The sequence below is a fragment of the Pseudacidovorax sp. genome, from assembly GCF_017991995.1.
GTDB lineage: Bacteria > Pseudomonadota > Gammaproteobacteria > Burkholderiales > Burkholderiaceae_C > Xenophilus.
In genome coordinates, this window is the sequence record NZ_JAGOPN010000004.1 from 1 (window position 1) to 54,589 (window position 54,589).

Here is a 54,589-nt window from a genome sequence, read left to right on the forward strand (position 1 = left end):
GCGAAGCGCGTAGCGAGTTCTGCCGCGGCCCGTCTGTCCGAGCACCGGAGGGAAGTCGGCGCGCAGCGCCGACCGCCCCACTTGAAGCGCCGCCACGCCCTCACCGGCACCAGGGCCGGACCATCGCCCAACCAGCCCAACCAGCCCAACCAGCCCAACCAGCCCAACCAGCCCAACCAGCCCAACCAGCCCAAGGGCCGAAAACGAAAAGGGGCCCATCAAGGGCCCCGGAAGGAAGCTGGCATGGCGACCCATGCCCGCTCCAAAGAAGCAGCGCGTCACTCCTCCACGAAGGCCTCTTCGCGCTTGGACTTCACCGCTGGCAGCAGCACGATGGTCAGCAGTGCCAGGGCGGCGACCAGCAGGCCGGCCGAGATCGGACGCGTCACCAGCACGCTCCAGCTGCCGCGCGACAGCAGCAGCGCACGGCGCAGGTTCTCTTCCATCATCGGCCCCAGGATGAAGCCCAGCAGCAGCGGCGCCGGTTCCACCCGCAGCTTGATGAACACATAGCCGATGAAGCCGAAGATCGCCACCATCCACACGTCGAAGGTGTTGTTGTTGGTCGAGTACACGCCGATGGCGCAGAACAGCACGATGGCCGGGAACAGCAGGCGGTACGGCACCTTCAGCAGCTTGATCCACATGCCGATCAGCGGCAGGTTCAGGATGATCAGCATCAGGTTGCCCAGCCACATCGAGGCGATCAGGCCCCAGAACAGCTCGGGGTTGCTGGTCATCACCTGCGGGCCGGGCTGGATGTTGTGGATGGTCATCGCGCCCACCATCAGCGCCATCACCGGGTTGGGCGGAATGCCCAGCGTCAGCAGCGGGATGAAGGAGGTCTGTGCACCGGCGTTGTTGGCCGACTCGGGGCCGGCCACGCCGCGGATGTTGCCGCGGCCGAAGGCCACTTCGCCGGGAGCCATCTTCAGCTTCTTCTCCAGCGCATAGGAGGCGAAGGAGGCCAGCAGCGCGCCGCCGCCCGGCAGGATGCCCAGGGCCGAGCCCAGCGTCGTGCCGCGCAGCACGGCCGGGGCCATGCGTTTGAAGTCGTCGCCGGTGGGCCACAGGCCGGTCACCTTGCTGGTGAAGACCTCGCGCTCCTCTTCGCCCTGCGACAGGTTGCCGATGATCTCGCCGTAGCCGAACACGCCCATCGACACCACGATGAAGCCGATGCCGTCCGTCAGCTCGGGAATGTCGAAGCTGAAGCGCGCCACGCCGGAGTTCACGTCCGTGCCCACCAGGCCCAGCAGCAGGCCCAGCACCACCATGGCGATGGCCTTGAGCAGCGAGCCCGAGGCCAGCACCACGGCACCGATCAGGCCCAGCACCATCAGGCTGAAGTACTCGGCCGGGCCGAACTTGAAGGCCAGCTCGGTCAGCGGCGGCGCGAAGGCGGCCAGGATGATGGTGCCCACGCAGCCGGCGAAGAAGGAGCCCAGGCCGGCCGCCGCGAGTGCAGGGCCCGCCCGGCCCTGCCGCGCCATCTGGTAGCCGTCGATACAGGTCACCACCGAGGACGATTCGCCCGGCAGGTTCACCAGGATGGCCGTCGTCGAGCCGCCGTACTGCGCCCCGTAGTAGATGCCCGCCAGCATGATCAGCGCCGACACCGGTGGCAGCGCATAGGTGGCCGGCAGCAGCATGGCGATGGTCGCGACCGGGCCGATGCCCGGCAGCACGCCGATCAGCGTGCCCAGGATGCAGCCGATCAGGCAGTACAGAAGGTTGGTCCAGGTGACGGCGACGCCGAAGCCCGTGGCCAGGTTGGAGATCAGGTTGAAGTCCATGGTTGTCGTTCTTTCCCGATCAGCCCGAAATGAAGGTGGGCCACACCTGGATCTGCAGTTTGAGGGCCACGATGAAGGCCAGGTAGCTGCCCACGGCCAGCACCACCGCCAGGATCAGCGAGTCGCGCAGATTGAACTGGTTGCCCGCCATGCTGGCGATGATGGTGAGCGCGAAGATGGCGATGATCAGCCCCATGGCCGGCAGCCCGATGCTGGGCAGGCCGCCCAGCAGCACGCCGAAGGCGAGGTTGGCGCCGAGCACGAAAGCCAGTGGCTTCCAGGCCCAGCGGCCGATCTTGCCGCCATCGGTGGTCTCGACCACCATGGCCTGCAGCGAGATCACCGCACCGATGAGCGCGAGCAGCACCCCCAGCATGAGCGGAAAATAACCCGGGCCCATGCGGGCCCCGTCACCGATGGTGTAGTTGGTGGAGCCGACCGCGAACGTTGCGCCCACGGCCATGAACATCACACCGGAAAAAAAGTCTGCCTGGCTTTTGATGGCCATTTCGTTGCTTCTCCTCGAGACCTTGTGTTGAAACGGGGGCGAGGGTCGTCGCCCGAGGCTGACCATGGGCTGACTTGATGTGTAGGGATAAGCGCGTAAGCAGTCTCCACATCGAGGGGAATCGAACGGAAGACGAGGCATTGTTGAGAATGATTCTTTCGCTATGAAAGTCGTAGCGTTTTTTCGTGCGCCGAGCCGTCAGGTCGGCGCTTTTTTCCTGACTGGAGACAGACTGAGATGACTGCCACCCGCCGCGACTTCGTCGCTTCCTCCCTTGCCGCAGCCGGCTTTGCGCTGGCCGGCGCCCCGGCCTTCGCCCAGTCCGACTGGCCGGCCAAGCCGATCCGGCTGATCGTGCCCTTCCCGCCCGGCGGCGGCACCGACATCCTGTCGCGCCTCGTCGCCAACAAGCTCACCGAGGTCAGCAAGTGGACGGTGGTGCCCGACAACCGCGGCGGCGCGGGCGGCACCATCGGCATCGCCGAGGCGGCGCGGGCCCAGCCCACGGGCTACGACCTGGTGATGGGGCAGAAGGACAACATGGTCGTCGCGCCCTGGCTCTACAAGAACCTGAGCTACGACCCGGTGAAGGACCTCACGGCCGTGGCCCATGTGGCCTACACGCCGGTGGTGATCGTGGTGCGCAGCGAATCGCGCTTCAAGACGCTCAAGGATGTGGTCGAGGCCGCCCGCGCCCAGCCCGATGCCGTCACCTTCGGCTCGCCCGGCAATGGCACCACCATCCACCTGGCCGGCGAGATCTTCAAGACCGCCGCCAAGATCCAGATCCGCCACGTGCCCTACAAGGGCAGCAACGCCGCCATGATGGACGTGCTGGCCGGCAACGTGGACCTGCTGGTCTCGTCGCTGCCTTCGGCCATCGCGCAGATCAAGGCCGGCAAGCTGCGCCCGCTGGCCGTGACCTCGGCCAAGCGCAGCACCTCGCTGCCCGACATCCCGACCGTGGCCGAACTCGGCTATGGCAAGGACTTCGACGTCAGCACCTGGTATGGCATCTTTGCGCCGGCCGGCACGCCCAGGCCGGTGGTCGACAAGGTCAATGCCGAGGTCAACAAGCTGCTGGCCCGCCCCGATGTGCAGGCTGCCATCCACGAGCAGGGCGCCGAGTACCAGGCCATGTCCACCACCGAGTTCGCCACGCTGGTGAAGGACGACGTGGCCAAGTGGAAGGGCATCGTCCAGGCCTCGGGCGCGCGCATCGAGTAAGCCCGGCGGGCCGGGACGGACGCCCGCGCTCCGGCCGCCAGTCGGCCAGGCAGAAGCAGAAGGGGCCGCACTCGTGCGGCCCCTTCTCTTTCGTCGGCCGGGCCGGCGAAGGGCTCGGCCTTCAGCGGCCGGGGCCGTGCATGAAGAAGGGGCCGCGCGGGCCGGGATGGGGGCCGTGCCAGCCGCCGCCGAGCACCAGCCCGACGCTCAGGGCGGTCAGGCCCACCCACCAGGGGTCGACCGCATAGCCGCTGGTCACCAGCACCGGCGCCGGCGCGGCGACCAGCACCGGGGCACTGCTCACCACCATGCCCGGCTCCACCGGCACCGTGGCCGGGACGGTGCTGGCCGTGGCGGCAGGCGCCGCCGTCACCGGCACGCCGGTCGGCGGCCGGGCCATCCAGGTGCTGTAGTCGTGGCCGGCCAGGCGGTAGCTCACGCTGTAGCCGCCTTCGGCCAGGGCCACGCAGGCAGTCACCTGTGCCTGTGGCGGCAGGGCTTGCGCTTGCGCCTGGGTGCTTGCCGCCATGAGCGCGGCCAGGGTGGCGCCTGCGGCCAGGCGCCGCAAAGCAAGAAGTCGTGAACGGGTCATCGGATTGCTCCTTTCAGAACGAGGTGCCGATCTGGAACTGGAAGCGCTGGGTGCGATCGGCCGTGATGCCTGCGGCGGTGTCTTCCTTCTGGTAGAGCACGGGCACCGCATAGGCCAGGCTCAGCGGCCCCAGCGGCGAGAGCCAGCTCACGCCCAGGCCGACCGAGGCGCGCAGCTTCTGCTGCGCCTTCCACTGCGCATCCGTCAGCGACGAGGTGCGGTCGGCGAACACGTTGCCCGCGTCGAAGAAGCCGAACAGCCGCAGCGTGCGGTCGTTGCCCGCACCCGGGAAGGGCGTGCTCAGCTCCGCATTGACGATGGCCTTGCGCAGGCCACCCAGCGCGCCCGCCGTCACGCTGTCGCGCGGGCCGAGCGAGTTGCTCTCGAAGCCGCGCACCGAGCCCAGGCCGCCGGCATAGAAGTTCTTGAACACCGGGTAGGTGTCGCCACCCAGCGCGCGCGCCCAGCCCAGCTCGCCGTTGAGGGCGAAGGTGTACTGCTTGCTGATGGGGAAGTAGCGCTGGTACTGGTAGCTGGTCTTGAGGTAGCGGGCGCCCGAGGCCAGGCCCCATTCGGCGTTGGCGTTCTGCAGGGTGCCGCGCGTGGGCACCAGGGCGCTGTCGCGCGTGTCGCGCGACCAGCCGATGGTCAGCGGCACGCCGGTGATGGCGTCGCGCGCGCACACCACGCTGGGCGCGGTGCCTGAGCATTCGAAGTAGTCCAGGTAGGCCTGCGGCGTCGCCGTGTAGACGTAACTGCCGTCGACCAGCGTATAGGCGCCGTTGGTGCCGGGCTTGAAGGAGTAGCGCTCCAGGCCCAGGCCGAAGTACACCCGGTTGAGTTCGTCGAAGGGCACACCGAACTTCAGCGACACGCCCTGCGTGGTGAGCTTGTAGTTGCCGTCCGCAGCGTACGACGGGCGCGTAGTGTTCTGGTAGACGCTGATGATGCGCGAGATGCCGTCGGCGGTGAAGTAAGGGTCGATGGCCGAGACCGACACCGAGGTGCTGTACGAGCCGATGCTGGCGTTCAGCCCCAGGTAGTTGCCCGAGCCGAAGACGTTCTCCTGCGTGATGCCGAAGGTCAGCGTCACCTTGTCGGTGCTGGAGTAGCCTGCGCCCAGGTTCAGCGAGCCGGTGGGCTTTTCCTTCACGTCCACCATCAGGTCCACCGTGTCGGGCGAGCCGGGCACCTCCTGCGTCTGGATGTCCACGTCGCTGAAGTAGCCCAGCCGGTCCAGCCGGTCGCGCGAGAGCTTGATCTTGTCGCCCTCGTACCAGGCCGATTCGTACTGCCGCATCTCGCGCCGGATCACCTCGTCGCGGGTGCGCGCGTTGCCGCCCACCAGGATGCGACGCACGAACACACGCTGGCGCGGCAGGCCCTTGAACACCATCGTCACGCGGCCGGTGGTGCGGTCGGCGTCCGGCACGGCCTCCACCTTGGCGAAGGCGAAGCCGAAGCGCGCGTAATGTTCGGTGAAGGCCCGCGTGGTCGCGGTGACGTCGTCGCCGTTGTAGTAGTCGCCCGGCCGCACCGTCACCAGCGACTTGAAGTCGTCCTCGCGGCCGAGGTAGTCGCCCTCCAGCCGGACGCCGGCCACCACGAATCGCTCGCCCTCGGTGATGTTGACCGTCACCGTCACCGACTGGCGGTCCGCCGACAGCCCCACCTGCGTGGAGTCGATGCGGAAGTCCATGTAGCCGCGCGTCAGGTAGTACTGGCGCAGCGTCTCCAGGTCGGCGTCGAGCTTGGCGCGCGAATACTGGTTGGACTTGGTGTACCAGCTCATCCAGTTGCCGGCATCCAGGTCGAACAGGCCCAGCAGCGTCTTCTCGCTGAAGGCCTTGGCGCCCACCACCCGCACCTCGGTGATGCGGGCGGATTCGCCCTCGGTCACCGTGAAGCTGATGTTGACGCGGTTGTGCTCCAGCGGCGTGGCGGTGGTCTGCACGCTGGCGCTGTAGTAGCCCTTGCCGATGTACTGGCGCTTGAGCTCCTGCTCGGCGCGGTCGGCCAGCGCCTTGTCGTAGGGCCGGCCCTCGGCGAGGCCCACCTCGCGCAGCGCCTTGGTCATGGCCTGCTTGTCGAATTCCTTGGCGCCCTCGAAGTCCACGCCCGCGATGGTCGGGCGCTCCTCCACGATCACCACCAGCACGTTGCCGGAGATGTCGAGCCGCACGTCCTTGAACATGCCCAGCTCGTACAGCGCCCGGATGGCCGCCGAGCCAAGGTCGTCGGTGTAGGTGTCGCCCACATGCAGGGGCAGGGCATGGAAGATGGTGCCGGGTTCCACCCGCTGCAGGCCTTCCACCCGCAGGTCGCGGATGGTGAAGGGCTCGGCAGCCCACGCGGCATGGCTGCCGGCGAAGAGGGCGAAGGCGCCGAGGGCGGCGTGCAGCGGTCGGCCGCGGAACAGGAAGCGCATGGATCGGGTCGGGGCGCCGGCGCCGGGAGCGCAGGTCGCCAGAGTGGCTTGGCGCGGATCATGGGCGGCCACTTGGGAGGAATCGTGGATGACGCGCCGCCGCGCTCCCGCCTTTGTCCGACAAGGGCGGCGCGACCGCCGCCACGACCGGCCGCAGCCGTTGTCGTAGAGTGCTTGGCGATGCGGCCCCTGCGCCGCCCACCGCATGGCTGTGCGCCCCGCCGCGCATGCCGACCGCCCGCCCTGCCGTCCCGACCATGAAGCACGACCTGCCCTTCCTCAACCCCTACCGCCACGGCTTCGCCCGCGTGGCCGTGGCCATGCCGCGCAACCGCGTGGCCGACCCGCTCTCCAACGCTGCCGAGACCATCCGCCTCTACCGGGAGGCCGAGGCCCAGGGCGCGGCGGTGGTCGCCTTTCCGGAGCTGGGCCTGTCGGCCTACACCTGCGACGACCTGTTCCATCAGTCTGCACTGCTCGATGGCTGCGAAGCGGCGCTGGCCCAGGTGGTCGAGGCCTCGCGCGACCTGAATGCCGTGGCCGTGGTCGGCCTGCCGCTGCGGGTGGAGCATCGGCTCTTCAACTGTGCCGCGGTGGTGGCCCGGGGCAAGGTGCTGGCCGTGCTGCCCAAGACCTACCTGCCCAACTACGGCGAGTTCTACGAAGCGCGGCAGTTCAATGCCGCCGGCAGCGCCGTGACCGACCATGTGCAGCTCTTCGGCCACCGCGTGCCCTTCGGCACCGACATCGTCGTGCGCGCGCGCGAGCTGCCGCTGCTGGCGCTGCACGTGGAGATCTGCGAGGACCTGTGGACGCCCATTCCGCCGTCGAGCTTCGCGGCGCTGGCAGGCGCGACGGTGCTGGTCAACCTGTCGGCCTCCAACATCATCATCGGCAAGGCGGCTTTCCGGCACCAACTGGTGGGCCAGCAGTCGGCACGCTGCATCGCGGCCTACCTCTACACCTCGGCCGGCATCGGCGAATCGACCACCGACCTGGCCTGGGATGGCCAGTCGCTGATCTACGAATGCGGCGATCTGGTGGCCGAAGGCGCGCGCTTCGCCAACCAGGCGCAGATCGTGATGGCCGACGTGGACCTGGAGCGCCTGGCCCACGAGCGCATGCGCCTGACCAGCTTCGGCGAGACCGCCCGCCGCCACAAGGCCGAGCTCGCGACCTGGCGCACGGTGGAGTTCGACCTGGCCCCGCCCGCGCAGGTGCCCGGCGGCCTGATGCGCACCGTGGAGCGCTTTCCATACGTGCCGGCCGATGCGCGCTCCCTGGACGAGCGCTGCTATGAGGTCTTCAACATCCAGGTGCAGTCGCTGGTGCAGCGGCTGGAGGCCGCGCGCATCGGCAAGGTGGTGATCGGCATCTCGGGCGGACTCGACTCCACCCATGCGCTGCTGGTGGTGGCGCAGGCCATGGACCGGCTGGGCCGCCCGCGCAGCGACATCCTGGCCTACACCATGCCCGGTTTCGCCACCAGCAGCCGCACGCTGCAGCAGGCCCATGCACTGATGCGCGTGGTGGGCTGCACCGCGCAGGAAATCGACATCCGCCCCAGCTGCCGGCAGATGCTGGCCGACCTGGGCCATCCCTTCGGCCGCGGCGAGCCGGTGTACGACGTCACCTTCGAGAACGTGCAGGCCGGCGAGCGCACCAGCCACCTGTTCCGCCTGGCCAACCACCATGGTGGCATCGTGGCCGGCACGGGCGACCTGAGCGAGCTGGCGCTGGGCTGGTGCACCTATGGCGTGGGCGACCACATGTCGCACTACAACGTCAACGCCAGCGTGCCCAAGACGCTGATCAAGCACCTGGTCAACTGGGTGGCGGGCAAGGGCCTGCTGGGCGCAGAGGGCAGCCAGGTATTGCAGGCCATCCTCTCGACCGAGATCAGCCCCGAGCTGGTGCCGGCGGATGCCGAAAGCCAGGGCGCCGAGCCGGCGCAGAGCACCGAGAGCGTGGTCGGCCCCTACGAGCTGCAGGACTTCCACCTGTACCACACGGTGCGTCACGGCATGCGCCCGTCCAAGGTGGCCTACCTGGCCTGGTGCGCCTGGCACGACCGCGAGAAGGGGCCGTGGCCCGACACGCTGCACGGCGAGCGCAACCAGTACACCCTGGCCGAGATCAAGAAGCACCTGGGCACCTTCCTGTTCCGCTTCTTCCAGATCAGCCAGTTCAAGCGCAGCTGCGTGCCGAATGCGCCCAAGGTGGGCTCTGGCGGATCGCTCTCGCCCCGGGGCGACTGGCGCGCACCCAGCGACTCGGAATCGCGGGTGTGGCTGGACGAGCTGAAGACGGTGCCGGACGAGGTGTGAGGGCGCCAGGCTCTCTTTGGTCGATCGTATTCGATTGGATACAATTCCGCGAAGCTGGACATCCAGCTCACCACCACCTTTCAACGCTGGCTTGGCGGCCTCACCGACCTGCGCGCCCGCATTGCCATTGCGCGCCGGCTGGAGCGCTTGGCCGCGGGCAACGCGGGCGACAGCAAGTCCGTCGGCGAGGGTGTGACAGAGATGCGCGTCGACGTCGGGCCCGGCTATCGCGTGTACTACACGCGGCGCGGGCAGCGATCGTGATCGTGCTCGCGGGCGGCGACAAGTCATCGCAGCAGCGCGACATCCAGCGCGCACAGACCATGGCCAAGGAGTATTGAGATGCCCGACACCCTTCACGCTTTCGACATGTCCGAGATGCTCGACAGCGACGAGGCCATTGCCGAGTACCTGTCGCAGGTGATGGCGGACGGCGATGCCGATGAGCTGGTGGCAGCGCTCGGTCACATCGCACGCGCCCGCGGCATGGCGCAGATCGCGCGCGACGCCGGCCTGGGCCGCGAGTCGCTCTACAAGGCGCTTGCGCCCGGGGCCAAGCCCCGCTTCGACACCGTGCTGCGTGTGGTCAGGGCGCTGGGCGTGCGGCTGGAGGCCCGTCCTGCCGGTTGAGCTGGCGCGGGTCAACCGCCTGGCGTGCGCCGGCCGGGCACCCGCTTGAGCGGCGCCAGCAGCGGCCGCAGGCCGTTGTGGTCGATCTCCAGCATCAGCGCGAGCAGCCGGCCGATCTCGCCCTTGGGGAAGCCTTCGCGCGCGAACCACGCCAGGTAATTGCCGGGCAGGTCGGCGATGAGGGTGCCCTTGTGCTTGCCGAAGGGCATGGGCAGTGTGGCCAGGCGTTCGAGGTCTTCGGGTTTCATCGGGTCTGGGTCCAGTTCAGGCCATCTCTGGAGCGGTAGGTGCCGCCCGTGGCGCAGCAGCCGCCTGCGCCGAAGGCCATGCGGCCCAGTTCGGCCGTCACGCCCTGCGCATCGGCCGTCAACGAATGACGCTGGCAGCTGGTGAGGATGTTGCCGGGGTAGTAGGGCTTCGGCGCCAGCACCTGCTCCCATGCCACCTGGGCACCTTGCATCGACACGATGCGATAGACGGCGCAGTCGTGGATCACGAGGTGGACGGGCTGGCCGTTCAGCACGCCCTCGAATATGTCGTCGGGCCCCGCAGCCTGCAGCGCGAGCGCGGCTTCGGTAGGCTGGGGCGGCGGTTCCTTGCACCCCATGGCCAGGCTGGCCGCCATCAGTGCCGCGAGAGCCGGGCGAATGGAGAAAGGCATCCGGCCATTGTGCGGTCGGAGCGCCGACCGCTCGACCCACCACCGTTCGACCCACAACGGATCGACCCAGAACCGTTCGGGCTGAGCTTGTCGAAGCCGGGCGCGGCGCTTCGACAGGCTCAGCGTGAACGGTCGCGGGAGATCGGCCGCGGGGCGCCATCGTCCCGCTCAGTTCCCAACCACGTTCAGCGCGCCGCCCGCTTCGCGATCCCCAGCGTCTTCGCCAGGATGCCCAGCATCACCTCGTCCGCACCGCCGCCTATGGACGCCAGTCGCCCGTCGCGGTACAGGCGCGACACGCGGTTCTCCAGCGTGAAGCCCATGCCGCCCCAGAACTGCAGGCAGGTGTCGGCCACCTGCCGCGTCAGCCGGCCCGCCTTGAGCTTGGCCATCGAGGCCAGCGTGAGCACGTCCTCGCCCTGCACATGCAGGTCGCAGGCGCGGTAGGTGAGGGCGCGCAGGGCCTCCACCTCGGTCTGCAGCTCGGCCAGCTTGAACTGCACCCACTGCTGGTCGGCCAGCGTGGCGCCGAACATGCGCCGTTCCTGCGCCCACTGCACCGTCTCGGCGATGCACTCTTCCATCGGCAGCAGCGAACTGGCGGCGCCCCACAGCCGCTCCTCCTGGAACTGCTGCATCTGGTAGATGAAGCCCTGCCCCTCCTCGCCGATGCGAAAGCGTTGCGGCACCCGCACCTCGTCGAAGTAGATCAGGCCCGTGTCGCTGCTGTGCATGCCGATCTTGCGGATCTTGAGTGCCTTCTCGATGCCCGGCCGGTCCATCGGCACCATCACCAGCGACTTGTTGCGGTGCACGGGGCCGTCGCTGGTGTTGACCAGCATGCACATCCAGTCGGCCTGCAGGCTGTTGGTGATCCACATCTTCTGGCCGGAGATGACGTAGTCGTCGCCGTCCTTGCGCGCCGTGCTGCGGATGGCCGCCACATCGCTGCCCGCGCCCGGCTCGCTCACGCCGATGCAGCCCACCTGCTCGCCCGTGATGGCCGGCGCCAGGAACTCGCGCTTGAGTTCCTCGCTGCCGAAGCGCGCCAGGGCCGGTGTGCACATGTCGGTCTGCACGCCGATGGCCATGGGAATGCCGCCGCAGCGCACATGGCCCAGCTCTTCGGCCATGGCCATGGCATAGCTGTAGTCGAGCCCGCCGCCGCCGTATTCCTCCGGCTTGTTAAGGCCCAGCAGGCCCAGGGCGCCCAGGCCCTTGAAGATCTCGTGCAACGGGGCGATCTCGGCCTCTTCCCAGGCATCGACCTGCGGATTGATGGATTCGTCGATGTAGCGGCGCAGGGTCTTGCGGATCTCCTGGTGCTCGTGCGTGTACTGCATGGCGCGGGTGTCTCCTGTCGGCCTTCTGGCGCGCGCACGGTGGTGCGCGGCGGGCATACCACTCTAGAAGCGGGCCGCCCGGGAGGCTTGTGCCAAGTGGCTGCCCGGGCCGCGCCGACGGGGCCGTGGCTACCATTGCGGCCTTCTGCGTTTCCGCCCCCGAAAGCACGCCCATGACCCGCCTCGGCACTCCTCTGTCCCCCTCCTCCACCCGTGTGATGCTCCTGGGCTCCGGCGAGCTTGGCAAGGAAGTGCTGATCGCGCTGCAGCGTCTGGGCGTGGAGACCATCGCCGTCGACCGCTACGACAACGCCCCCGGCCAGCAGGTGGCCCACCGCGCCCGCACCATCACCATGAGCGACCCCGACCAGCTCGAGGCGCTGCTGTCGGCCGAGCGGCCGCATCTGGTGGTGCCCGAGATCGAGGCCATCGCCACCGCCAAGCTCGAAGAGCTGGAAGAAGCCGGCCTGGTGCGCGTGATCCCCACCGCCCGCGCCGCGCGCCTGACCATGGACCGCGAAGGCATCCGCCGCCTGGCCGCCGAGACGCTGGGCCTGCCCACCAGCCCCTACAAGTTCTGCGACTCGCTGGCCGAGCTGCAGGCCGCCATCGATGGGAAGGACGGCAAGGGCATCGGCTACCCCTGCATCGTCAAGCCGGTGATGAGCAGCTCCGGCAAGGGCCAGAGCAAGATCGACGGCCCCGCCGACGTGCAGAAGGCCTGGGACTACGCCATGGCCGGCGGCCGCGTGAGCAAGGGCCGCGTCATCGTCGAGGGCTTCATCGACTTCGACTACGAGATCACGCTGCTCACGGTGCGCGCCCTGGGCGCCGATGGCCAGGTGCAGACGCAGTTCTGCGCACCCATCGGCCACCTGCAGGTCAGCGGCGACTATGTCGAAAGCTGGCAGCCCCACCCCATGCACCCCGAGGCGCTGCGCAAGGCGCAGGACATCGCCGAGCGCGTGACGGCCGACCTGGGCGGCCAGGGCCTGTTCGGCGTGGAACTGTTCGTCAAGGGCGAGGAGGTGTGGTTCAGCGAAGTGAGCCCGCGCCCGCACGACACCGGCCTGGTCACGCTGGCCACGCAATGGCAGAGCGAATTCGAGCTGCACGCCCGCGCCATCCTGGGCCTGCCGGTGGACACCACGCTCAAGAGCCCCGGCGCCAGCGCCGTCATCTACGGCGGCGTGGATGCCACCGGCATCGTCTTCGACGGCGTGGCCGAGGCCCTGGCCGTGCCCGGCACCGACCTGCGCCTCTTCGGCAAGCCGGAGAGCTTCGTCAAGCGCCGCATGGGCGTGGCGCTGGCCCATGCGGAGGATGTGGACACGGCCCGCGCGCGGGCCAAGGAGGCGGCGGGGAAGGTCAAGCCGCGGGTGGCGGACTGATCCTTCTCGCCGCACCGAACGGGCCGCGTGGCTGGCCGGTTCATCGCCAGGTCGTGACGATGGCGCAGGGGCTGCGCCCGTCCTGGCGCTGACGCTCGGCGCGCCTCAGGCCGAATAGCGCAGCCGCACCTCGCCCAGCCCTTCGATGGCACCGACCACGTTGGTGTCCACGGGCGCTGCCAGCAGCCCCGTGCACGAGCCCGTCGTGACGATCTGCCCGGGCGACAGCGGCACGCCACGCTCGGTGCAATGCCGGGCCAGCCAGCCCACCAGCCGCCACACGTCCTGCGCCGGATTGCCGCCCGTGGTGCGCGCCGCCTCGGCATCGCCGAACTTGAGCGTGGCCTGCAGGGTGCGCAGGTCCAGGGCCGATGGGGCGAGCGGGGCCGCCTCGCCGACGACCAGCGCGCCGTGGCTCTGAAGGTCGGCCAGCCGCAGCGGCGCGGGCGCCTCGCGGCCGGCGGCCAGGCGGCTTTCCACGCATTCGATCGTGGGCACCACGGCGTCGAAGAAGCTGGCGAGTTCGCTGGGCGTGGGCATGTCCTGCCGCACTTCCAGCAGCTTGCCCACGCGCAGGGCGGCCTCCAGCTCGACCCAGCGGGCCGCGAAACGCGCGGCCGGCAGCACGGCGCCGGAGGCGTGCATGCCGGACGCAGGCAGCGGTGCGCAGTTGGGTTCGGCCTCGGCATTGGGCGCGCCGACCTTCCAGCCACCGATGCCGCTGCCCAGGTGGGCGAGGATGGCGTCCTGCACCGCGTAGGCCTCGGCGGCATCGGTTGGTAGCCAGCCCGTGGGTGCAATGCGGCGGGCAGCGGTGAAGGCGGTGGCCAGTTGCTGGCCGAGGTCGGTGATGGCAGTCATGGAAGCAGCGGTGCGATGAATGAACAGGGCAGCCGGCGAGTATGCCGGCCTCTGCAAGCCCAGCCACGTGGGATGGCCGCGCGGGAAAGCCACGTTGCGGCGGCGCTCGACCTCAGCCGGCTGCGTCCTCGGACCATTCCGCCAGCGCCTGGGCCCGGTACTCGCGCGGCGTCAGCCCCTTGTGCTTGCGGAAGAAGCGGCCGAAGTAGGCCTCGTCGCCGAAGCCCAGGCTCACGGCGATCTGCTTGATGCTGTTGGGCGTGTAGATCAGCTCGCGTTGCGCCTCGTGCAGCAGGCGAGCGTTGATCACGTCCAGGCTCGACAGCCCCAGCACCTCTCGGCACAGCCGCGTGAGCTGTCCGGCCGTGATGCCCAGCAGCTCGGCATAGGCGGGCACCGGCAGGTGCTCGCGGTAGCGCGCGTCGACCAGGCGGCGGAAGGTCTCGATCTGCTCGGCGCGGCGCGAGCGCGGCCGCGCCAAATGCTCCTTCTTCAACCGGTGCAGCCGCGCCACCTGCACCAGCAGGGCCGTGAGCAGCGACATGCCGGCCGCGGTGTGGCCCGTGTCGGCCAGCCGGTGCTCGGCCTCGATGGCGTGGAAGAGCGGCATCAGCCGCGCCAGCTCGTCGGCCGTCAGCGGCATCAGCTGCGGCGTGCGCAGCGTCTCGCGCAGGGCCGGCATCACCAGGTCGGCCAGCGATTCCAGGGGCCGCTGCGCGGCCGTCACCACCGGGCCGTCGGTGTCGTCGGAGAAGCGGAAGCTGTGCACGGTTTGTGCGGGAACGAGGACCAGGCAGGGCGCCTCGGCCTCCAGCCGCTCGTGGTCCACCAGCACCCGCACGCGGCCCTGCTGCAGCACCAGCAGCTGAAGGAAGGCATCGTGGGTATGGGGCTGGATGTCCCAGTTGTAGGGCTTCGAGCGTTGCGGGATCCACTCGAAGTCGAAGCTCGCGAGCCAGCCGGGACTGGCCTGGTCGCCATAGAGCGAGTAGTTGGGAATCGCGCGCGCCATGCGCCGGAATTGTCCGGGTCTTGGCTGGAATCGTCAAAGCGATGGCCGGTGGCGACGCCCAGAATTCCCTCGGCATCACGACAACAGGAGACATCGCCATGACGGCCCTTTCCACGGCCCATCCGTCCACCGCCTCGCCCGCTGCGGCCGGCGCATCCGCCCACTGGCTGGGGCTCGCGCAGCAGGTCTGCGTGGTCAGCGGCGCGGCCAGCGGCATCGGCGCCGCCATCGCCCGAGCCCTGGCCCAGGCCGGCGCGCGCGTGGCCCTGCTGGACCGCGATGCCGAGGGCTGCGCCGCCATGGCGCACCGGCTGCAGCAGGACTTCGATGCGCAGGCCCTGGCCATCGCCTGCGACATCGCCGACGAAGCGGCCGTCGGTGCCGCGGCGGCACAGGTGCGCGCGGTGCTCGGCCCCTGCAATGTGCTCGTCAACAACGCCGGCCTGCTGCGTGCCGGCGGCCTGGCCGACGTGGGCCTGGCGCAATGGAACGAGGTGCTGGGCATCAACCTGGGCGGCTACCTGCTGTGCGCGCGGGCCTTCGGCGCGGACATGCGCGCGGCCGGCCGCGGCAGCATCGTGAACGTGGCCTCCATCTCGGGCCGCTTTCCGCAGAGCGGCAGCGGGGCCTACAGCGCCAGCAAGGCTGGCGTGCTGCTGATGTCGCGCCAACTGGCCGTGGAGTGGGGTCCGCACGGGGTGCGCAGCAATGCGGTACTGCCCGGCATGATCCGCACGGCCCTGTCCGCGAAGTTCTACGAAGAGCCCGGCTTCGAGGCCCGACGCGCCGCCATGACGGCCAGCCGCCGCATCGGCGAGCCCGAGGACATCGCCGATGTCGCGCTCTTCCTGGCCAGCCCGCGCTCGGCCTATGTCAACGGCGCGGAGATCCTCGTCGACGGCGGCATGGCCAACATGCTGATGGACATGGTCCCTCGCCCTGGTTTCAACAAGCAATAAGGAGACATTCCATGAGCAAGGATTTCGACCTGCTGGTCGTCGGCTCCGGCGCTGCCGGGCTGACCTGCGCCATAACCGCGAAGAAGCGCGGCCTCACCGTCGCGGTGCTGGAGAAGGAGCCCGTCTTCGGCGGCACCACGGCGCTGTCGGGCGGCGTGCTGTGGATCCCGCTGGGCCCGCACGGCCGGCAACAGAACCCGGCCGACACGCGCGAGGCCGTGCGCACCTACCTCATGCAGGAGAGCGGGCGCTTCTACGACGAGGCCACCGCCCAGGCCTTCATCGAGCACGGGCCGGCCATGGTCGACTTCCTGCAGCGCGAGACGCAGATGCAGTTCGTGCCCACGCTGTACCCCGACTACCACTGCGACGCCCCCGGCGGCGCGCAGGTCGGGCGCTCGATCCTGGCCGCGCCCTACGACATCCGCGGCCTGGGCGAGGACATGGCGCGGCTCAAGCCGCCGCTGGAGACCATCACCTTCATCGGCATGATGTTCAACTCCTCCAACGCGGACCTGAAGCACTTCTTCCGCGCGACGAAGTCGCTCACCTCGGCCCTGTACGTCGCGCGCCGCCTGGCCACGCACCTCAAGGAGCTGGCGCTGTACCGCCGCGGCGTGCAGGTCACCAGCGGCAACGCGCTGGCCGCACGGCTGGCGCGCTCGGCATTGGATCTGGGCATTCCCATCCTCACCAGCACCCCGGTGCGCGGCCTGCTCGAAGAGGGCGGTCGCATCACCGGCGTTCGCGTGGAAGGCGAGGGCGGCCCGCGAGAACTGCGCGCGCGCCATGGCGTGGTGCTGGCCTGCGGCGGCTTTCCGCATGACGCCAGGCGCATCGCCCAGGCCTATCCGCATGTGCGTCGCGGTGGCGAACACCTGTCGCCCACGCCCGAAAGCAACACGGGCGATGGCGTCAACCTGGCCGAGGCCGCTGGCGGTGTGGCCGACATCCGCTATGCCGACAGCGCGGCGTGGATGCCCGTCTCGCGCGTGCCGCTGGGCGGTGGCCGCTTCGGTGTCTTCCCGCACCTGCTCGACCGCTACAAGCCCGGCGTGATCGCCGTGCTGAAGAACGGCCGGCGCTTCTGCAATGAATCGGAGTCGTACCACGACGTCGGCGCGGCGCTCACCCGGGCCTGCGAAGGCCAGAAGGAAACGGTCATGTGGCTGGTCTGCGACAAGGCCTGCCTGGCCAAGTACGGCCTGGGCTACGTCAAGCCTGCACCCATGCCCATCGGCCCGCACCTGCGCAGCGGCTACCTGCTGCAGGGCCGCACGCTGGCCGAACTGGCCGCCCAGGCCGGCATCGACCCGCAGGGCCTGGAGGCCACGGTGCGCACCTACAACCCGCCGGCCGAGCGCGGCGAGGATCCGGCCTTCGGCCGCGGCAAGACCGCCTTCAACCGCTACCTGGCCGACCCGGAACACCGGCCCAACCCCTGCGTCGCGCCGGTGGCCCAGGGCCCCTTCTATGCCGTGCGCGTGGTCATGGGCGATCTGGGCACCTTCGATGGCCTGCAGACCAGCCTGGCGGGCGAGGTGCTGCGCCGCGACGGCCAGCCGATCCCGGGCCTGTACGCAGTCGGCAACGACCGTGCCAGCATGATGGGCGGCGCCTACCCGGGGGCCGGCATCACGCACGGGCCCAACATGGTCTTCGCGTACCTCACCGCGCACCACATCGCCGACCGGGCCGAGGCGTCGCATGCGGCGCCGGCCGTGCGCGTGCAAGCGCAAGAAGAGGTGGTGGCATGAGTGCCCCGCCGACCGCGTCGAAGGGCACGCGCGCTGCGCGAAAGGCGGCGGCAGCGGGCTCCACGCCCGGCCCACTGGCGATCGTGGCGCCGCCCGGCAAGCCGCTGGTGGACCACCGCATCTACATCATCGCGCTGCGCAAGATGCCCGAATTCCTGCAGGTCTTCAACCAGCTGGCCATGCCGGTGCTGATGCAGACCCTCGGCCATCCTCTGGGCTTCTGGACCAGCCTGGTGGGCCCGCAGAACCAGTTCGTGCATCTCTGGGCCTACGACGACCTGGCCGACTACGAACGCCGCAGCGCCGCACGGGACGCGCATCCCGACTTCGCGCGCTACCTTGCCGCCTCGGGCCACCTGATCACGGCGCAGGAGACGCGGCTGATCCGGGCGGTGGCGATGCCGGGGTGGGTGGCCGGGGCGTAGGGCCTCATCCGGCCCGGTGCGTTTCGAGCCACTCCTTCAGCGCGTCGTTCATCCGGGTCTGCCAACCGGGGCCACTCGCACGGAAGGCTGCGAGCACCTCATGGTCGATGCGGATGGCCACCTGCTCCTTGGTGGCGGAGCCGGCCGGACGCCCGCGCCGGCGCGCTGCTGCCTGCATGCCCGCCTTCATCTCCTCGCGCGAGAGCGGGCGGTCTACTTCATCCTCGCCGTCCCAGACGAGGTGCCGGTCCTTCGGCAAGGCCCGCACAGCGGCAGCGACTTGCGCGCGGGACATCTCATTCACTTTCGAGCCACTCATCGTAGACCTCGCATTCTTCGCGGCTGGCGGGGCGGAAGCTGATGATCCTGGCCGCGCCGTCGCGGTCGGTGTGAACGACGGTCAGTACCGCCAGGACCTCTAGCACATACGAGAAAGACATGACCCGCAACTCGCCGCCGCGTTGGACGTCGACGTCGAGCCGGTAGCGCGAGTCGAGCACCCGATGGGCGTCGGCGAAGTCCAACCCGTGCTTGCGCAGATTGGCTGCACGCTTGGCTTCGTCCCAGATCAGTCGCCTCCCCATCGAATTATTGTAGATGCGATAAATGGCCGGTGGGCGCCGTGAAGTGACCCCCATCCATCACCCCGATCTCCGCCGCGAGCCGGGGCATGAATTCCATCTGGTCCAGCACATCGCGCTGCAGGTCTACGCCAGGTGCGATCTCGAACAGCTCCACGCCCTCGGGCGTCAGGCGGAAGCTGGCGCGCTCAGTGAGGTAGAGCACCTGCTGACCACGCACGAGGCCCTGCGGACCGCTGAAGGTGATCTGGTCCACGCGCTTGACCAGCTTCCTCACCGCGCCCTGCTGCAGCACCCGCAGCCGGCCGTCACCGGTGGCCAGCTTCACGCCCTTGGCCGCCAGCGTGCCGCAGAACACCACCTTGCGTGCGTTCTGCGCGATGTCGATGAAGCCGCCCGGCCCCACGGTCACGCCGCCCAGGCGCGACACGTTCACGCTGCCTTCCTCGTCGAACTCGCCGAAGCCCAGGAAGGCCACGTCCAGTCCGCCGCCGCCATAGAAGTCGAACTGCGTGGCCGCGTCCAGCATGGCGGTGGCATTGCGTGCATAGCCGAAGAGCACGCCATCCATCAACGTGCCGCCGTAGGTGCCGTGCTCGATGGTCTGGTAGATGCGGTGCTGCTCGTTGCGCGCCGCGATCAGCTTGGCCACGGCGTCGGGCACGCCCACGCCGTAGTTGATGACGGGCCGTGCCTTGCCGGTGTTGAACAGCTCCACGGCGGCGCGGCGCGCCACCGCCTGGCGCTCGCCGAAGGCCTCCTGCGCCGCGGCCAGCTCCCGCGCATGGTCGGCGGCCTCGCTCTCGGCGCGGGCGGCGCCGGTCAGCTCGCCGCTGAAGGCCGGGTCGAAGGGGATGTCGTAGCTGGTGCGCTGCGCCGGGTCGACCACGATGGCATCGACCCAGGCCGAGGGAATGCGCACCTCGCGCGCCTTGAGGGCGCCGCGTGGCAGCCGCTCGGCCACCTGCACGATCACCCGGCCGCCGCTGTTGCGCGCAGCCAGCGCCAGCGAGGGTGCATCCAGGTTGGCGGCCTCGTGCTCGAAGCTGATGTTGCCGTCCTCGTCGGCCGCGCTGGCGCGCACCAGGGCCACATGGATGGGGAAGGGCTTGTAGCGCAGCCATTCGCGGCCATCGAGGGTCAGCACCTCGGCCAGGTCGTCCTGGGCCGCCTCGTTCATGCGACCGCCGCCGTGGCGCGGGTCGCAGACGGTGCCCAGGCCCACGTGGCTGATCAGGCCAGGGCGGCCGGCGCCGATCTCACGCATCAACTGGCTGCTCACGCCGCCGGGCAGGATGTAGGCCTCGATGCGGTTCTCCAGCGCCAGCTGCTGCATGGCCGGCGACCACACCCAGTGGCCGCCGATCACGCGCCGCACCAGTCCTTCGTGCGCGAAGCAGTTCATGCCCTTGGTCTTCTTGTCGCCGATGCCCAGTGCATGCACCACTGTCAGGTTGCGCGGCGCCTGCGTGGCCAGGAAGCGGGCCTGCACGGCCTCGAACAGGTGCGTGGCCTCCATCAGCCCGCCGCCGCCACCCATCAGGCCCACGGTGTCGCCATCGCGGATCAGGGCCACCGCCTCGGCGGCCGTCATGAATTTGCCGTCTGCCATCGCGGGCCTCAACGGTGGATGTCGAACAGGGCCGCGCCCTTGCGCAATGCCGACTTGGCGATCACGCCACGGTGGATCTCGCTGGTGCCGTCGAAGATGCGGTAGATGCGCGCATCGCGGTAGTAGCGCTCGATGGGCAGCTCCTTGCAGAAGCCCATGCCGCCGAAGACCTGCACCGCGCGGTCCACCACGCGGCCCAGCGTCTCGGCCGCATGCACCTTGACCATGGCGATCTGCTCGCGCGCATCGAAGCCCTGGTCCAGCATCCAGGCCGCCTGGTAGACCATCCAGCGCGCGGCATTGATCTCGATGACGCTGTCGGCCAGCATCTGCTGCACCATCTGGAAGTCGCCGATGCGGGTGTCGAACTGCCGGCGCTCGCCGGCGTACTGCAGCATCAGCTCGCACACATGGCTGGCCTTGCCCACGGCGCGCGCGCCCACCTGGGCCAAGCGCACCACATTGAGCGCGCCCATCGCCAGCTTGAAGCCCTGGCCGCGCTCGCCCAGCAGGGCGGCGTCCTCCAGCGCCACGTTGTCGAAGAACAGCTCCACATGCGGCGTGCCGCGCAGGCCCATCATCTGCTGGTCCTTGCCGACGGTGAAGCCGGGCAGGCCCTTGTCGACCATGAACATGCTGATCTCCTTCTCGCCGGTGCGGGCCGAGACGAGGAAGAAGTCGCTCCATTCGCCGTCGCTGATGAAGTGCTTGCCGCCGTTGAGCACCCAGCCGCTGTCGGTCTTCTTCGCATGGGTCTTGATGCCTGCGGCGTCGGAGCCGGCGCCCGGCTCGGTGATGGCGATGGCACAAGTGCGAGTGCCTTCCACCGAAGGCTTGAGCCAACGTTCGACCTGGTCGCCGCGGCAATGCAGCAGCGGCTCGTAGACGTTGCCGAAAGCGCGGCGGATCAGCTGGTCGCTGGTGTGGCCGAACTGCTCCTCGCAGAGCACGCGGTCCAGGTTGGAGAGCCCGCCGCCGCCCAGCTCGGCCGGCATGTTGAGGGCATAGAGGCCCAGCGCGCGGGCCTTGTCGTGAATGGCCTGGGCCTGCGCGCGGGGCAGGGCGCCGTGCTCTTCGAGCGTCTGCTCCAGCGGATGCAGTTCCTCGGCGATGAATCGACGGACGGTGTCGATCATCATCTTCTGTTCGTCGTTGAGGGCGAAGTCCATGGTGTCTGGCGATGAATGAATGGGCAAAGGAAGGGCAATGGCCGCTGAAGGAGGCCATGCGCGATGTGTCGGGTTTGCGCCTCTCCCCTCTGGGGAGAGGTGGGGTGAGGGGCTTGGGCGGTGGATGGGCTGCGGGGCAGATAAAGGCCGCGGCCCTCACCCCAACCCTCTCCCAAAGGGAGAGGGAGCCAGGCCACGCTCAAGGCTAGGCACTGCTGAACCAGCGGGCGCCGAAGAAGAAGGGCAGGCGCGAAATGCGGTTGGCGGGGATCAGCATGGCGAGATGTGCAGCGCTGCGGTCAACCCACGAACGGCATCGACGCCCGCAGGCACTGCGCCGCCCACTCGGCCGGCGGCTCCTGCGCCTCGCGCGCATGGTTCGTCACCTCCACGCTCACGGGCAGGTCGGCCGGCAGGGCGGCGAACAGGCCCTGCAGGTCGATGCTCCCATCGCCGGGCAGCAGCCGGGCGCAGCGCGCGGTGTGGATCAATTCGTCGTTGCTGAAGTGCGTGCCGGCCTCGGCATCGCAGATCTGCGCGTAGTGCAGCAGCTCGCGCGGAATGGCGCGGATGTCCACCAGCGTGCTGCTGCTGCGGCCGAAGTGCAGGGCGTCGACCAGGATGCCCGCATTGCCCGGCGATCCGGCGTTGCGCACCACGCGCAGCGCGGCGGCCGCATCGCGCACGCCGGTCCAGGGCATGAACTCCAGGTCGGCCGTCATGCCGAAGGGCTTCATCACTTCGCACAGACGGGCGTAGTTCTGCGTCAGCCGGGCCTCGTCGCCGTCGTCGCCGGCCACCAGGATGGCACGTGCGCCCAGCGCGGCGCCGATGTCGTAGAGCGCGTCCCAGCGGTGCGGGTCGAAGTCGGCGTCGATGCGGATGATCTCCAGGTCGAACACGCCCACGCCGGTGTCGCGCAGGGCGGCCTGCGTCTCGCGCAGTGCAGCCGGCTGGCCGATCAGCTGCTGCTGCGGCGCGCCCGGGGCGTTGGGCCAGAGGCGCAGGCCGACGAAGCCGTAGCCGGTCTGCGCCGCCAGGCGCACCGCCTCGGCGGGGGGGCAGCGGTGGCTGCTCAGGTAGGCGAGGGAAAGCGGACGGGCCATGGTCGCTGTGTCACTTCATCGGCGAGACGGCCGTGGGCATCGCGATGGTCGAGACCATCTCGGTCGTCAGGTGGGCCGGCCCGCCCTTGGGCGGCCAGATGCCCTGGGCCACGGCATCGGCGCGGGCGCGGCTGCGCGCGTCCAGCGTCGGGTAGGCCCAGATGTTGGTGAAGCGCGCGGCGCCGTCCAGCGCCACCATGGCCACCACGCAGGGCGAGAGCTTCTCGCGCGGCGGCAGGTATTCCTGCCACAGGTCGATGGTCGGCTGCGTGCCGCCCGGCTTGATGCCGTAGGTGCGGATCTCGTAGACCGGCCCCTGGATGCCCGACTCGGCACTGGGCCTCGCGGGCTTCATCCAGTCGAAGCCGCGGTAGCTGTGCTGCTCCAGCCGCTGGTAGATCTCGCCGCAGCCGAAGGGGCTGGCGCTGAGCTGCGTGCGGGCGCGCTCGGCCTGCAGTACCTCCAGGCTGTCGAAGCCGCGCAGCACCAGCATCTGGTTGAGAACGCCGATGTCGGTGAACCAGCATCCCAGCAGCTGGCCCTGCGCTTCCGGCGCGGTGGCGAAGGCCTGGACGGCGGTGGCGGCCGTGCCGGCGGTGCCCATGGGCAGGGTCAGCGTGGCGAGTTCGTAGTAGTGCATGCGATGGATTCCTCGTGAAGGGAGTGGGGCGCCGTGGCGGCCGAACGCGCAGGCGCCGACGGTGGCTCCAGCGGCACGCCGGCCGCGTGGTGGCCGGCGATGAAGCCGAAGGTCATGGCCGGACCCAGCGTGATGCCGCCGCTGGGGTAGTGGCCGCCCATCAGGCTGGCCATGTCGTTGCCGGCGGCATAGAGGCCGGGCACGGGCCGGTCGTGGTCATCGAGCACGCGGGCCTGCGTGTCCACACGCAGGCCGGCAAAGGTACCCAGGCTGCCAGCGACCACGCGCACGGCGTAGAAGGGGCCGCGCTGCAGCGGGGCCATGCAGGCATTGGGCTGGCCGGGGCGGGCCTCGCCCTGCACGCGGTTGTAGGGCGTCTCGCCCTTGCCGAAGTCCAGGTCATGGCCGTCGGCCGCCATGGCGTTGTAGCGCGCGACGGTGGCGGCGAGGCCGGCCACGTCGATGCCGCAGGCCGCGGCCAGCTCGGCCAGCGTGCGGCCGCAGCGCAGATAGCCGCGCTTGCGCCAGCCGCGCGTGGGCATCGGCCAGGGCTTGGCCGCGCCCAGGCCGAAGCGGCGGAAGAAGTCGCGGTCGCACACCAGCCAGGCCTGCACCGGATCGCCGGGCGGCGTGGCTGCCAGCAGGCCGTGCATGAAGTCGTGGTACGAGTCGGCCTCGTTGACGAAGCGCCGGCCGTCGGCGCGCACGGCGATCAGGCCGGGCTTGGCACGTTCGATCAGGTGCGGGAAGTGGCCGGTGCTGCCGTCGGCGCGCGGCACCAGCGAGACGGGCGCCAGCGCCGCGGCCTGCACCAGCCCGGTGGCCATGCGGCCGCCCGCGGTTTCGCCCAGCCGCAGTCCATCGCCCGTATTGCCCGGGCTGGCGGCGGAGTGATGGTCGAGGCCCTCGGGGCCGGCATGCGGCAGCAGGCGGGCCTTGCGCGCCGCGTCGTGCGGGAATCCACCGCAGGCCAGCACCACGCCGCGTGCGGCCTCGATGGCGAGCGGGCCCCGGGGCGACATCACCTCGGCCCCGGCCACACGGCCGTCCTTGTCCAGCAGCCGGCGCGCGGGATGGGCGGTGAGGATCTGCACGCCAGCCTCCAACGCCGAGGCGGCCAGCGCCGCAACCAGCGCATTGCCGTTGACCAGGCACCGCCCACGGCCATGCAGCAGCCGGTCGCGCGCATGGGCCAATACGCGCCGCGTCACGTACAGGAAGGACGCGGGCGAGGTCGTCGCGTCCAGAAAGTGCCGCAGCTCCCGGCCCGAGGCGATGCCCATGCCCCACAGCGTGGTCTCGAGCAGCGGCGGCTTCAGGTCGCGCAGCCGCGCGCCCAGGCGCCGGCCGTCGAAGGGCGCGGCGCAGACCGATCGGCCGCCCGTGCCCGCATGCGGGCTGTGGCCATGGAAGTCGGGAATCGCATTGCCGTCGATGAACTGCAGGGTGGTGCGGCGGCGGAAGAACTCCACCATGCGCGGCGCCTGCGTGAGGAAGGTGCGGGCGCGGGCCTCGTCGAACTGCGCACCCAGCTCGTGGCGCAGGTAGGCCAGTGGTTCCTCCAGCGGCTCGTCGATGCCCGCCGCACGCGCCAGCGGATTGCGCGGCACCCACATCCAGCCGCCGCTCCAGGCCGTGGTGCCGCCGAACTGCGGCTCCTTCTCGACCACCACCACCTTCAGCCCCAGCTGCGCCGCCGTCACCGCGGTGGCCAGGCCGCCCGCGCCCGAGCCGATGACCAGCAGGTCGCAGGGCAGCGTGCGTGGAGAGGTGGCGGCGGGGGCGTCGGTCGGGCGGGCAGGCATGAAGAAGGGCGCCGTCAGGCGGCGTAGATGGGCACGCGTCCGGGAGGCGCTGCCGGTGCCGTCTTCTGGAAGAAGGGCGAGGTGCCGCTGGCCGCCGCCATCTGCGCGGCCGTCTCCAGCAGTTCGGGGGCAAGGGCGCGCATGCGCTCCTCGGTGAAGCGCACGGTGGGCCCGGCGACGGTGATGGCGCCGATGGGCGGGCGGCCGGCGGGCTGCACCACGGCGCCGATGGTGCTCAGGCCCGGCGTGTAGGTGTCGATGGTGAGGGCATAGCCGCGCTCGCGCGTGGCGTGCACCATGGCCATCATTTCCTGCACCGTGCGCGGCGCATTGGGGCCGTACTCTTCGGGCTGGCCCAGGCCCTGCCGGGTGGCCAGGGCGATGGCCTCGTCGTCGCTCAGGGCCGCCATCCAGGCCAGGCCGGAGGACGAGCACGACAGCCGCGCATCGCTGCCCATGTCGGGGTCGTAGCGCAGGCCCTGCCGGGCACCCTGGGCCCGGGCCACCCAGGTCAGGCGCTCGCCGTCGATCACCGACAGCCGCGCCAGCTCGCCCGACAGCTGCGCCAGCCGGTCCAGCAGCGGCTGAGAGAAATCGACGATGCCGCTGTGGCTGAGGAAAGAGAGGCCCAGCGACGACAGCTTGGTGGTCAGCATGTACGAGCCGAGCTCGCGCGTCTGGCGCACGTAGCCGGTACGCGTCAGGTCGGCCAGCAGCCGGTGGGCGGCGCTGCGCGGCATGTTCAGCGTGTCGGCGATGGCGGCCAGCTCCAGCCCCTCGCCATGGCGCGCCAGCAGTTCGAGGATGCCCAGGGTTCGATCGAGTACGCCGCTCATCGGGGATGTCCTTCTCGTGGTCTTGGAATGAGGCGGGCAGCGTACAGGATGAGGATGCGCACGGCGGGCTCAGCCCAGCGCGACGGTGCAGCCGCGCTCGGCGGCATCGGAGATGGCCAGCGTGGCCGCCAGGGTGCGCAGGCCGTCGGCGGCGCTGCACAGCGGCACCGTGGCGCGGCCTTCGACCAGGTCGACGAAATGCTCGAGCTGGCGGGTGTAGGGGTCGGCGGCATGCACGGCGGTCTGGCTGCGCGTCATCTCGGCATGCCAGCTGCGATCACCCGCGTAATGCCACAGCGACAGATCAGGCAGCGACAGCGAGCCGTGCGTGCCGGCGATGAAGTGCGAGTTGACGGCCTGTCGCGGGTACTGCGGCTGCTCGCCGGCGCAGAAGTCCCAGCACCAGGGCGCGGTGGCGGTGTCCGACACCATCACCGTGCCCAGCGCGCCGCTGGCGAACTGCAGGCTGGCCACGGCCGTGTCCTCCACCTCGAAGCCGCGCGTGGCATTGCTGGCGAAGGCCTGCACGGCGCGCACCTCGCCGAGCAGGAAGCACAGCATGTCGATGTCGTGGATCAGGTTGATCAGCACCGGGCCGCCGCCGGCCTGGCGCCGCCAGGCCGCTTCGAAGTACGCGTCGGGCTTGAGGAAGGTGGCCATGGCCTGCGCGGCCACCACGCGGCCCAGCCGGCCCTCCTGCATCAGCTGGCGGGCACGTTGCAGGATGGGGTTGTGCCGCCGGTGGTGGCCCACCAGCACCGGCACGCCGCGCGCGGCCTGGGCCTCGGCCAGGTGGCGGGCGTCTTCCACCGTGCCGGCCACCGGCTTCTCGACCAGCACCGGCACGCCCGCGGCCAGGAAGTCCAGCGCCACCGGCACGTGCGTGGCGTTGGGCGTGGCCACGATGGCGCCCGCGGGCCGGTGGGCGGCCAGCAGCTCGGCATGGCTCGCATAGCAGGGCACGCCCGCGGCCTCGGCCAGCGCCTGTCCGGCCGCGGTCGGATCGGCAATGGCGCACATCCGCGCCCGGCTGCTTTGCTGCAGGCGGTCGATGTGCGTGCGGCCGATGACGCCGGCGCCGATGAGCGCGATGGGGGCCTTCTGGGGCATGGGCGGGATGTCTCCTTGGCCGCGACTGTAGGTGGATTTGAAATGAAGTTCAATAGTTGAACATGATTCCATTTATCGATAGGATCGCCGCCAACGCTGCCGCCACCTTCGCCGGCAGACCCGAACATCCAGGAGACAGCCAATGTCCGAGCCCCAGCTCAGCGGCGCCACGCGCGTCCACTTCATCGTGGGAGATCCCATCGCGCAGGTGAAATCGCCCGCGGGCGTCACGCAGGCCTTTGCCGAGCGCGGCATGGACGCCATGGTCATGCCCGCGCATGTGGCGCCGACCGATCTGGCCACCTGGCTGGCCGGCGTGTCGGCGGCCAGGAACGTGGACGGCGTCATCGTCACCGTGCCCCACAAGTTCGCCTGCGCCGCGTTGTGCACCACGCTGTCGGAACGCGCGGCCTTCCTGGGCGCCACCAACACGATGCGCCGCACTGCCGACGGCCGCTGGCATGGCGACATGTTCGACGGCCTGGCCATGGTGGCCGCCCTGCGCGACCGCGGCGGCGAGCCCGAGGGCCGTCGCGCGCTGCTGGTGGGCGCGGGCGGCGCCGGCTCGGCCATCGCCCATGCGCTGGTGATGGCCGGCGTTGTGTCGCTGGACATCCACGACGGCGACGTCGCCCGCCGTGATGCGCTGGTGGCACGGCTGGCGGGGTTGGGCCGCTGCCCCGTCGGCGTCGGCTCGGCCGATCCGGCCGGCTACCAGCTGGTGGTCAACGCCTCGCCCGCCGGCATGCGCGACGACGACCCGCTGCCCGTGGACGTGGAGCGTCTGGCGCCCGATGCCTTCGTGGGTTGCGTGATCACGCAGCCGGCCGTCACGCCCCTGATCGCCGCCGCCCGTGCGCGTGGGCTGGGCACCGCCACCGGCACCGACATGTTTGCCCGCGTGCGTGACCTGATGGTCGACTTCCTGGCGGAGCCCCGGTCGTGAAGCGCCTGCAGACGCTGGCCGATCTGCCCGAAGGCGCGGCCTTCGACCTGGTGGTCATCGGCGCGGGCGGCGCCGGCATGGCCGCGGCCCTGTTCGCGGCCCTGGATGGCCAGCAGGTGCTGCTGGTGGAGCGCACCGCGCATGTGGGCGGCACCACCGCGCTGTCGGCCGGCACCTGCTGGGTGCCCGGCACGCGCGAAGGCGCCGCGGTCAACCCGGCCGACACGCTGGCCGAGGCCGCGCGCTATCTCGACAACGCCATCGGCGAGCACTCGCCGCGCGCCTTGCGCCAGGCCTTCCTGGACCACGGCGCCGAAGCCATCGCCCAACTGGCGGCACGCACCGAGGTCAAGCTGCGCGCCTACCCCCGGCACCCCGACTACATCTCCGACCTCGAAGGCTCGACCGTCGCCGGCCGTGCGCTGGAGCCGCTGCCCTTCGACGGCCGGCTGCTGGGTGAGTGGTTCGCGCTGCTGCGCCCGCCCATCCCCGAGTTCACGGTGCTGGGCGGCATGATGGTCGACCGCACCGACATCAACCACCTGCTGGGCATGACGAAGTCGCTGGCCTCGCTGCGGCATTCGGTGCGCCTCCTGGCGCGCCATGGCCGCGACCGCCTGCGCCATGCGCGCGGCACGCGGCTGGTGATGGGCAATGCGCTGGTGGGGCGGCTGCTGTATTCGCTCTCGCGCCTGCCCAACGTCACGCTCGCCATGGAGACCGAGCTGATGCGGCTGCAGCGCAGCGACACCGGCGTCGACGGCGTGGTGCTGGCCCAGCGCGGCCAGCGCCGCAGCGTGGCCGCACGCGCGGGCGTGGTGCTGGCCAGCGGCGGCTTCAACCGCCACCCCGAGCGACGGCAGGCCCTGCTGCCCGGTGCCGACATCGGCTGGTGCCCCGGCGCGCCCGGCCACACCGGCGAGGCCCACACGCTGGCCGAGGCCGTGGGCGCGCGCTACGGCAGCGGTGCGATGAGCGCGGCCTTCTGGGCCCCGGTCTCGCGCCGCATGCGCAGCGATGGCAGCACCGCCCTGTTCCCGCATTTCGTCATGGACCGCGCCAAGCCGGGCGTGCTCACGGTCAATGCCGCGGGGGAGCGCTTCGTCAACGAAAGCACCTCGTACCACCTCTTCGGCCTGGCCATGCAGCAGCCCGGTGCCGACGGGCAGCCCTCCATCCCCGCCTTCCTCATCTGCGATGCCGCGGCCCTGCGCAAGTACGGCCTGGGCATGGTGCGCCCGGGTGGCAAGGGCCTCGCGCCCTTCCTGGCCGACGGCTACCTCACGCAGGCCGACACGCTGGCCGGCCTGGCCCAGGCCCTGGGCATCGATGCGCAGCGTCTGCAGGCCACGGTCGAGCGCTTCAACACCCTGGCGCGCAGCGGCGTGGACAGCGACTTCCACCGCGGCGAGACCGCCTACCAGCGCAACCTGGGCGACCCGGCATGGCCCGGACCCAACCCCTGCCTCGGTCCGCTGGAAGAAGGGCCCTTCTATGCCGTGCGCCTCTATCCGGGCGACATCGGCGCGGCCCAAGGCTTTGCCACCGACGCCGACGCGCGCGTGCTCGACGCGCAGGGCCAGCCCATCGCGGGCCTCTATGCGGTGGGCAACGACATGCACTCGATCATGGGCGGCGTCTACACGGCGCCGGGCATCACCCTCGGCCCGGGCCTCGTCTTCGCGCACCTGGCGGCGCGGCATGCGGGCTCGCGCCTGCGCGAGGCCGTCACCCCCTAGCCGCCACGCGCCACACGTGCATGACAGACCGGGCAAACCCCAGTCCCTCATGCACGAAAAGTCCGGCGAATGGCCGGAAATGTCGAAGCAGCCCCAGGGCAGGGATCGAAGAATCCACCCCCACACGCAGCCATGACCGGCGGCCTCGAAAGTCCGGTTGGCGCGGGCCCGCCCGCAGCCTTGCCACCAGAGCAACGACGACAGGAGACACACATGCCGACCCTCGGCCAACCCCATTCAACAGCCGCCACGGCGCTGATCACCGGCGCCGCGGACGGCATCGGCTGGGCCACCGCGCAGTGCCTGGCGCAGCGGGGCTGGCGCGTGGCCCTGCTGGACCTGCGCGCCGAGGCCGCGCAGGCCCGCGCCGCCGAGCTGGGCCCGCAGCACCTGGGCCTGGGCTGCGACGTGAGCGATGCCGGTTCCGTCCAGGTGGCGGTGGCCGCCGCGCAGGCCGCGCTCGGCCGCATCGACGCCCTGGTCAACAACGCCGGCATCGGCGAGCAGGCCGCACCCACGCTGGCGCAGACGGCCGAGGGCTTCGACCGCGTGCTGGCCGTGCACCTGCGCGGCAGCTTCCTCATGACGCAGGCCGTGCTGGGCTTCATGCGCGAGCAGCCGCGCGATGCGCGGGGCAACCGCGGCGCCATCGTCAACATCGGCTCCATCGCCAGCTTCGGCGGCATTCCGGGCCGCAACGCCTACAGCGCCGCCAAGGCCGGCGTGCTGGGCATGACGCGCGCACTGGCCTGCGAGTGGGCCCGCGAGGGCATCCGCGTGAATGCGGTGGCGCCCGGCTATGTGCGCACCACGCTGGTGGCGGCCCTGGCCGAGCGCGGCGATGTGGATGCCCGCGCCGTCGCCGAGCGCACGCCGCTGGGCCGCATGGCCGAGCCCGAAGAGATCGCCGAAGCCATCGCCTTCCTGGCCTCGCCTGCCGCCAGCTATGTGACCGGCGCCACGCTCAGCGCCGACGGCGGCTGGAGCGTGCTGGGCGCGCCCGCCCAGGCCCTGGCGCCGCTGTGAGCGGGCCGCACCCGGCCGCCACCTTTCCCACCGCACACGCATCACGGAGACGACCTTCATGCTGACCATCAACCTCTTCAACGGGCTGGTCTACGGCGCCCTGCTGATCATCATGTGCTCGGGCCTGGCGCTCATCTACGGCCTGCGCCGGGTGGTGAACTTCGCGCACGGCTCGCTGTACATGCTGGGCGCGTACATCGGCTACTCGGTGGCGCTGCGCTACAACTTCTGGGCCGCGCTGGTGGCGGCGCCGGCCATCATGGCGCTGCTGGGCGTGCTGCTCGACCGCTACGGCTTCCGCCTGCTGCAGGACCGCGATCCGCTCACCGTGGTGCTGGTCACCTTCGGCCTGCTGCTGGTGATCGAGGACTTCGTGCAGACCACCTGGGGCAAGAGCAACCTGTCGGTGGAGGCACCTGCCGTGCTGGCCACCTCCATCGACTTCTTCGGCACGCCGCTGCCGGCCTACCGTGTGGCGGTGATCGGCGTCGGCGCGCTGGTGGCGCTGGGCCTCACGGGCTGGCTGCGCTTCTCGAAGGCGGGCCTGTTCGTGCGGGCCGCCAGCACCGACCCCACCACCACCGCCATGCAGGGCGTCAACACCGATGCGCTGTCGGCCGGCGTGGTGGGCCTGGGCACCGCCCTCGCGGGCCTGGCCGGCGTGGTGGCGGCGCCCTTCCTGTCGCTGTCGCCATCGATGAGCAGCGACGTGATCATCGATTCCTTCGTGGTGGTGGTCGTGGGCGGCCTGGGCTCGCTGGCCGGTGCCTTCGTCGCCGCCATGGTGCTGGGCATGGTTCAGTCGCTGGGCGCGGTGTACCTGCCCGACCTCTCGGCCATCCTGCCCTTCGTGATCATGGTCGCGGTGCTGATCTGGCGCCCGGCGGGCTTCGCAGGTAGCCGCACGTGAGCGTCGTGCGCAAGACATCAGGGAACCAGAGGAGCGCATTCATGACAAGCAATGTTCGTATCGGCCTGGCCGGCGCCGCGGCGCTGGCGGTGGGAGGCGCGGTGGCGCTGGGCGTGGGCTCGGGCACGCTGCTGTCGCTGTTCACGCAGGCGGTGATCTATGGTGTCTTCGCCTCGGGCGTGGGCCTGCTGCTGCGGCAGAACGGCATGGTCAGCTTCGGCCATGCGGTGTTCTTCGGGCTCTCGGGCTACACCGTCGGCATCGTGATGGAGCTGGGCTGGATGCCGGCCGAGCTGGCCATCGTGGCCACGCTGGCGGCGCTGATGCTCTTCGCGCTGCTGGTGGGCCTGGTGATCGTGCGCGTACCCGGCGTGGCCTTCAGCATGATGACGCTGGCCATCGGTCAGATGTTCTTCCTCACCGCCTCGCGCTCGCGCGGGCTCACCGGCGGCGCCGACGGCATGAACATCAACTGGCCTTCCACGCTCTTCGGCGTGCCGCAGTCGCAGCTGCTGCAGCCGGCCGTGCTCTTCATGGTGTGCTGGACGGTGCTGGTGCTCACGCTGCTGGTCCTGGCGCTGCTGCTGCGCGGACGCTTCGGCAGCGTGACCGAGGCGGTGCGCGACAACGAGGAGCGCGCCCGCTTCATCGGCCTGCGCACGCTGCTGCCGCGCGCCGCCATCTATGCGCTGTCGGCCGGCGTGGTGGCCGTGGCCGGTCTGCTGTCGGCACTGAACACCGGCTTCGTCTCGCCCGAGGCGCTGCACTGGAGTGTCTCCGGCGTGGCGCTGATGATGGTCGTGGTCGGTGGCTACAAGGCCCTGTGGGGCCCGCCGCTCGGCGCCATCGTGTACTTCATGTTCAAGGACGTGCTGGGCGACTGGGCCACGCACTGGATGGCCATCTTCGGCGTGGCGCTGATCACCGTCATCGTGTTCTCGCCCACCGGCATCGCCGGAGCGCTGCAGAAGCTGTGGAACCCCAGGCGGCGCGCCGCGGCAGCGCCCGCCACCGCGAGTGCCGGCCACACGGCCGCACCCGCCACGCCCGTGGTGCGCCCCGCCACCTCGGCCCGCTGAGCCGCATCGCAACCAGGAGACAACAGGCATGAGCGACTACGTGCTGCAGGCCCGCGACGTGGCCATCCACTACGGCGGCGTGAAGGCGGTGGACGGCGTGGAGCTGACGCTGGAACGCGGCCAGATCCGCGGCCTGATCGGCCCCAACGGTGCCGGCAAGTCCACCGTCATCGACGCCATCACTGGCCGCCGCCGGCTCACCCGCGGGCAGGTCTTCCTGCGCGGCGAGGACGTGAGCGCCCTCGGCCCCGTGCAGCGGCGCCAGCGGGGACTGTCGCGCAGCTTCCAGCGCACCAGCGTCTTCGGCCAGATGCGCGTGCGCCGGCAGGTGGCGCTGGCCTCGCACTGCATGAACCCGAAGGACAGCGAGGCCGACGCGCAGGCCGTGCTCGAAGAGCTCAACCTGGCCCACCGCGCCGACGACGTCGCCGAAGACCTGGGCTACGGCGAGCAGCGCCGTCTCGACCTGGCCCTGGCCCTCGTCGGCCGGCCCACAGTGCTGCTGCTGGACGAGCCCATGGCCGGCCTGTCGGTGCAGGAATCGCACGACCTGGCGCGCCACCTCAAGGCGCTGACCTCGCGCTGGAACGTGTCGGTGCTGCTGGTGGAGCACGACATGGACGTGGTGTTCGGCATCAGCGACGCCGTCACCGTCTTCGAACTCGGCCGCGTGATCGCCAGCGGCGAGCCTGCCGAGGTGCGCGCCAATCCGCGCGTGCGCGAGGCCTACCTGGGGAGCGCCGCATGAGCCCGATGAATCCACGCAACGCCATGAACGACGGCATCCTGCTCGAACTCGACCGCGTCGATGCCTTCTATGGCGCGGCGCACATCCTGCACGGCCTGTCGCTGCAGGTGCGCGCGGGCGAGCGCGTGGCCCTGGTGGGACGCAACGGCGTGGGCAAGACCACGGTGGTCAACACCATCCTGGGCCTGGCCAGCCTGCGCGGCGGCCAGGTGCGCGTGGGCAGCCAGATCCTGCTGCGCCCGCGGCCCTACAACGCGGCGCAGAACGGCGTGGTGGTGGTGCCGCAGGGCCGGCGCATCGTGGCCAACCTCACGGTCGAAGAGAACCTGCTGCTGGGCGCCGCCACCGGCCGCCCCGGCCACTGGACGGTGCCGCGCATCTACGAGCTCTTTCCCATCCTGCAGGAGCGCGCCCACACGCCGGGCACCGCGCTCTCGGGCGGCCAGCAGCAGATGCTGGCCGTGGGCCGCGCCCTCATGGCCAACCCCTCGCTCATCCTGCTGGACGAGCCCACCGAAGGGCTGGCGCCCGTCATCGTCGACCAGCTCGCGGTCATCTTCAACCAGGTGGCGGCGCAGGGTACGGCGCTGCTGCTCATCGAGCAGAACATGAGCCTGGTGGTGCGCGTGGCCGAGCGCTACTACGCCATGGCCAAGGGCGCCGTCATCGCGCAGGGCGCGGTGCACGACAGCCGCGAAAGCCTGCAGGATCTGGAGGCGCACGTCATGGTCTAGCGCCATTGACTGCCCCTGAGAACGCCGCTCATACGCCACGCACACGCCGCGCGCGCATCGCCCGCACGCGCAGGCCGCACGCAGCAACCCCGCAAGCACGGCTGCCGGACCGCCTTCCGGCGCACATCTTCATCCACCCGAGGAGACACAACCATGCACAGCACCACCCCATCCATCTCGCGCCGCGCCGCCACCGCCGTGGCCGCGGCCCTCGTCGCCACCGGCGCCGCCATGCCCCTGGCCGCCTGGGCCCAGGGCAAGGAGCCGGTCAAGGTCGGCCTGGTGTCCTCCAAGTCCGGCGTGTTCGCGCAGCAGGGCGAGGAGGTGATGCGCGCCGTCAAGTTCGCGGCCGACGAGGCCAATGCCAAAGGCGGTGTGGACGGCCGCAAGGTCGAGGTGGCCGAGGCCGACGACGAGGGCACGCCCGACGCCGGCCGCCGCGTGGCCGAGAAGCTGGCGCGCGAGGGCAACAACCTGCTCATCGGCTCGATCCCTTCGTCCATCTCGCTGGCCATCGCGCAGAACCTGGACCGCTGGGACGCCGCCTACTTCGTGGTGGCCAGCAAGTCCGACAAGCTCACCGGCGACACCTGCAAGCCGCGCAGCTTCCGCACCAACCACTCGGACGCGATGGACATCGCCATGATCAACGAGTGGGCCAAGGACCTGAAGGAAAGCACCTTCGCCGTGCTGGCCGCCGACTACGTGTGGGGCCGCGACTCGGGCGAATCGTTCAAGAAGGCCGTCGAGGCCAACGGCAAGAAGGTGCCGCTCTCGCTGTATGTGCCGCTGGGCACCAAGGACTTCTCGCCCTACATCGCGCAGCTCAAGAGCAGCGGCGTCGAGGCCATCTGGGTGGCCGAGACCGGCCGCGATGCCATCGCCTTCGTCAAGCAGGCCGAGGAGTTCGGGCTCATCCCCAAGACCAAGCTCATCGGCCATGCGCTGATCCAGAACTTCATGATCAACGCCACCGGCAAGGCGCTGGAAGGCACGCCCGGCAACACTGCCTACACCGCCACCATCGACAACCCGCGCAACAAGGCCTTCGTGACCGCGTGGAAGGCCAAGTTCAACCGCGTGCCCACCGACAACGAAGGCCAGGCCTACAACGGCATGCAGGTGATGTTCGACGGCGTGAAGAAGGCCGGCAGCGTCAAGCCCGCGGACGTGTCGAAGGCGCTGCGCGGCGCGCAGCTCGACACCATCTACGGCAGCGTGACCATGCGCGCCGCGGACAACCAGCTGCTGCTGCCCAACTACGTGGCCCGCGCCAAGACGGTGGACGGCGCCATCGTGCCGGTGATCGAGCACGTCTTCCCGCCGTCGATCGTTCCCGCACCGTCGCCCGCCTGCAAGATGTGAGCAGCGCTGCCATGCCTTCCGCCACGGCCGACGACGCCCCCCGCCTGCCCACGCATGTACTCGTCACCGGCGCGGCCGGCGGCATCGGCCGCGGCATCTGCCTGGCGCTGGCCCGGCAGGCCCGGCGCGCCGGCAGCGCGCTGCACATCAGCGCGGCGGCCAGCCAGCCCGGCGACAAGCTGGAGCGGCTGCTGGATGAACTGCGCGCCGAGGGCGTCACGGCCGGCGGCGTCACCGGCGACCTGACCCAGCCCGACGCCTGCCGCGCCCTCGTGGCCCAGGCGCAGGACGCGGCCGGCGACCTGGGTGCGCTGGTGTGCAACGCCGGTGCCTCGGGCCCGGGCCGCCTCGCCGACCTCACGGTCGAGCAGTGGGACCACACCTTCCACCTCAACACCCGCAGCGCCTGGCTGCTGGCGCAGGCTGCCCGGCCGCAACTGGCGCGCACCCGCGGCAGCATCACCGCCATCGCCTCCATGTCGGGGCTGATGCCGCACCCGGGCTATGGCGCCTATTCACCGGCCAAGGCCGCCCTCGTCATGCTGTGCCGCCAACTGGCGCAGGAATGGGCGGCCGACGGCATCCGCGTCAACGCCGTCTGCCCCGGCATGATCCGCACCCCGCTCACCGAGGCCGTCTACCAGGACGACGCCACCCACCAGGCCCGCCGCGTCCTGGTGCCCCTGGGCCGCATCGGCACCGCCGACGACGTGGGCGAGGTGGTGGCCTTCCTCACCAGCCCCGGCGCTGCGTATGTGACCGGGCAGGCGCTGACGGTGGATGGGGGCGTGGCGGAGCACATGCTGGGGATGATTCCGGGGAGGCCGGGGAAGGGGGCGTAGTGCGGCGGCCGAGCAGGGGTTGCGAATGCCGTGGCGTTACGCGACCGCGTTGTTTTTGATGTCAAAGCTGCCGACGACGGTCCCTGCGCTGCCTCCGGATGCGTTTTGCATCAGGTATTCCTGCTTGATCTTGGCAAAGGACAGGTGGATTTCTTCGAAATGACCGCCACCGCCGCCGCATGGGCTCACCTTCGTGATCAGCACGTCGGAAAGCGTGATTTTCATGAAGTCGAGCGGAAGGCCCCCTGCCTTTCTCAACGTCAAGACAGCCTGGGCGAAGCGCCTGCCAGCAAAGCAGGCCGTCATCAGCCCAGGGGACGCTCGATCAATGTTGTGGATCAGCTCCATGTCATGGGCCGTCGCTTTCGGAGCGCCGCCGCCCGAGCCGCTCATCATTCGTCCCTCCTGATGAACCGCCCAGCTCCACGACGTGATGTCTATTTCTCCGAGATGCTTGGAGTCCTGCGATTCACCGGTGATGCCGTCTATTTTTAGAAAGATATCCGAGGCCATTGATTTCCCTTGAGTTTAGCGAATTATTTTGAGCCAGCCGTAAAACCGGAATGCGAGGTACACGGCAATAGGAAACCAAAGAATGACCAACGAATTGATCGCCGTGAATTCCATCTCTTCCACGCCGATATAGTTCATCAGTCCGAAAATGTCCAGCCATCCTACGATTCGCAGCCAACCATAGAAGGTGCTGTCTGAGCTATAAATCAGCCATGCGCTGGCGAGGACGCCCGCTGGCCATACGCAAATAAAAAGCAGAGTGGCCAACGACGCGCGTACTGCCCTCGAGGTCAAGACCTTCATTCGGTCACCTCGACGACGCCGTATGCCAAGCCCGTTCCGTCGGGTATCGGCATGCGGACGGTCCCAAGCAGCCTCTTGCGCAGCCTGCTGAAGGCGGCTTTGTCGGAAAGTGTGATGCACCCCTCGCTGATATTCAGACGGCCATGCGGATGCAGCCTGAAGTTTCCCCTGCGGACGCCATTCACAAAAGTTTCGTCGTCGACCGTTCCATCGTCTCGGTACAGGGCGAACCATGTGGAATGATCGTTGTCGTTGACCCAGTCGACGGCGGATGTGTAAAGCCTGGAGAAGAATCCCCCGCTGCCTCTGTCGACGATGTAATACCTTCCCACAGGGAGAGGCCCCACGCCCGGCTTGTCAGAATAGTCGGCGTTGTTTTTGGAGCTTCCGTCCCTGCCCGAAAATGCGGCGAACTCGCCGACGCCTTCGCATCGCAGCGAAGACAGTTCACGTTGGTCCAATTTGAATTTGCAGTTGATAGGCATGCTGGGGCCTATTTTCTGCATTGCTTTTCATCAGAAAGGGGATGCCACAAACGCTAACGAGTTTGTACGCTAAACATTTCCGGAAAAAACTGGAGTGATGCTTTCGAATTCGGTGCTGTAGGGGCGCGAAGGCGCCGAGCGGCTGCGCCGACTCCTGGCAGCGCGCGCCGAGGGCCGGTCCAGCGCGACGGCACAGGCGAAGGCGCGCCGCGTTTATCGGGCGTAGGCGAGCCCTTCTTCCCAAGCCTGCGCCAGTTGCTCGCGCAGCGCCGCCGTCACGCGCGTGTCGCCTTTGGCCTCTTCCAGCGTCGCGCGCATGGCCTCTGCGATCCGGACCAACACTTCGGCGGGCTGCGCAACACCGCATACCCGGCGGCCAAAGTCCACCAACTCATCGGTCGTCGGATACGCCTTGGTCTGGTGCTTGCCCGCGAACAGCTTCAGCGCAAGGGTGCGGTCCTCCAACTCAGGTCCGCCCGGCGAGCGGGCGTACCTGTAGATGGAGGTCGTGACGACATCGAACATGGGCGCCAGCCACATCTCTTCGCGGGAGCGATAGAGCAATCCGAAGTTCTTGAGGTGCGCATCGCCGTTGTGGACCATGACGGAAAAGGCCACCTGCTCGAAGAAGCGATGCAGGTTGCTGCTGTGAAGCTGGAACTGACGCAGCAACTCGGCGACCCGCTGGTAGCTGCCCTGGTACTTGCGGTCCGACAGAACGTCGCGCACGCGCAGCCCCGCCAGCGCCGCAATGTCCTCGAAGCCAAGCCGCTCCACGGGGCCCTCCGCGTGGACGACCAGGTCGAAGCGGTCCAGAACCAGCATCTGCCCGTCGTCGGACAAAGCAAACGTCGGCACGTCGATGCCGGCGCGCCGCGCGGCGGTCAGGCACAGATATTCATTGGCCGCCAGTCCGGGGTAGGCAGGACTCGCCGCCTTGACGATGAGCGATGGGATGGGCACGGTCGGCCGGTCCGGCACCATGATCTTGGGCTGCATGCCTGCAATGCCCGCCCCCGTGCTCAGGTAGGCTGCCACCAGCTCGCTGAACACCTCTGGCGTGTACTGGGTGCGCAGCAGTTCTTGCTTGCTCAGCGTGCGTGGCAAAGCGGGCTGAGCCTGATCCGGCAGGCTGTACCCGAGCCGCCCAATTCCGTTGCGCCCGACCAGCGCCAGCATGTGCATGGGCGTCATTGGCTGCTTGGGAAACAGCTCGCGGATCCTCATGAACAGGTCGCCTTCGGGAAGGTTCTGGTCCATGGGCGGAAACAGGTCGCCGTCCTGCCAGCTCAGGCGCTCGCTGGGCGGCATCAGCAGGGCCACGGTGGGCTGCTCCGGCTCCGGCGACAGGTAGCGAAACTCGTACGTCGACGTCCGCAGCAACTGCCCTGCGTAGACAGCTTCTCCGATGGAGACGTCCAGCAGGCGAATCTTCTCAGGGAGCATCGTCGTCGTCCTGGAACCGCGCTGCGACTTCGCCGGCAGAGGGCAGCCCGGACCGTTCCAGCCGCAGTGCCAGACCGAGTGCGCCCAACACGGCCAGAAGGGAGGACACCGTGGAGTCTTCGCCCGCTTCGAGCCGGTAGATGACTTCGCGGACCTTTCCCGCCTTCTCGGCGAGTTCGGACTTGTTCATGCCCAGCGCTTCGCGTTGCTCGCGTAGCTGGCGGCCGAGCTCGTCCGGGAGCCTGATTTTGTCAGTCATAACTGGCATCGTAAGCTGTTTATGCGCAATATGGCAGCTGCAGCTGACATGATCAACGCTGTTTGTGAGTGCCTCGTAAGAGATGGACGGTATGGTCGCCGCATGGCGGGCTCCTCAGCCGTCTACACAGACCCCCGCCACAAGGCCGTTCTATGCTGGTGCCGGCAGCCGCATCGTTACTGCCACCACGCATGCAAAGTAGGTGTCTTCTCACCTGACCGGCACCTGCTGTGAAGGGCAGCGAAAACGGTTGTTGGGAGGTCGGCAGCGCGAAGCCAGTATGTCTAGCGAACCTAGCCATATAGGCGACGTCATGACTTGATTTGCTTGGTAAGCTAGAACATCTCTATTATCCAAGTCAAGACAACAAGAATTTCTTCAATTCATTTATTTGAACTAAATCACATTTGAGCGTGCGCGTAGGAAAAGACGTAGAATTAAATTCTCATGAGATATCGCGCTTCATTCAATGCCTTGTCTAACCTTATTTGGGGTAACTGATGAGCAATATTGTCATTAAACGAGCGGTAAGTAATATAACTGAGAAAACATCGATTTTCACTCCGATTGTCGAAGCCGTTGTAAATTCGATCCAGGCCATCCAGGCAGGCACTGAAAAGAACGGATTAATTCAAATAACTTTGAAGAGGAATCGGCAGCTCGATTTGGATGGAACTCAAAGCAGCCGAGGAATTGAAGAGATAAGAATTGAGGATAACGGCGTTGGATTTAACAATGAAAATCAAGAGTCTTTCGACACACTTTATAGCGAACTAAAAATTGCGGATGGTGGCAAGGGTTTTGGGCGCCTCACTTATTTAAAATACTTTGATCATGTCTGGGTAGAGTCGACCTATAAAGCAAGTGACTCTTCCTACTGGGATTTAAGTTTTAAGATGGGAGATGAAAAGCACTTCATAGTCGAAAGAAATCTTACTGCTTCCAACTCTAGTAGGGCGAGGACGACTGTTCGCCTTAGTGGACTGAAAAAGAAGTCAGCGATCAATCAGTCCGCCAAACAGATTGCCAGGAATTTAGTTGAACTCTTACTTCCTTATTTCATTACTGACGAGTATGAGTGCCCTAAGATTGTGCTAATGGAAGAGGATGGATCGGAACTAATCACGCTTAATGAATATTTGTCCAGCGAGCAAGCGGTTATCCAGGAGGTTTTTCTTCCACAAAGTGATTTCAGAATAGCTGCGGGAGCAGAGACTCACAATTTTAAAATCAGAACATTTAAAATTTATTCGCCTGGCTCCAAGGTAAGTAAGGTCAGCTTGGTTGCGGATAAGAGAGAAGTGGAGACTGCTTTTCTCAGCCGCTACATCCCGGAATTCGAAGACGAATTTTTCGATCCTGCTCCAGCTGACAATTCACTCGTTGCTCGAAATTTCATTCTAAAGACTTACGTATTTGGCCGATATCTCGATGAAAATGTTTCATTAGAGAGGGGTGGATTTAGGTTCCGTAAAGAGCGCTTGGAGGATCCAGCGCTCTATGAAGAAGTTTGCCAGACGGATATCGAAAAAGAGGCCGCTAGATTAACTGCCATAGCATTTCAGGGAGAACTAAGCTCCCGTTCCGAGCGCAAGAAAATAATAATTTCAGATTATGTCGACAACAATGCACCCTGGCATCGCGAAGCTCTTAATCAGGTCGATCTCAATGAGTTTAGTATGCATCCCAAGCCTGAAGAAATTGAGGCAGTTCTCCACAAGCAGCAATTCAAAGCGGAGACTCTGCTCCGCGCTCGGATTAAAAATATCCTGAAGGAGGATCAGCCTAGCAATTTAAATGAGGAAAGCGCCAGCTCAATCGCAAAAAATATTACAGAAAAGAGCAAGAGTGAATTAATACACTATGTTGTTTTACGCAAATATTTGCTCGATCTTTTAGAAAGAAGATTGGAATATAAGGATGATAATCGCCACTACACCGAGGGTGCAGTACACGACATAATTTTCCCAAGAAAAAAAGATACAGATACTATTTCGTACGACGAGCATAACCTCTGGATATTGGACGAAAGATTAAGCTTCACGAACTATGTTTCATCAGATATTCCGTTGGATGGAATTAGATCTGATAGAGGGGATGTTATCGTCTATGGAAATCGCATCGCAATGCGTGGAGAAAATATATCCACGAATCCTATTACGATATTTGAATTCAAGCGGCCCGGCCGAGACGATTTTGCGGACCCATCTTCTGATGAGGATCCAATTGCACAAATCGTCAGGTACGCCAACAAAATAAGGGATAAAAAATTCAGAACCCCGCCTGGACGCCCAATGGAGGTAACTTCTACTACCCCTTTTTACGGCTATGTCGTGTGTGATTTCACGCCTAAAGTGGAAGAGTGGTTGGAGCGAGAGAAGAGCTTTACTCCCATGCCGGACAGAAAAGGGTGGTTTTCCTATCTTGCAGGGCCAAAAATTTACATCGAGGTATTAAGCTGGGACAAGGTCCTAAGAGACGCCGTTATAAGAAACAAGGTATTTTTTTATAAACTTGGGATCGATAATTGATATTAAAATTGAGGCGATAAAAAAGGGCGCAATGGCGCCCCTTTTCTTGGATTGACTTGGATTAAACCAACAACGCATTCACCCTTCGCACATAAGCCGCCGGATCCTCCGGCAGCCCCCCTTCGGCCAGCAGCGCCTGATCGAACAGGATGTTCGCCAGGTCATCGAAGTGCGCCTCGTCGCGCTCCAGCTTCTTGACCAGCGGGTGCTCGGCGTTCACTTCCAGCACGGGCTTGACCTCGGGGGCCTTCTGGCCGGCCTGCTTGAGCATGCGGGCCAGTTGCGTGCTCATGCCGTGCTCCTGCACCACCAGGCAGGCGGGCGAGTCGACCAGACGGGTGGTCACGCGCACGTCTTCGGCCTTGTCCTTGAGCGAGGCCTTCAGCTTTTCCAGCACCGGCTTGAAGGCTTCGGCGGCCTCTTCGGCGGCCTTCTTCTCGGTCTCGTCCTGCAGCTTGCCCAGGTCCACCGCGCCCTTCGCCACGCTCTGCAGCGGCGTGCCGTCGAACTCGGTCAGGTACGACAGCGCCCATTCGTCCACGCGGTCGGTCATCAGCAGCACCTCGATGCCCTTCTTCTTGAAGACCTCGAGCTGCGGGCTGTTCTTGGCGGCGGCCAGGGTGTCGGCGGTGATGTAGTAGATGGCCTCCTGGCCGTCCTTCATGCGCGCCTTGTAGTCGGCCAGCGAGACGGTGGCCGCGTCGCTGGTAGTGGAGGCAAAGCGCAGCAGCTTGGCGATGCGGTCGCGGTTGGCAAAGTCCTCGCCCAGGCCTTCCTTGAGCACCGAGCCGAACTCGGCATAGAACTTGGCGTACTTGCCGGCGTCCTCGCTGGCCTTGGCGGCGTCAGCGTCGGCCTGCTCGCCTTCCTTCTTGTCGACCACGTCGGTCACGCCGTCGGCGGCCGGCGTTTCAGCGGGCGCCGCAGCGGCAGCGGCCTTCTTGGCCAGGTCTTCCAGCATCGACAGCACGCGCTTGGTGCTGCCGTCGCGGATCGCCTTCACGTCGCGGCTTTCCTGCAGCAGTTCTCGGCTGACGTTCAGCGGCAGGTCGGCCGAATCGATCACGCCCTTCACGAAGCGCAGGTACGAGGGCAGCAGCGCCTCAGCCTCGTCCATGATGAACACGCGCTTGACGTACAGCTTGAGGCCGCCCTTGTGGTCGCGGTTCCACAGGTCCATGGGCGCCTTGGCCGGGATGTACAGCAGCTGCGTGTACTCGGTGCTGCCTTCCACGCGGTTGTGGCTCCAGGCCAGCGGCGCTTCGTAGTCGTGGCTGATGCTCTTGTAGAACTCGACGTACTGCTCTTCGCTCACGTCCTTCTTGGCGCGGGTCCACAGGGCGCTGGCCTTGTTGACGGGCTCCCACTCGCCGGTGGCGACCATCTCGCCGCCCTTGTCGTCCTCGCCTTCCTTCCACTCTTCCTTCTCCATCAGGATGGGCAGGGAGATGTGGTCCGAATACTTGCCGATGACCTGCTTGAGCTTCCAGCCGTTGAGGAATTCGTCGGCGTCCTCGCGCAGGTGCAGGATCACGCTGGTGCCGCGCTTCTCGCGGGCGATGGTCTCGACCTCGAAGTCGCCGGTGCCGGTGCTGCTCCAGCGCACGCCCTGGTCGGCCGGCAGCCCGGCGCGGCGCGACTCGACCACGATGCGGTCGGCCACGATGAAGCCCGAGTAGAAGCCCACGCCGAACTGGCCGATGAGCTGCGCGTCGGCCTTCTGGTCGCCCGACAGGCGGCTCATGAACTCGCGCGTGCCGCTCTTGGCGATGGTGCCGAGGTGGTCGATGGCCTCCTGCTGCGACAGGCCGATGCCGTTGTCGGTGATGCTCAGGGTGCGGGCCTTCTTGTCGAAGGCGACGCGCACTTCGAGGTTGGGCGCGTCTTCATAAAGGGCCGCGTTGTCCAGGGCCTCGAAGCGCAGCTTGTCGCAGGCGTCGGAGGCGTTGGAGATCAGCTCGCGAAGGAAGATCTCCTTGTTGGAGTAGAGCGAGTGGGTGACCAGGTGCAGGAGCTGGGCCACTTCGGCCTGGAAGGAATGGGTGTTCTTGCTCATGTCGTGCTGCTAAGTGGTTGAAATGCCGCCCAAAAACGGAAACGCCCCCAAAGCTTGGGGGCGGTGGGCGGATTATCAACCCCCCTGTCGCGGCCCGAATCGGCCGGACGGGGCAGGCGGTCCGACCGGCGCCAGGGCACCGGCGGAGCGCGCAGCGGCGCTCAGTTGAGCGGCAGCGAGGTCGACTGGCCGATGGCCTCGGTGCCGGCCGGGTGCGCGGCGGCGATGGCGTCGGCCTGGGCGCGGCTGCCGTCGCCCGGTTGCAGCAGGGCGGGCATCACGGTCGATTGGCCGACGGCCTCGGTGCCCACGGGATGGGCGGCGGCCATGGCACCGGTGTTGACTTCGTCGCGCGACATCGTCGAGTTGAGCGGGGCCATGCCGGTGGACTGGCCAATGGCCTCGCTGCCGCCGCCGTTCCAGGCGGATTGGGCCCAGGCGCCCACGGTGCCGGTGGCCAGAACAGTGCCCAGTGCCAGGCCGGCGGCCAGGCGGAAGGTTGCAGGTGCGCGCATGTCGATCTCCTCGTTCACAACAACAGGGTGGGTCGCGCGCCGGCTGCGCCATGCTGGCCGGCGGACCCGCCTGGGGCCACTCTAGGTGGCGTTTCTGAGTTGGAAATGAGACGGCAACGGCATGTCGCCCAGGTGCACGCGGGCGCGCAGGCCGCTGCGGTGCTCCGGGCCGCGGCGGTTGATCAGTGCGATGCGCAGGCCGTGGCGGCGCGCCACGCTGGCCGCGATGGCCAGACCCAGCCCGCTGCCGCCGACGGCAGCGCCCGGCGCGCGGTAGAAGCGGTCGAACACGCGGGGCAGCACGTCCTCGGCGATGCCCGGGCCTTCGTCCACCACGTCGACGACCGGCTCGCCGGTGGGCAGGGCATGCAGCACGAGGTCCACGCAGCCGCCCGGCAGGCTGTGGCGCACGGCATTGTCGAGCAGGTTGTCGAACAGGCTGCGCAGCTCCACCGGCGAGCCTGGCCGCTGCAGCGACTGCAGCTCGGGCGCGGTGCGAAAGCCCAGGTCCACATGGCGCTGCTCGGCCATCTCGGCGAACTGGGCGACGGCGTCGCGCAGCAGCGGCGCCAGGGGCACGGCCTCGGGTTGCAGCGGCTCGGCCGCCTCCTGCCGCGACAGGCGCAGCAGCTGGGCCTGCAGCCGCTGGGCGCGGGAGACGCCGGCCTCCAGCTGCGCAAAGCTCTGCCGGGCCGGGCCGTCGGGAATGTGCGGCCGCAGGTTGTCCAGCTGCAGGCCGATGGCGGTGAAGGGCGTGCGCAGCTCGTGCGCCGCATCGGCCACGAATCGCTGCTGCGCCTGCAGCGCCGCCCGCAGCCGGCCGAGCACGGCGTTGAAGGCCTGCACCAGCGGCCGGATCTCGGCCGGCACCCGCTCGGGCGGCATGCCGCGCGGGCTGCGCTCGTCCTGCGCGGCCACCTCGCGCGCCACGGCCCGCAGTGCCCGCGAGCCGCGCCACACCACCAGCCATTGCAGCAGCAGCGTGGCGGGCAGCAGCGCCAGGATCGGCAGGCCTTCGGCCAGCGCCCGCTTGAGCGAGCGTTGCTGGCGGAAGGCGCGGCTTTGCAGCACCTGCACCCGCAGCCGGTCGACACCGTCGGCCGGTGCGGTGTAGACGCGCCATCGCTGCTCGGGCAGCGGGCCGGTGCGCAGCTCCACGAAGCCCGGCTGGGCCTGCAGCGGCACGGCCAGTTCGGCGGAGGCGGCTTCCTGCTGCCGGCCATCGGGCGTCCACAGCTGCACGACGAGGGCGCCGCGGCGCGCAATGGCCTCGGCGTCGACAGTGGGCAGCTCGCGCACATGCCGGCGGCCGGCGTAGGACTCGGCCAGCGAGCGCATCTGGTCGTCGCGCAGGCCTTCGATGATGCGGCCGTAGACCGCGTAGGCGCCCCAGGTCGTCAGCAGGCCGGCCACCAGGTGCAGCATCACCAGCCAGCCCAGCAGCCGCCGGCCGAGCGAGGACGCGGGCCGGGCGCGCGTCGCGCTTTCAGTCGCGACCATGGCCAGGGGACGGGGGCGCGGCATCGGCCGGGCCGGCGCCCGGTGCTGCTGCCGCCGCGGCGCTCACGCGCCAGCCCAGGCCGCGCATGTTGCGGATCACGTCCGCGCCCAGGCGGCGGCGCAGGCCGTAGATGAGCACGTCCAGCGCGTTGCTGTTCACCTCGTCGTCCCAGCCGTAGAGGCGCTGCTCCAGCTGGGCCCGCGAGAGCACCGCGCCGGGGCGCTCCAGCAGGGCGTGCATCAGCGCGAACTCGCGCGCGCTCAAGGGTTCGTGCCGGCCGTCCGGCAGATGCAGCTCGCGCGTGGCCAGGTCAAGCTGCAGTTGCGGCGTGCCGATGCGGGGCTGCGCGGCGCCGCCGTGGCGTCGGACCACGGCGCGCATGCGGGCGAGCAGCTCGCGCAGGGCGAAGGGCTTGGGCAGGTAGTCGTCGGCGCCGAGGTCCAGGCCGGCCACGCGGTCGTCCAGGCCGTCGCGGGCGGTGAGCACCACCACCGGCGTGCGGTCGCCGCGAGCGCGGGCACGGCGCAGCAGGGCGGTGCCTTCCTGCCCGGGCAGGCCCAGGTCGAGCAGCACGCAGGCATAGGCGCCATCGGCCAGGGCACGCTCGCCGCTGAGCCCGTCGGCCGCCCAGTCCAGCGACCAGCCCTCGCGCGCCAGGCCCTGGCGCAGGCTGGCCGCGATCATCTCGTCGTCTTCCACCAGCAGGGCGCGCATGGGGTGTCTCCGCCGTTGTCGTCGGGCGCGGATGCTGGGTGGGGCGACTTAAGGCAGGCTGATCAGCGGGTGCCCTGCCTGGCGGCCTGCCGATCGGGGCATGGAGATAAATACTGCAGAATGTGGCTTAAACCAGAAATCACCACTTAGCAACCAATTAAATGGAATTAGCGCTGAGCTCCTCCGCCGAGATTGCGAGCACCCTGTGCGCGCGGTTGCGCACCGAACGGCTGGCCCAGGGTATGACCCAGGCCGAGGTCGCGGCACGCGCCGGGGTGGCGGTCAACACCGTCTCCAACCTGGAGGCGGGGCGGAGTACCGCCTTCGAGAACGTGGTGCGGGTCGCGGTGGTGTTGGGCCGACGCGACGAGCTGGTCGCACTCTTCCAGCCGCGGCTGGAGAGCCTGCACGACATCGCCCGCTACGAGGGCAGCGCGAAGCGGCAGCGCGCGCGCAGGAAGGCAGGCGATGCCTGAGCGGATCGACGTCTGGTACGAGGGCTGGGGCGAGCGCTGGCACTGGGGCTCGCTGGTGTCGTCCACGGCCATCACGGGTCGGCCGCTGATCGCCTTCGAGTACAGCGACGAGGCGCTGCGCCGCGGGCTGGAGCTGTCGGCCCACACGCTGCCTCTCAAGGGGCCGCGGCTGCGCCACGGCTTTCCGGCGCATCAGATGGGTCTGCCCGGCCCGGTGTACGACGCTTTGCCCGATGGCTGGGGTCTGCTGCTGATGGACCGGCTGTTCAAGCGCCGCGGCCTCAACCCGGCGCGCATCGGCCCGCTGGAGCGGTTGGCGTACGTCGGCCGCAGCGCCATGGGTGCGCTTTCCTTCGAGCCGCCCGCGGCAGAGGGCGAGGCCCCGCCGGGGAAGGTCATGCTCGCCCAACTCGCGGCCGAGGTGCAGGAGGTGCAGCGTGGCGAGGGCGGCGCCTTCCTGCAGCGCCTGCTGCAGATGGGCGGCTCGCCGCAGGGCGCGCGACCCAAGGTGCTGCTCTACCGCGAGCCCGCCACAGGCATCTTCAGCACGGCCGACGGGCCAGGACTGGAGCCCTGGCTCATCAAGTTTCCCGCGCAGCACGAGCCGGCCGAGGTCTGCGCCGTCGAGGCGGCCTATGCCCAGGCCCTGCGCGACTGCGGTATCGACACGCCAGCCACCGAGCACTTCGCACTGCCGGACGGCCAGGCCGCCTTCGGAAGCCGGCGCTTCGACCGCGAGGCCGGCCAGCGTGTGCCCATCCAGAGCCTGGCCGCCTTCACCGGTGCCGACTTCCGCACGCCCGGCGCGCTCGATGCCGCGACCTTCCTGCGCGCCACGCTGCTGTGCACCAACGACGTCCGCGAGCGCATGCGGGCCTACGAGCGCGTGGTCTTCAACGTCGCCTTCCACAACCGGGACGACCATCCGAAGAACTTCGCCTACCGCCTGTCGGCGCGCGGGCACTGGCAACTGGCGCCGGCCTTCGACGTCACCTTCTGCGAGGGCCCAGGCGGCTACCACCAGATGGACGTGATGGGCGAGGCGCTGGACGTCGCCCGTGCGGCGCTGTTGCGGCTGGGCGAGCAGGAGGCAGAGCTGTCGCGCACGCAGGCCAGCGAAACGATCGAGCGCATCGCTGCTGTGGCCAGCGGCTTCGCCCAGTCGGCGCGGCAGCGGTTCACGGGCCTGATCGCGCCGGACACACTGGCGCTGATCCAGCGCCGCATCGACGACAACCTGCGGCGGCTGGGCTAGCCACAGCCGCCGCACACACGACGGTTGCGGCGTGCGTGGCGCGGCGCACTGCGGGCTGGGTTCTGCTCGCCGCTCAGAACCGCTCGTCCGCCCCCAGGTAGCGCCACTGCCCCTGCGGCAGCTGCCCCAGCACCACGTTGCCGATGCGGATGCGCTTGAGGCCCACCACGCGCAGGCCCACGGCCTCGCACATGCGGCGGATCTGGCGCTTCTTGCCTTCCTTGAGCACGAAGCGCAGCTGTTCGGGGTTCTGCCAGTCCACGCGCGCCGGCCTGAGCGGCTGGCCATCGAGCGACAGGCCGTGGCGCAGGCGCGTGATCTGCTCGCGCGGAAAGACGGACTGCACGTCGATCGTGCGCTCCTGGCCGCCCATGGGCCAGCTCACGCGTACGAGGTATTCCTTCTCGATGTCCGAGTCCTCGCCGATCAGCTGGCGGGCCACGCGGCCGTCCTGCGTCAGCACCAGCAGGCCGACGGAGTCGATGTCGAGCCGGCCGGCGGGCGCCAGGCCGCGCAACTGGTCGGGCGCAAAGCGCTGGCGGCTGCCGTCGCCGCGCCAGTGGTTGCGTGGCTGCACCAGCGTGACGGCGGGCTGGTGGCCGTCCTCGGCCTGGCCGCTCACGTAACCGACCGGCTTGTGCAGCAGGATGGTGACGCGCTGCTCCTGCTGGCCCTGGGCGCGCTTGTCGACCTCGATGCGGTCGGCCGGCCCCACCTTGACGCCCATGGCGGCGACCTGGCCGTTGACCTTGACCCAGCCGCGCTCGATCCACGCATCGGCCTCGCGCCGCGAGCACAGGCCCAGGTCGGCCATGCGCTTGTTGAGTCGGATCGGGTCGGGCGTGTCGGTCATCGGGAGGGCGGACGAGGGCAGGGATGGCGGGCGGGCCGCCATTCTCCCCTCACACGAAGCCCAGCACCCCCAGCACGGCGCCGACGCCCAGCAGCCACAGCAGGTGCACCCGCGTGCGCCACACGATCAGCCCGGCCACGGCGGCCAGCAGCCAGACGGGCCAGCGCGCATGGCCCGCGACCTCGTTGCTGCGCGCCAGCACCCAGCCGGTGGCCACCAGCAGCCCGACGGCCACCGGCGCCAGGCCTTGCTTGAAGGCCCGCACGCCACGGTGCGTGCGATTGCGGTGCGCCCAGCGCGTCGCCAGCAGGGTCAGCACGCTGCTGGGCAGCAGGATGCCCGTCATGGTGGTGGCCACGCCCAGCAGGCCGAGCAGCCAGGCATGCAGGCCGGCCCCGATGCCGCCGCCGGCGTTCAGGCCCACGTTCCAGCCCATCAGCGCCACGAACAGGATGTTGGGCCCCGGGGCGGCCTGGGCGATGGCCACCGAGGCGTTGAACTGCATCGGGTCCAGCCAGCCCTTCTGCGCCACCAGGTAGCGCTGCATGTCGGGCAGGGTGGTGATGGCGCCGCTCACGGCCATCATCGACAGCAGCATGTACTGGCCGAGCAGGTTCAGCCAGTCGTGCCAGTGCAGGGTGATGCTCATGCGCCGCTGCCTTTCAGGGCTTGAGCCGCGTGAAGGTCCAGACGCAGGCGGCCCCGCCGACGAGCAGCAGCACCCAGCCCAGCGGCACGCGCGCCAGCGCGATCAGCACGAACACCAGCGCCGCGATGCCCGCGCCGGCCGCGAAGCCCAGCGGATGCGCACGCAGCGAAGGAATCAGCTTGACGCCCGTGGCGGCGATGACGCCCCCGGCCACGCTGCTCATGCCGCGCAGCGCACCGGCCACGCGCGGGTCGTTGGCATAGTGGGCATGCAGAACGGCCAGCACGAGGATTACCGCCAGCGGCAGCACCAGCATGCCGGCCAGCCCGGCCAGTGCGCCGCGCAGGCCGAAGTGCCGGTCGCCCAGCATCAGCGCCAGGTTGATCACATTGGGACCGGGCAGCACCTGGGCGACGGCCCAGTCCTCGATGAACTGCTCCTTGGTGAGCCAGCGCTTGCGCTCCACCAGTTCGCGCTGCACCACGGCCAGCACGCCGCCGAAGCCCTGCAGCGCGAGGATGGTGAAGGAGAGGAAGAGGTCGGCGAGGGATTCGGGTCGTGCGGGCGCCTGGTGCGGGGCGGCGTCGGCATCGGCCACGGAGGGCGGCACTGGCATGGCGGCGGATTATGCGGGCGGGCCTGCGGCGCCCGGGGCGCGGGGTCAGCGGCAACTCAGTTCAGTCGCCCAGGCGACCTGCCTGCTGCCGGTCAGTCGCTCAATTGACTGAGGCGCGGCGCGGCCTGCTCCGACACTGCGTGCGGTCCGGTCTCGCCGGGCCGAAATCCAAGGAGACAAGTGCATGTTCAAGACCACGGCAGCGGGCCTCGCGCTCGCCTGCGCCCTCGGCGCCCACGCGCAGCAGCAGACCCTCAAGATCGCCCTCATCGACCCGCTGAGCGGCCCGATGGCCGACGTCGGCAAGATCTTCGAGAACCATCTGCGCTTCGCGGCCGACACCATCAACGCCGCCGGCGGCATCGATGGCGTCAAGCTGGAGGTGCTGGCCTTCGACAACAAGCTGTCCACGCAGGAAAGCCAGGCCGCGCTGCAGGCCGCGGTGGGCGCGGGGGTCAAGGCCGTGTTCATCGGGGGCGGCTCGGCCACCGTCTCTGCCGTCATCACGGCCGCCAACCGCAACAACGAGCGCAACCCGGACAAGTCGGTGCTGGTGTTCAACTTCGGCGGCATCGATCCTGACCTGGTCGGCAAGAACTGCTCCTTCTGGCACTTCATGACCGAGGCGCAGGTGACGATGCGGATGAAGGCCTATGCCGACTTCGTCAAGAAGACGCCGGAGATCAAGAAGGTCTACTTCCTCAACCCCGACTACAGCTTCGGCCGGCAGTGGACGGCCTTCGGCAAGACCCTGCTGGCCGAGGCACGGCCCGACATCCAGATCGTGGGCGAGGACTTCTTCCCCACGGGCACGGTGAAGGACTTCGCGCCCTACATCGCCAAGATGCGTGCCGCAGGCGCCGACACCGTGGTGTCGGGCAACTGGGGCAACGACATGGCGCTGATGATCCGCGCCGCCGGCGACTCGGGCTACAAGCTGCGCATCCTGACGCACAGCAGCGCCAACAAGTCGACCATGATCGCGCTGGACGCGGCACCGACGGTGCGGCTCAACATGATCGGCGAGTGGTTCCCCGGCGCCGACAACCCAACGGCCGCCAAGCTCGAGAGCGCGTTCGAGGCCAAGTACAAAGAGGCCTTCTATCTGGTGCGCCTGTCCACCGCGACCGAACTGCTGGCCCAGGGCGTGCGCAAGGCCCGTTCCACCGATCCGAAGCAGATCGCGTCGGCGCTCGAAGGCATCTCTTACAAGTCCATCCTCGGCGACGTCAGCGTGCGCAAGGAAGACCATCAGTTCATGGCGCCGCAGTACGTCTATGCCAATCACCCCGTCGATGGCAAGACGGTGAAGAAGGGTTTCGACGGGACGAAGCAGGGCTTCGTCGCTGAATCGCTCACGCCGGTGAGCGCGCTTGCCGTGCCCAACCAGTGCGACATGAAGCGACCGGCGGGGCTCTGACGCCATGACGTCCAGACCCTGGCTGGGAAGCTATCCCGAAGGCGCGAGCTGGAGCGCACCCCTGCGTCTGACGGCGCTCACGGCGCTGCTGGGCGACGCGGAGCGCCGCTGGCCGCAGCGTGTCGCCGTGCGCCAAGGCGACACGGCGCTCGACTACGCCGCGCTGGCGCAGCATGTGCGGCGCGTGGCCGGCGGGCTGCGCGAACTCGGCGTGCGGCCAGGCGTGCATGTCGGCCTGTACCTGCCCAACGTGCCGCAGTACATCGTGGCCTTCTTCGCGGTGCTGCAGGCCGGCGGCACGGTGGTGAACTACTCGCCGCTCGATGCCGGCCAGACGCTGCGGCACAAGGTGGAGGACAGCCGCACCCAGCTGATGATCACCTTCGACGCGCCGGAGCTGCTGCAGAAGATGGCGCCCGTCGCTCAAGACGGGCTGCTGCAGACGCTGGTCGTGGCGCGCGCGGACGACTTCGCGCACGCCGCAGCGCCGACGCCATTGCAACCCGGCCCGCGCGTCGCCTTCGCGGCCTTGCTGGCCGCCGAGGCCCTGGCCGCGCCCCATGTGCCGGCGGACCTTGCGCAGGCCATCGCCGTGCTGCAGTACACCGGCGGCACCACGGGGCAGCCCAAGGGCGCCATGCTGAGCCACGCCAACCTGAGCGCCGCGGTGTCGCAGGTGTGGCACACGCTCGTGGGCTCCGGCACGCTGGCGGAGGGCGAGGAGCGCTTTCTGGCCGTGCTGCCGCTGTTCCACATCTACGCGCTGGTGGTCAACCTGCTGTTCGGGCTGTCCATCGGTGCCGAGCTGTCGCTGCACCAGCGCTTCGACCTGGAGGCGACGCTGCGCGAGTTCGTCGAGCGCAAGACCACGGTCTTCCTCGGCGTGCCGACCATGTATGTGGCCTTCGTGGGCCATCCCGACATCGGCCGGCTCGACCTGTCCTCGCTCAAGTTCTGCAACTCGGGGGGCGCGCCGATTGCGGCCGAGGTCTACCAGGCCTTCGTGCGCATGGCCCAGTGCCGGCTGCAGGAGGGCTGGGGCATGACCGAGACCTGCACCATGGCCACCGCCTCGCCCGGCTTCAGCCACTACCGGCCCGGCTCGTGCGGCATTCCCGTGCCCGGGGTGGACGTCAAGGTGATCGACCTGCAGGATCAGCACGACCTGCCCAAGGGCGAGCATGGCGAGTTGTGCATCCGCGGCCCCAACGTGATGGCGGGCTACTGGAACCGGCCGGACGCCACCGCCGAGGCCTTCACGCCCGACGGCTATCTGCGCACGGGCGACATCGGCTACATGACGCCCGACGGCTTCGTCTACATCGTGGACCGCACCAAGGACATGCTGATCTGCGGTGGCTTCAACGTCTACCCGCGCAACATCGAGGAGGCGATCTACCGGCATCCCTCTGTCGAGGAGGTGATCGTGATCGGCGTCCCCGATGCCTACCGCGGCCAGTCGCCCAAGGCCTTCATCAAGTTCAGGCCGGGCGCGCCGCGGCCCACGCTCGAAGCCCTGAAGACCTTCCTGGCCGACTACCTCGGCAAGCACGAGATGCTGCAGGCCATGGAAGCCCGTGACGAGCTGCCCAAGACGGCGGTGGGCAAGCTGTCGAAGAAGGATCTGCAGGCCGAAGTGGCTGCACGGGCCTGAGCGCCCCGCCAGCCGGACGCGTCAAGCCCGGCCAGGGGCGGGCGGGGCGTGGCGTCTCAACGTCCGCGCCTGGCCAGCTTCAGGTGCAGCACCCCCATGCCCACCGCCAGCCCCGCGCCCCACCAGTAGTCCACCGGCAAGCCCAGCAGCCAGTGCGGATGCCAGTGCGCATGCACCGGGTCGAGCCGGGCCCAGCCATACGCCGGGTTGACCACGAACCACAGGCAGTCCTCGCTGACCCAGAAGGTGGCCAGGCCGCCCAGGGCCAGCACGAAGTCGCTCCAGCGCCAGCGGCCGTTGAAGGCCAGCGGCATGAAGAAGACCAGCAGCATGAAGCTGAACACCCAGGCGTGGTAGCCCGTCATGGCACGTCCGCCCCAGAAGATGTCGAGCAGCCAGTGGTGCTCGATGCGCCAGGTGGGCAGCGAGGTGGCCCAGCCCGCGCCGCCTTCGATCTGGATCTCGGCATTGGCGAAGAAGAAGCCCATTAGCAGCGCCCAGGCGTAGTAGCCGAGCACGCGGCGCAGGCTGCTGGCATGCCCTTCGGCCAGGGGTGTGGCGATGGTCCAGGTGAGGGGCGCGGTGGAGGCACGGCCCTCGGTGCGCGCACTGCGCGGCGGTCGGATGGCGCTCATCGGCCGGCTCCTTCGATCACCTGCGTCAACACGGCGCGCGCGGCGCCCGGCTTGCCCAGCGCGCGGCTGCGCTCGGCCATGGCCCGCAGTCGCGGCACGTCGGCCATCAGGCGGGCGATCTTGTAGTCCAGGCCGATGGCGTCGTCGGTGAGCCAGGCGGCGCCTTCCTCCAGCAGGTGGATGGCGTTGTGCTCCTCCTGCCCCGGGATGGGCGAGGTCAGCAGCATGGGCCGGCCCAGCGCCATGCATTCGGAGATGGTGAGCCCGCCGGGCTTGGTGACCACCAGGTCGGCGGCGGTCATCAGCCGGTCCATCTCGGTGGTGAAGCCGATGGGCAGCAACCGGCCGGCGTGCTGCGCGGCCAGTGCCTGCAGTTGCGCGTGGGCCTCGGCATTGCGGCCGGCCACGGCGACGAGCTGGAAGTCCTGTCCCGGCAGTGCGAGCACGCGCCGCGCCATGCTGGGCAGGTCCCCCACGCCGGCGCCGCCCGAGACCATCAGCACCACGCCGCGCGCGGCGTCCAGGCCCAGGCTGCGCACGGCG

General features: G+C 68.7%; 54 protein-coding genes (1 of these 54 cut by a window edge). 22 read left to right on the forward strand and 32 right to left on the reverse strand.

Features of this window, described 5'->3' with window-relative positions:
• Nucleotides 1-278 precede the first annotated feature (278 nt).
• On the reverse strand, nt 279-1,796 hold the full coding sequence (locus KBC94_RS06490) for a tripartite tricarboxylate transporter permease (RefSeq protein WP_294367639.1): 1,518 nt from the start codon (nt 1,794-1,796) through the stop codon (nt 279-281).
• Nucleotides 1,797-1,815: 19 nt separating this feature from the next.
• Nucleotides 1,816-2,304, reverse strand: a complete 489-nt coding sequence (locus KBC94_RS06495) for a tripartite tricarboxylate transporter TctB family protein (protein ID WP_294367641.1) — start codon at nt 2,302-2,304, stop codon at nt 1,816-1,818.
• A 237-nt stretch (nt 2,305-2,541) separates the two neighbouring features.
• On the opposite strand from KBC94_RS06495, the gene KBC94_RS06500 reads away from it, so the two are divergent.
• Entirely contained in the window at nt 2,542-3,531 is a 990-nt protein-coding gene (locus tag KBC94_RS06500) for a tripartite tricarboxylate transporter substrate binding protein (RefSeq protein ID WP_294367642.1), read from the forward strand.
• A 121-nt stretch (nt 3,532-3,652) separates the two neighbouring features.
• On the opposite strand, the gene KBC94_RS06505 is transcribed toward KBC94_RS06500, so the two are convergent.
• Both KBC94_RS06505 and bamA read right to left on the reverse strand, forming a co-directional pair.
• Nucleotides 3,653-4,123, reverse strand: coding sequence for a hypothetical protein (locus KBC94_RS06505; protein WP_294367644.1), 471 nt, complete (start codon nt 4,121-4,123; stop codon nt 3,653-3,655).
• A 13-nt stretch (nt 4,124-4,136) separates the two neighbouring features.
• Nucleotides 4,137-6,551 (reverse strand): outer membrane protein assembly factor BamA, encoded by a 2,415-nt coding sequence (gene bamA, locus KBC94_RS06510; RefSeq protein WP_294367645.1) that lies wholly within the window; start codon nt 6,549-6,551, stop codon nt 4,137-4,139.
• A gap of 257 nt (nt 6,552-6,808) precedes the next feature.
• Between bamA and KBC94_RS06515 the strand changes: the two genes are divergently transcribed.
• The 3 genes from KBC94_RS06515 to KBC94_RS06525 all read left to right on the forward strand — a co-directional run bounded on the left by KBC94_RS06515 (nt 6,809) and on the right by KBC94_RS06525 (nt 9,508).
• Nucleotides 6,809-8,878 (forward strand): NAD(+) synthase, encoded by a 2,070-nt coding sequence (locus KBC94_RS06515; protein WP_294367648.1) that lies wholly within the window; start codon nt 6,809-6,811, stop codon nt 8,876-8,878.
• A 120-nt stretch (nt 8,879-8,998) separates the two neighbouring features.
• A complete protein-coding gene (locus KBC94_RS06520; RefSeq protein ID WP_294368390.1) occupies nt 8,999-9,142 on the forward strand; it encodes a hypothetical protein in 144 nt (47 codons plus the stop codon).
• 78 nt (nt 9,143-9,220) lie between these two features.
• Nucleotides 9,221-9,508 carry an addiction module antidote protein gene (locus KBC94_RS06525; protein ID WP_017759720.1) on the forward strand — a complete coding sequence of 96 codons (288 nt, stop codon included), beginning with the start codon at nt 9,221-9,223 and terminating at the stop codon, nt 9,506-9,508.
• An 11-nt stretch (nt 9,509-9,519) separates the two neighbouring features.
• On the opposite strand, the gene KBC94_RS06530 is transcribed toward KBC94_RS06525, so the two are convergent.
• From KBC94_RS06530 to KBC94_RS06540, 3 genes are all read right to left on the reverse strand, one after another.
• A complete protein-coding gene (locus KBC94_RS06530; protein WP_294367650.1) occupies nt 9,520-9,756 on the reverse strand; it encodes a DUF3820 family protein in 237 nt (78 codons plus the stop codon).
• Nucleotides 9,753-10,169, reverse strand: a complete 417-nt coding sequence (locus tag KBC94_RS06535; protein WP_294367652.1) for a hypothetical protein — start codon at nt 10,167-10,169, stop codon at nt 9,753-9,755. Before KBC94_RS06535 ends, KBC94_RS06530 begins: the two co-directional genes overlap by 4 nt.
• A gap of 185 nt (nt 10,170-10,354) precedes the next feature.
• On the reverse strand, nt 10,355-11,512 hold the full coding sequence (locus tag KBC94_RS06540) for an acyl-CoA dehydrogenase family protein (RefSeq protein WP_294367654.1): 1,158 nt from the start codon (nt 11,510-11,512) through the stop codon (nt 10,355-10,357).
• Between the two features lie 173 nt (nt 11,513-11,685).
• Here KBC94_RS06540 and purT point away from each other — a divergent pair, with 173 nt between their 5' ends.
• Nucleotides 11,686-12,903, forward strand: coding sequence for a formate-dependent phosphoribosylglycinamide formyltransferase (gene purT / locus KBC94_RS06545; protein ID WP_294367656.1), 1,218 nt, complete (start codon nt 11,686-11,688; stop codon nt 12,901-12,903).
• A 105-nt stretch (nt 12,904-13,008) separates the two neighbouring features.
• Here the strand turns inward: purT and KBC94_RS06550 are convergent, their stop codons facing one another.
• Both KBC94_RS06550 and KBC94_RS06555 read right to left on the reverse strand, forming a co-directional pair.
• Nucleotides 13,009-13,764, reverse strand: coding sequence for a fumarylacetoacetate hydrolase family protein (locus KBC94_RS06550; protein ID WP_294367657.1), 756 nt, complete (start codon nt 13,762-13,764; stop codon nt 13,009-13,011).
• Between the two features lie 112 nt (nt 13,765-13,876).
• Nucleotides 13,877-14,776 (reverse strand): helix-turn-helix domain-containing protein, encoded by a 900-nt coding sequence (locus KBC94_RS06555; protein ID WP_294367660.1) that lies wholly within the window; start codon nt 14,774-14,776, stop codon nt 13,877-13,879.
• A 98-nt stretch (nt 14,777-14,874) separates the two neighbouring features.
• Between KBC94_RS06555 and KBC94_RS06560 the strand changes: the two genes are divergently transcribed.
• Genes KBC94_RS06560 through KBC94_RS06570 form a run of 3 tightly spaced genes read left to right on the forward strand, consistent with a single transcriptional unit; the run spans nt 14,875 to nt 17,917 of the window.
• Nucleotides 14,875-15,735: an SDR family oxidoreductase gene (locus KBC94_RS06560; protein WP_294367661.1), complete on the forward strand. Its 861-nt coding sequence runs from the start codon at nt 14,875-14,877 to the stop codon at nt 15,733-15,735.
• 11 nt (nt 15,736-15,746) lie between these two features.
• Nucleotides 15,747-17,492, forward strand: coding sequence for an FAD-dependent oxidoreductase (locus tag KBC94_RS06565; protein ID WP_294367662.1), 1,746 nt, complete (start codon nt 15,747-15,749; stop codon nt 17,490-17,492).
• Nucleotides 17,489-17,917 carry an NIPSNAP family protein gene (locus KBC94_RS06570; RefSeq protein WP_294367664.1) on the forward strand — a complete coding sequence of 143 codons (429 nt, stop codon included), beginning with the start codon at nt 17,489-17,491 and terminating at the stop codon, nt 17,915-17,917. Before KBC94_RS06565 ends, KBC94_RS06570 begins: the two co-directional genes overlap by 4 nt.
• Before the next feature lie 4 nt (nt 17,918-17,921).
• On the opposite strand, the gene KBC94_RS06575 is transcribed toward KBC94_RS06570, so the two are convergent.
• The 9 genes from KBC94_RS06575 to KBC94_RS06615 form a co-directional block, all read right to left on the reverse strand.
• Nucleotides 17,922-18,212: a BrnA antitoxin family protein gene (locus KBC94_RS06575; protein WP_294367665.1), complete on the reverse strand. Its 291-nt coding sequence runs from the start codon at nt 18,210-18,212 to the stop codon at nt 17,922-17,924.
• Nucleotide 18,213: 1 nt separating this feature from the next.
• Nucleotides 18,214-18,501, reverse strand: coding sequence for a BrnT family toxin (locus KBC94_RS06580; protein WP_294367666.1), 288 nt, complete (start codon nt 18,499-18,501; stop codon nt 18,214-18,216).
• A gap of 4 nt (nt 18,502-18,505) precedes the next feature.
• Nucleotides 18,506-20,110, reverse strand: a complete 1,605-nt coding sequence (locus tag KBC94_RS06585) for an acyl CoA:acetate/3-ketoacid CoA transferase (RefSeq protein ID WP_294367667.1) — start codon at nt 20,108-20,110, stop codon at nt 18,506-18,508.
• An 8-nt stretch (nt 20,111-20,118) separates the two neighbouring features.
• Nucleotides 20,119-21,279 (reverse strand): acyl-CoA dehydrogenase family protein, encoded by a 1,161-nt coding sequence (locus KBC94_RS06590; protein ID WP_294367669.1) that lies wholly within the window; start codon nt 21,277-21,279, stop codon nt 20,119-20,121.
• Nucleotides 21,280-21,578: 299 nt separating this feature from the next.
• A complete protein-coding gene (locus tag KBC94_RS06595) occupies nt 21,579-22,385 on the reverse strand; it encodes a TIM barrel protein (protein ID WP_294367671.1) in 807 nt (268 codons plus the stop codon).
• A gap of 10 nt (nt 22,386-22,395) precedes the next feature.
• Complete coding sequence (locus KBC94_RS06600; protein ID WP_294367673.1) at nt 22,396-23,025, reverse strand: NIPSNAP family protein; 630 nt, start codon at nt 23,023-23,025, stop codon at nt 22,396-22,398.
• Nucleotides 22,998-24,830 (reverse strand): FAD-dependent oxidoreductase, encoded by a 1,833-nt coding sequence (locus tag KBC94_RS06605; protein ID WP_294367675.1) that lies wholly within the window; start codon nt 24,828-24,830, stop codon nt 22,998-23,000. The genes KBC94_RS06600 and KBC94_RS06605 overlap by 28 nt, the downstream gene beginning before the upstream one ends.
• A 14-nt stretch (nt 24,831-24,844) precedes the next feature.
• On the reverse strand, nt 24,845-25,666 hold the full coding sequence (locus KBC94_RS06610) for an IclR family transcriptional regulator (RefSeq protein WP_294367677.1): 822 nt from the start codon (nt 25,664-25,666) through the stop codon (nt 24,845-24,847).
• Between the two features lie 69 nt (nt 25,667-25,735).
• Nucleotides 25,736-26,776: a Gfo/Idh/MocA family oxidoreductase gene (locus KBC94_RS06615; RefSeq protein WP_294367679.1), complete on the reverse strand. Its 1,041-nt coding sequence runs from the start codon at nt 26,774-26,776 to the stop codon at nt 25,736-25,738.
• 142 nt (nt 26,777-26,918) lie between these two features.
• On the opposite strand from KBC94_RS06615, the gene KBC94_RS06620 reads away from it, so the two are divergent.
• The 9 genes from KBC94_RS06620 (at nt 26,919) to KBC94_RS06660 (ending at nt 36,165) form a co-directional block, all read left to right on the forward strand.
• Nucleotides 26,919-27,722, forward strand: coding sequence for a shikimate dehydrogenase (locus tag KBC94_RS06620; protein ID WP_294367681.1), 804 nt, complete (start codon nt 26,919-26,921; stop codon nt 27,720-27,722).
• The gene (locus KBC94_RS06625) at nt 27,719-29,461 is read left to right on the forward strand and encodes an FAD-dependent oxidoreductase (RefSeq protein ID WP_294367685.1); all 1,743 of its coding nucleotides are present in this window, start codon (nt 27,719-27,721) and stop codon (nt 29,459-29,461) included. Before KBC94_RS06620 ends, KBC94_RS06625 begins: the two co-directional genes overlap by 4 nt.
• A gap of 213 nt (nt 29,462-29,674) precedes the next feature.
• Nucleotides 29,675-30,487, forward strand: coding sequence for an SDR family oxidoreductase (locus tag KBC94_RS06630; RefSeq protein WP_294367687.1), 813 nt, complete (start codon nt 29,675-29,677; stop codon nt 30,485-30,487).
• A 58-nt stretch (nt 30,488-30,545) separates the two neighbouring features.
• Nucleotides 30,546-31,397 carry a branched-chain amino acid ABC transporter permease gene (locus KBC94_RS06635; RefSeq protein ID WP_017759334.1) on the forward strand — a complete coding sequence of 284 codons (852 nt, stop codon included), beginning with the start codon at nt 30,546-30,548 and terminating at the stop codon, nt 31,395-31,397.
• A 41-nt stretch (nt 31,398-31,438) separates the two neighbouring features.
• A complete protein-coding gene (locus tag KBC94_RS06640) occupies nt 31,439-32,476 on the forward strand; it encodes a branched-chain amino acid ABC transporter permease (RefSeq protein WP_294367691.1) in 1,038 nt (345 codons plus the stop codon).
• A gap of 28 nt (nt 32,477-32,504) precedes the next feature.
• Nucleotides 32,505-33,224, forward strand: a complete 720-nt coding sequence (locus KBC94_RS06645) for an ABC transporter ATP-binding protein (RefSeq protein WP_114801515.1) — start codon at nt 32,505-32,507, stop codon at nt 33,222-33,224.
• Nucleotides 33,221-33,958, forward strand: coding sequence for an ABC transporter ATP-binding protein (locus KBC94_RS06650; protein ID WP_294367696.1), 738 nt, complete (start codon nt 33,221-33,223; stop codon nt 33,956-33,958). Before KBC94_RS06645 ends, KBC94_RS06650 begins: the two co-directional genes overlap by 4 nt.
• Nucleotides 33,959-34,111: 153 nt before the next feature.
• Nucleotides 34,112-35,323: an ABC transporter substrate-binding protein gene (locus KBC94_RS06655; RefSeq protein ID WP_294367698.1), complete on the forward strand. Its 1,212-nt coding sequence runs from the start codon at nt 34,112-34,114 to the stop codon at nt 35,321-35,323.
• A gap of 11 nt (nt 35,324-35,334) precedes the next feature.
• Nucleotides 35,335-36,165, forward strand: a complete 831-nt coding sequence (locus KBC94_RS06660) for an SDR family NAD(P)-dependent oxidoreductase (protein WP_294367699.1) — start codon at nt 35,335-35,337, stop codon at nt 36,163-36,165.
• A 36-nt stretch (nt 36,166-36,201) separates the two neighbouring features.
• Here KBC94_RS06660 and KBC94_RS06665 read toward each other — a convergent pair whose 3' ends face one another.
• The 5 genes from KBC94_RS06665 to KBC94_RS06685 all read right to left on the reverse strand — a co-directional run bounded on the left by KBC94_RS06665 (nt 36,202) and on the right by KBC94_RS06685 (nt 39,171).
• Nucleotides 36,202-36,678 carry a type VI secretion system tube protein Hcp gene (locus tag KBC94_RS06665; RefSeq protein WP_294367700.1) on the reverse strand — a complete coding sequence of 159 codons (477 nt, stop codon included), beginning with the start codon at nt 36,676-36,678 and terminating at the stop codon, nt 36,202-36,204.
• Between the two features lie 15 nt (nt 36,679-36,693).
• Nucleotides 36,694-36,981, reverse strand: a complete 288-nt coding sequence (locus KBC94_RS06670; protein WP_294367701.1) for a hypothetical protein — start codon at nt 36,979-36,981, stop codon at nt 36,694-36,696.
• A complete protein-coding gene (locus KBC94_RS06675) occupies nt 36,978-37,466 on the reverse strand; it encodes a DUF2778 domain-containing protein (RefSeq protein WP_294367708.1) in 489 nt (162 codons plus the stop codon). Before KBC94_RS06675 ends, KBC94_RS06670 begins: the two co-directional genes overlap by 4 nt.
• A gap of 213 nt (nt 37,467-37,679) precedes the next feature.
• Entirely contained in the window at nt 37,680-38,912 is a 1,233-nt protein-coding gene (locus tag KBC94_RS06680) for a type II toxin-antitoxin system HipA family toxin (RefSeq protein WP_294367709.1), read from the reverse strand.
• Nucleotides 38,902-39,171, reverse strand: a complete 270-nt coding sequence (locus KBC94_RS06685) for a helix-turn-helix transcriptional regulator (protein WP_017761419.1) — start codon at nt 39,169-39,171, stop codon at nt 38,902-38,904. The genes KBC94_RS06680 and KBC94_RS06685 overlap by 11 nt, the downstream gene beginning before the upstream one ends.
• Before the next feature lie 500 nt (nt 39,172-39,671).
• Here KBC94_RS06685 and KBC94_RS06690 point away from each other — a divergent pair, with 500 nt between their 5' ends.
• Nucleotides 39,672-41,702, forward strand: coding sequence for an ATP-binding protein (locus tag KBC94_RS06690; protein WP_294367715.1), 2,031 nt, complete (start codon nt 39,672-39,674; stop codon nt 41,700-41,702).
• A gap of 61 nt (nt 41,703-41,763) precedes the next feature.
• On the opposite strand, the gene htpG is transcribed toward KBC94_RS06690, so the two are convergent.
• The 4 genes from htpG to KBC94_RS06710 all read right to left on the reverse strand — a co-directional run bounded on the left by htpG (nt 41,764) and on the right by KBC94_RS06710 (nt 46,488).
• Nucleotides 41,764-43,758: a molecular chaperone HtpG gene (htpG, locus tag KBC94_RS06695; RefSeq protein WP_294367716.1), complete on the reverse strand. Its 1,995-nt coding sequence runs from the start codon at nt 43,756-43,758 to the stop codon at nt 41,764-41,766.
• Nucleotides 43,759-43,919: 161 nt separating this feature from the next.
• A complete protein-coding gene (locus KBC94_RS06700) occupies nt 43,920-44,273 on the reverse strand; it encodes a hypothetical protein (protein ID WP_294367717.1) in 354 nt (117 codons plus the stop codon).
• 81 nt (nt 44,274-44,354) lie between these two features.
• Complete coding sequence (locus KBC94_RS06705; RefSeq protein ID WP_294367720.1) at nt 44,355-45,773, reverse strand: ATP-binding protein; 1,419 nt, start codon at nt 45,771-45,773, stop codon at nt 44,355-44,357.
• A complete protein-coding gene (locus KBC94_RS06710) occupies nt 45,760-46,488 on the reverse strand; it encodes a response regulator (protein WP_294367721.1) in 729 nt (242 codons plus the stop codon). Before KBC94_RS06710 ends, KBC94_RS06705 begins: the two co-directional genes overlap by 14 nt.
• Before the next feature lie 161 nt (nt 46,489-46,649).
• Here KBC94_RS06710 and KBC94_RS06715 point away from each other — a divergent pair, with 161 nt between their 5' ends.
• Together KBC94_RS06715 and KBC94_RS06720 are read left to right on the forward strand one after the other, a co-directional pair.
• Entirely contained in the window at nt 46,650-46,964 is a 315-nt protein-coding gene (locus tag KBC94_RS06715) for a helix-turn-helix transcriptional regulator (RefSeq protein WP_294367722.1), read from the forward strand.
• Nucleotides 46,957-48,219, forward strand: coding sequence for a type II toxin-antitoxin system HipA family toxin (locus KBC94_RS06720; RefSeq protein ID WP_294367723.1), 1,263 nt, complete (start codon nt 46,957-46,959; stop codon nt 48,217-48,219). Before KBC94_RS06715 ends, KBC94_RS06720 begins: the two co-directional genes overlap by 8 nt.
• A 73-nt stretch (nt 48,220-48,292) precedes the next feature.
• Here KBC94_RS06720 and KBC94_RS06725 read toward each other — a convergent pair whose 3' ends face one another.
• From KBC94_RS06725 to KBC94_RS06735, 3 genes are read right to left on the reverse strand one after another with little or no spacing between them, the layout of a single operon-like run.
• Nucleotides 48,293-49,072 (reverse strand): pseudouridine synthase, encoded by a 780-nt coding sequence (locus KBC94_RS06725; protein ID WP_294367724.1) that lies wholly within the window; start codon nt 49,070-49,072, stop codon nt 48,293-48,295.
• A 49-nt stretch (nt 49,073-49,121) separates the two neighbouring features.
• Nucleotides 49,122-49,721 (reverse strand): chromate transporter, encoded by a 600-nt coding sequence (locus KBC94_RS06730; RefSeq protein WP_294367725.1) that lies wholly within the window; start codon nt 49,719-49,721, stop codon nt 49,122-49,124.
• A 13-nt stretch (nt 49,722-49,734) separates the two neighbouring features.
• Nucleotides 49,735-50,337, reverse strand: a complete 603-nt coding sequence (locus tag KBC94_RS06735; protein WP_294367726.1) for a chromate transporter — start codon at nt 50,335-50,337, stop codon at nt 49,735-49,737.
• Nucleotides 50,338-50,521: 184 nt separating this feature from the next.
• Here KBC94_RS06735 and KBC94_RS06740 point away from each other — a divergent pair, with 184 nt between their 5' ends.
• Nucleotides 50,522-51,757 carry a branched-chain amino acid ABC transporter substrate-binding protein gene (locus tag KBC94_RS06740; protein WP_294367727.1) on the forward strand — a complete coding sequence of 412 codons (1,236 nt, stop codon included), beginning with the start codon at nt 50,522-50,524 and terminating at the stop codon, nt 51,755-51,757.
• A gap of 4 nt (nt 51,758-51,761) precedes the next feature.
• Nucleotides 51,762-53,411, forward strand: coding sequence for a long-chain fatty acid--CoA ligase (locus KBC94_RS06745; RefSeq protein WP_294367728.1), 1,650 nt, complete (start codon nt 51,762-51,764; stop codon nt 53,409-53,411).
• A gap of 56 nt (nt 53,412-53,467) precedes the next feature.
• Here KBC94_RS06745 and KBC94_RS06750 read toward each other — a convergent pair whose 3' ends face one another.
• Together KBC94_RS06750 and KBC94_RS06755 are read right to left on the reverse strand one after the other, a co-directional pair.
• Entirely contained in the window at nt 53,468-54,046 is a 579-nt protein-coding gene (locus KBC94_RS06750) for a hypothetical protein (RefSeq protein WP_294367729.1), read from the reverse strand.
• A protein-coding gene (locus KBC94_RS06755; protein ID WP_294367731.1) for a glycosyltransferase crosses the window boundary here: on the reverse strand, nt 54,043-54,589 show its 3' end. It continues 602 nt past the right edge of the window; 547 of the gene's 1,149 nt are visible here — the last part of the coding sequence; its start codon lies beyond the right edge, outside the window; the stop codon is at nt 54,043-54,045. Before KBC94_RS06755 ends, KBC94_RS06750 begins: the two co-directional genes overlap by 4 nt.

Excerpts from the sequence above, each read along its gene's own strand:
- KBC94_RS06550 (WP_294367657.1), bottom strand. The coding sequence starts at position 13,764 with ATGACTGCCATCACCGACCTCGGCCAGCAACTGGCCACCGCCTTCACC.
- KBC94_RS06505 (WP_294367644.1), bottom strand. The coding sequence starts at position 4,123 with ATGACCCGTTCACGACTTCTTGCTTTGCGGCGCCTGGCCGCAGGCGCC.
- KBC94_RS06640 (WP_294367691.1), top strand. The coding sequence starts at position 31,439 with ATGACAAGCAATGTTCGTATCGGCCTGGCCGGCGCCGCGGCGCTGGCG.
- KBC94_RS06555 (WP_294367660.1), bottom strand. The coding sequence starts at position 14,776 with ATGGCGCGCGCGATTCCCAACTACTCGCTCTATGGCGACCAGGCCAGT.
- KBC94_RS06495 (WP_294367641.1), bottom strand. The coding sequence starts at position 2,304 with ATGGCCATCAAAAGCCAGGCAGACTTTTTTTCCGGTGTGATGTTCATG.
- purT (WP_294367656.1), top strand. The coding sequence starts at position 11,686 with ATGACCCGCCTCGGCACTCCTCTGTCCCCCTCCTCCACCCGTGTGATG.
- KBC94_RS06600 (WP_294367673.1), bottom strand. The coding sequence starts at position 23,025 with ATGCACTACTACGAACTCGCCACGCTGACCCTGCCCATGGGCACCGCC.
- KBC94_RS06720 (WP_294367723.1), top strand. The coding sequence starts at position 46,957 with ATGCCTGAGCGGATCGACGTCTGGTACGAGGGCTGGGGCGAGCGCTGG.
- KBC94_RS06660 (WP_294367699.1), top strand. The coding sequence starts at position 35,335 with ATGCCTTCCGCCACGGCCGACGACGCCCCCCGCCTGCCCACGCATGTA.
- KBC94_RS06620 (WP_294367681.1), top strand. The coding sequence starts at position 26,919 with ATGTCCGAGCCCCAGCTCAGCGGCGCCACGCGCGTCCACTTCATCGTG.
- KBC94_RS06715 (WP_294367722.1), top strand. The coding sequence starts at position 46,650 with ATGGAATTAGCGCTGAGCTCCTCCGCCGAGATTGCGAGCACCCTGTGC.
- KBC94_RS06525 (WP_017759720.1), top strand. The coding sequence starts at position 9,221 with ATGCCCGACACCCTTCACGCTTTCGACATGTCCGAGATGCTCGACAGC.
- KBC94_RS06670 (WP_294367701.1), bottom strand. The coding sequence starts at position 36,981 with ATGAAGGTCTTGACCTCGAGGGCAGTACGCGCGTCGTTGGCCACTCTG.
- KBC94_RS06560 (WP_294367661.1), top strand. The coding sequence starts at position 14,875 with ATGACGGCCCTTTCCACGGCCCATCCGTCCACCGCCTCGCCCGCTGCG.
- KBC94_RS06605 (WP_294367675.1), bottom strand. The coding sequence starts at position 24,830 with ATGCCTGCCCGCCCGACCGACGCCCCCGCCGCCACCTCTCCACGCACG.
- KBC94_RS06645 (WP_114801515.1), top strand. The coding sequence starts at position 32,505 with ATGAGCGACTACGTGCTGCAGGCCCGCGACGTGGCCATCCACTACGGC.
- KBC94_RS06595 (WP_294367671.1), bottom strand. The coding sequence starts at position 22,385 with ATGGCCCGTCCGCTTTCCCTCGCCTACCTGAGCAGCCACCGCTGCCCC.
- KBC94_RS06705 (WP_294367720.1), bottom strand. The coding sequence starts at position 45,773 with ATGGTCGCGACTGAAAGCGCGACGCGCGCCCGGCCCGCGTCCTCGCTC.
- KBC94_RS06675 (WP_294367708.1), bottom strand. The coding sequence starts at position 37,466 with ATGCCTATCAACTGCAAATTCAAATTGGACCAACGTGAACTGTCTTCG.
- KBC94_RS06690 (WP_294367715.1), top strand. The coding sequence starts at position 39,672 with ATGAGCAATATTGTCATTAAACGAGCGGTAAGTAATATAACTGAGAAA.
- KBC94_RS06490 (WP_294367639.1), bottom strand. The coding sequence starts at position 1,796 with ATGGACTTCAACCTGATCTCCAACCTGGCCACGGGCTTCGGCGTCGCC.
- KBC94_RS06635 (WP_017759334.1), top strand. The coding sequence starts at position 30,546 with ATGCTGACCATCAACCTCTTCAACGGGCTGGTCTACGGCGCCCTGCTG.
- KBC94_RS06685 (WP_017761419.1), bottom strand. The coding sequence starts at position 39,171 with ATGACTGACAAAATCAGGCTCCCGGACGAGCTCGGCCGCCAGCTACGC.
- bamA (WP_294367645.1), bottom strand. The coding sequence starts at position 6,551 with ATGCGCTTCCTGTTCCGCGGCCGACCGCTGCACGCCGCCCTCGGCGCC.
- KBC94_RS06630 (WP_294367687.1), top strand. The coding sequence starts at position 29,675 with ATGCCGACCCTCGGCCAACCCCATTCAACAGCCGCCACGGCGCTGATC.
- KBC94_RS06700 (WP_294367717.1), bottom strand. The coding sequence starts at position 44,273 with ATGCGCGCACCTGCAACCTTCCGCCTGGCCGCCGGCCTGGCACTGGGC.
- KBC94_RS06535 (WP_294367652.1), bottom strand. The coding sequence starts at position 10,169 with ATGCCTTTCTCCATTCGCCCGGCTCTCGCGGCACTGATGGCGGCCAGC.
- KBC94_RS06665 (WP_294367700.1), bottom strand. The coding sequence starts at position 36,678 with ATGGCCTCGGATATCTTTCTAAAAATAGACGGCATCACCGGTGAATCG.
- KBC94_RS06585 (WP_294367667.1), bottom strand. The coding sequence starts at position 20,110 with ATGGCAGACGGCAAATTCATGACGGCCGCCGAGGCGGTGGCCCTGATC.
- KBC94_RS06650 (WP_294367696.1), top strand. The coding sequence starts at position 33,221 with ATGAGCCCGATGAATCCACGCAACGCCATGAACGACGGCATCCTGCTC.
- KBC94_RS06710 (WP_294367721.1), bottom strand. The coding sequence starts at position 46,488 with ATGCGCGCCCTGCTGGTGGAAGACGACGAGATGATCGCGGCCAGCCTG.
- KBC94_RS06610 (WP_294367677.1), bottom strand. The coding sequence starts at position 25,666 with ATGAGCGGCGTACTCGATCGAACCCTGGGCATCCTCGAACTGCTGGCG.
- KBC94_RS06565 (WP_294367662.1), top strand. The coding sequence starts at position 15,747 with ATGAGCAAGGATTTCGACCTGCTGGTCGTCGGCTCCGGCGCTGCCGGG.
- KBC94_RS06570 (WP_294367664.1), top strand. The coding sequence starts at position 17,489 with ATGAGTGCCCCGCCGACCGCGTCGAAGGGCACGCGCGCTGCGCGAAAG.
- KBC94_RS06580 (WP_294367666.1), bottom strand. The coding sequence starts at position 18,501 with ATGGGGAGGCGACTGATCTGGGACGAAGCCAAGCGTGCAGCCAATCTG.
- KBC94_RS06655 (WP_294367698.1), top strand. The coding sequence starts at position 34,112 with ATGCACAGCACCACCCCATCCATCTCGCGCCGCGCCGCCACCGCCGTG.
- KBC94_RS06575 (WP_294367665.1), bottom strand. The coding sequence starts at position 18,212 with ATGTCCCGCGCGCAAGTCGCTGCCGCTGTGCGGGCCTTGCCGAAGGAC.
- KBC94_RS06590 (WP_294367669.1), bottom strand. The coding sequence starts at position 21,279 with ATGGACTTCGCCCTCAACGACGAACAGAAGATGATGATCGACACCGTC.
- KBC94_RS06740 (WP_294367727.1), top strand. The coding sequence starts at position 50,522 with ATGTTCAAGACCACGGCAGCGGGCCTCGCGCTCGCCTGCGCCCTCGGC.
- KBC94_RS06745 (WP_294367728.1), top strand. The coding sequence starts at position 51,762 with ATGACGTCCAGACCCTGGCTGGGAAGCTATCCCGAAGGCGCGAGCTGG.
- KBC94_RS06725 (WP_294367724.1), bottom strand. The coding sequence starts at position 49,072 with ATGACCGACACGCCCGACCCGATCCGACTCAACAAGCGCATGGCCGAC.
- KBC94_RS06750 (WP_294367729.1), bottom strand. The coding sequence starts at position 54,046 with ATGAGCGCCATCCGACCGCCGCGCAGTGCGCGCACCGAGGGCCGTGCC.
- KBC94_RS06540 (WP_294367654.1), bottom strand. The coding sequence starts at position 11,512 with ATGCAGTACACGCACGAGCACCAGGAGATCCGCAAGACCCTGCGCCGC.
- KBC94_RS06730 (WP_294367725.1), bottom strand. The coding sequence starts at position 49,721 with ATGAGCATCACCCTGCACTGGCACGACTGGCTGAACCTGCTCGGCCAG.
- KBC94_RS06735 (WP_294367726.1), bottom strand. The coding sequence starts at position 50,337 with ATGCCAGTGCCGCCCTCCGTGGCCGATGCCGACGCCGCCCCGCACCAG.
- htpG (WP_294367716.1), bottom strand. The coding sequence starts at position 43,758 with ATGAGCAAGAACACCCATTCCTTCCAGGCCGAAGTGGCCCAGCTCCTG.
- KBC94_RS06515 (WP_294367648.1), top strand. The coding sequence starts at position 6,809 with ATGAAGCACGACCTGCCCTTCCTCAACCCCTACCGCCACGGCTTCGCC.
- KBC94_RS06615 (WP_294367679.1), bottom strand. The coding sequence starts at position 26,776 with ATGCCCCAGAAGGCCCCCATCGCGCTCATCGGCGCCGGCGTCATCGGC.
- KBC94_RS06500 (WP_294367642.1), top strand. The coding sequence starts at position 2,542 with ATGACTGCCACCCGCCGCGACTTCGTCGCTTCCTCCCTTGCCGCAGCC.
- KBC94_RS06530 (WP_294367650.1), bottom strand. The coding sequence starts at position 9,756 with ATGAAACCCGAAGACCTCGAACGCCTGGCCACACTGCCCATGCCCTTC.
- KBC94_RS06680 (WP_294367709.1), bottom strand. The coding sequence starts at position 38,912 with ATGCTCCCTGAGAAGATTCGCCTGCTGGACGTCTCCATCGGAGAAGCT.